The 57,473-nt window shown below is 57.2% G+C and carries 55 protein-coding genes and 1 pseudogene (1 of these 56 running past the window's edge); 24 read left to right on the top strand and 32 right to left on the bottom strand.

Features of this window, described 5'->3' with window-relative positions:
- Positions 1-1,381 carry the 3' portion of an ethanolamine ammonia-lyase subunit EutB gene (locus ABI171_RS05315; RefSeq protein WP_348091571.1) on the top strand. It extends 32 nt beyond the left edge of the window, so 1,381 of the gene's 1,413 nt are visible here — the last part of the coding sequence; its start codon lies beyond the left edge, outside the window; its stop codon occupies positions 1,379-1,381.
- A 10-nt stretch (positions 1,382-1,391) separates the two neighbouring features.
- A complete protein-coding gene (gene eutC, locus ABI171_RS05310; RefSeq protein WP_348091570.1) occupies positions 1,392-2,216 on the top strand; it encodes an ethanolamine ammonia-lyase subunit EutC in 825 nt (274 codons plus the stop codon).
- Positions 2,217-2,255: 39 nt separating this feature from the next.
- Here eutC and ABI171_RS05305 read toward each other — a convergent pair whose 3' ends face one another.
- The 3 genes and pseudogenes from ABI171_RS05305 to dkgB all read right to left on the bottom strand — a co-directional run bounded on the left by ABI171_RS05305 (position 2,256) and on the right by dkgB (position 4,373).
- The gene (locus ABI171_RS05305) at positions 2,256-3,254 is read right to left on the bottom strand and encodes an aldo/keto reductase (RefSeq protein ID WP_348091569.1); all 999 of its coding nucleotides are present in this window, start codon (positions 3,252-3,254) and stop codon (positions 2,256-2,258) included.
- Positions 3,255-3,272: 18 nt separating this feature from the next.
- Positions 3,273-3,437: pseudogene (locus ABI171_RS05300) on the bottom strand (LLM class flavin-dependent oxidoreductase); the annotation flags it as partial.
- 117 nt (positions 3,438-3,554) lie between these two features.
- A complete protein-coding gene (gene dkgB, locus ABI171_RS05295) occupies positions 3,555-4,373 on the bottom strand; it encodes a 2,5-didehydrogluconate reductase DkgB (RefSeq protein ID WP_348091568.1) in 819 nt (272 codons plus the stop codon).
- 420 nt (positions 4,374-4,793) lie between these two features.
- Between dkgB and ABI171_RS05290 the strand changes: the two genes are divergently transcribed.
- The 3 genes from ABI171_RS05290 (at position 4,794) to ABI171_RS05280 (ending at position 8,556) form a co-directional block, all read left to right on the top strand.
- Positions 4,794-7,028 (top strand): TonB-dependent siderophore receptor, encoded by a 2,235-nt coding sequence (locus ABI171_RS05290; protein ID WP_348091567.1) that lies wholly within the window; start codon positions 4,794-4,796, stop codon positions 7,026-7,028.
- A 14-nt stretch (positions 7,029-7,042) separates the two neighbouring features.
- Complete coding sequence (locus tag ABI171_RS05285; RefSeq protein WP_348091566.1) at positions 7,043-7,729, top strand: Fe2+-dependent dioxygenase; 687 nt, start codon at positions 7,043-7,045, stop codon at positions 7,727-7,729.
- Between the two features lie 191 nt (positions 7,730-7,920).
- Positions 7,921-8,556 (top strand): 2OG-Fe(II) oxygenase, encoded by a 636-nt coding sequence (locus ABI171_RS05280; RefSeq protein WP_348091565.1) that lies wholly within the window; start codon positions 7,921-7,923, stop codon positions 8,554-8,556.
- Here the strand turns inward: ABI171_RS05280 and ABI171_RS05275 are convergent.
- The 3 genes from ABI171_RS05275 to ABI171_RS05265 form a co-directional block, all read right to left on the bottom strand.
- The gene (locus ABI171_RS05275; RefSeq protein ID WP_348091564.1) at positions 8,553-8,918 is read right to left on the bottom strand and encodes a glyoxalase superfamily protein; all 366 of its coding nucleotides are present in this window, start codon (positions 8,916-8,918) and stop codon (positions 8,553-8,555) included. The two genes, ABI171_RS05280 and ABI171_RS05275, sit on opposite strands and share 4 nt — an antisense overlap.
- A 182-nt stretch (positions 8,919-9,100) precedes the next feature.
- The gene (locus ABI171_RS05270; RefSeq protein WP_348091563.1) at positions 9,101-9,955 is read right to left on the bottom strand and encodes a DUF5829 family protein; all 855 of its coding nucleotides are present in this window, start codon (positions 9,953-9,955) and stop codon (positions 9,101-9,103) included.
- Positions 9,949-10,395, bottom strand: coding sequence for a GNAT family N-acetyltransferase (locus ABI171_RS05265; RefSeq protein ID WP_348091562.1), 447 nt, complete (start codon positions 10,393-10,395; stop codon positions 9,949-9,951). Before ABI171_RS05265 ends, ABI171_RS05270 begins: the two co-directional genes overlap by 7 nt.
- A 198-nt stretch (positions 10,396-10,593) precedes the next feature.
- Between ABI171_RS05265 and ABI171_RS05260 the strand changes: the two genes are divergently transcribed.
- Positions 10,594-11,364, top strand: coding sequence for a slipin family protein (locus ABI171_RS05260; protein WP_348091561.1), 771 nt, complete (start codon positions 10,594-10,596; stop codon positions 11,362-11,364).
- 108 nt (positions 11,365-11,472) lie between these two features.
- The gene (locus ABI171_RS05255; protein ID WP_348091560.1) at positions 11,473-11,967 is read left to right on the top strand and encodes a DinB family protein; all 495 of its coding nucleotides are present in this window, start codon (positions 11,473-11,475) and stop codon (positions 11,965-11,967) included.
- 31 nt (positions 11,968-11,998) lie between these two features.
- Here the strand turns inward: ABI171_RS05255 and ABI171_RS05250 are convergent, their stop codons facing one another.
- Positions 11,999-12,880, bottom strand: a complete 882-nt coding sequence (locus tag ABI171_RS05250; RefSeq protein ID WP_348091559.1) for an alpha/beta hydrolase — start codon at positions 12,878-12,880, stop codon at positions 11,999-12,001.
- Positions 12,881-13,216: 336 nt separating this feature from the next.
- On the opposite strand from ABI171_RS05250, the gene ABI171_RS05245 reads away from it, so the two are divergent.
- From ABI171_RS05245 to ABI171_RS05230, 4 genes are all read left to right on the top strand, one after another.
- Entirely contained in the window at positions 13,217-14,947 is a 1,731-nt protein-coding gene (locus ABI171_RS05245) for a CocE/NonD family hydrolase (protein ID WP_348091558.1), read from the top strand.
- 164 nt (positions 14,948-15,111) lie between these two features.
- On the top strand, positions 15,112-15,666 hold the full coding sequence (locus ABI171_RS05240; protein ID WP_348091557.1) for a spore coat U domain-containing protein: 555 nt from the start codon (positions 15,112-15,114) through the stop codon (positions 15,664-15,666).
- A 39-nt stretch (positions 15,667-15,705) separates the two neighbouring features.
- Complete coding sequence (locus tag ABI171_RS05235) at positions 15,706-16,155, top strand: hypothetical protein (RefSeq protein ID WP_348091556.1); 450 nt, start codon at positions 15,706-15,708, stop codon at positions 16,153-16,155.
- A 98-nt stretch (positions 16,156-16,253) separates the two neighbouring features.
- Entirely contained in the window at positions 16,254-16,601 is a 348-nt protein-coding gene (locus tag ABI171_RS05230) for a GFA family protein (protein ID WP_348091555.1), read from the top strand.
- A 13-nt stretch (positions 16,602-16,614) separates the two neighbouring features.
- Here ABI171_RS05230 and ABI171_RS05225 read toward each other — a convergent pair whose 3' ends face one another.
- The gene (locus tag ABI171_RS05225; RefSeq protein WP_348091554.1) at positions 16,615-17,895 is read right to left on the bottom strand and encodes an alpha/beta hydrolase; all 1,281 of its coding nucleotides are present in this window, start codon (positions 17,893-17,895) and stop codon (positions 16,615-16,617) included.
- A 384-nt stretch (positions 17,896-18,279) separates the two neighbouring features.
- Between ABI171_RS05225 and ABI171_RS05220 the strand changes: the two genes are divergently transcribed.
- Positions 18,280-18,639, top strand: a complete 360-nt coding sequence (locus tag ABI171_RS05220; protein WP_348091675.1) for a LysR substrate-binding domain-containing protein — start codon at positions 18,280-18,282, stop codon at positions 18,637-18,639.
- On the opposite strand, the gene ABI171_RS05215 is transcribed toward ABI171_RS05220, so the two are convergent.
- The 4 genes from ABI171_RS05215 to ABI171_RS05200 form a co-directional block, all read right to left on the bottom strand.
- Positions 18,636-19,883: an MFS transporter gene (locus ABI171_RS05215; protein WP_348091553.1), complete on the bottom strand. Its 1,248-nt coding sequence runs from the start codon at positions 19,881-19,883 to the stop codon at positions 18,636-18,638. The two genes, ABI171_RS05220 and ABI171_RS05215, sit on opposite strands and share 4 nt — an antisense overlap.
- 241 nt (positions 19,884-20,124) lie before the next feature.
- A complete protein-coding gene (locus ABI171_RS05210; RefSeq protein ID WP_348091552.1) occupies positions 20,125-20,709 on the bottom strand; it encodes a TetR/AcrR family transcriptional regulator in 585 nt (194 codons plus the stop codon).
- Between the two features lie 103 nt (positions 20,710-20,812).
- Positions 20,813-21,184, bottom strand: a complete 372-nt coding sequence (locus ABI171_RS05205) for a nuclear transport factor 2 family protein (protein WP_348091551.1) — start codon at positions 21,182-21,184, stop codon at positions 20,813-20,815.
- 219 nt (positions 21,185-21,403) lie between these two features.
- A complete protein-coding gene (locus ABI171_RS05200; protein ID WP_348091550.1) occupies positions 21,404-22,501 on the bottom strand; it encodes a serine hydrolase domain-containing protein in 1,098 nt (365 codons plus the stop codon).
- Positions 22,502-22,732: 231 nt separating this feature from the next.
- On the opposite strand from ABI171_RS05200, the gene ABI171_RS05195 reads away from it, so the two are divergent.
- The 3 genes from ABI171_RS05195 (at position 22,733) to ABI171_RS05185 (ending at position 26,216) form a co-directional block, all read left to right on the top strand.
- The gene (locus ABI171_RS05195; RefSeq protein WP_348091549.1) at positions 22,733-23,338 is read left to right on the top strand and encodes a pyridoxamine 5'-phosphate oxidase family protein; all 606 of its coding nucleotides are present in this window, start codon (positions 22,733-22,735) and stop codon (positions 23,336-23,338) included.
- 258 nt (positions 23,339-23,596) lie between these two features.
- Positions 23,597-24,679: a mechanosensitive ion channel domain-containing protein gene (locus ABI171_RS05190; protein ID WP_348091548.1), complete on the top strand. Its 1,083-nt coding sequence runs from the start codon at positions 23,597-23,599 to the stop codon at positions 24,677-24,679.
- A 1-nt stretch (position 24,680) separates the two neighbouring features.
- Complete coding sequence (locus ABI171_RS05185; RefSeq protein WP_348099223.1) at positions 24,681-26,216, top strand: S41 family peptidase; 1,536 nt, start codon at positions 24,681-24,683, stop codon at positions 26,214-26,216.
- Positions 26,217-26,254: 38 nt separating this feature from the next.
- On the opposite strand, the gene ABI171_RS05180 is transcribed toward ABI171_RS05185, so the two are convergent.
- Entirely contained in the window at positions 26,255-26,845 is a 591-nt protein-coding gene (locus ABI171_RS05180) for an ATP phosphoribosyltransferase regulatory subunit (protein WP_348091546.1), read from the bottom strand.
- Between ABI171_RS05180 and ABI171_RS05175 the strand changes: the two genes are divergently transcribed.
- Positions 26,839-27,054, top strand: a complete 216-nt coding sequence (locus ABI171_RS05175; protein ID WP_348091545.1) for a hypothetical protein — start codon at positions 26,839-26,841, stop codon at positions 27,052-27,054. The two genes, ABI171_RS05180 and ABI171_RS05175, sit on opposite strands and share 7 nt — an antisense overlap.
- Before the next feature lie 151 nt (positions 27,055-27,205).
- Entirely contained in the window at positions 27,206-27,883 is a 678-nt protein-coding gene (locus ABI171_RS05170) for an HAD-IA family hydrolase (RefSeq protein ID WP_348091544.1), read from the top strand.
- Between the two features lie 36 nt (positions 27,884-27,919).
- Here the strand turns inward: ABI171_RS05170 and ABI171_RS05165 are convergent, their stop codons facing one another.
- From ABI171_RS05165 to ABI171_RS05150, 4 genes are all read right to left on the bottom strand, one after another.
- Entirely contained in the window at positions 27,920-28,150 is a 231-nt protein-coding gene (locus tag ABI171_RS05165) for a hypothetical protein (protein WP_348091543.1), read from the bottom strand.
- 216 nt (positions 28,151-28,366) lie between these two features.
- Positions 28,367-28,795, bottom strand: a complete 429-nt coding sequence (locus ABI171_RS05160; RefSeq protein ID WP_348091542.1) for a hypothetical protein — start codon at positions 28,793-28,795, stop codon at positions 28,367-28,369.
- 248 nt (positions 28,796-29,043) lie between these two features.
- Complete coding sequence (locus tag ABI171_RS05155) at positions 29,044-29,427, bottom strand: RidA family protein (RefSeq protein WP_348091541.1); 384 nt, start codon at positions 29,425-29,427, stop codon at positions 29,044-29,046.
- A gap of 100 nt (positions 29,428-29,527) precedes the next feature.
- The gene (locus ABI171_RS05150; RefSeq protein WP_348091540.1) at positions 29,528-29,761 is read right to left on the bottom strand and encodes a hypothetical protein; all 234 of its coding nucleotides are present in this window, start codon (positions 29,759-29,761) and stop codon (positions 29,528-29,530) included.
- Between the two features lie 339 nt (positions 29,762-30,100).
- On the opposite strand from ABI171_RS05150, the gene ABI171_RS05145 reads away from it, so the two are divergent.
- Positions 30,101-31,102: a serine protease gene (locus tag ABI171_RS05145; RefSeq protein WP_348091539.1), complete on the top strand. Its 1,002-nt coding sequence runs from the start codon at positions 30,101-30,103 to the stop codon at positions 31,100-31,102.
- 92 nt (positions 31,103-31,194) lie between these two features.
- On the opposite strand, the gene ABI171_RS05140 is transcribed toward ABI171_RS05145, so the two are convergent.
- From ABI171_RS05140 to ABI171_RS05120, 5 genes are all read right to left on the bottom strand, one after another.
- Positions 31,195-31,428: a DUF6434 domain-containing protein gene (locus tag ABI171_RS05140; RefSeq protein WP_348091538.1), complete on the bottom strand. Its 234-nt coding sequence runs from the start codon at positions 31,426-31,428 to the stop codon at positions 31,195-31,197.
- Between the two features lie 446 nt (positions 31,429-31,874).
- Positions 31,875-33,059: a beta-ketothiolase BktB gene (gene bktB / locus ABI171_RS05135; RefSeq protein ID WP_348091537.1), complete on the bottom strand. Its 1,185-nt coding sequence runs from the start codon at positions 33,057-33,059 to the stop codon at positions 31,875-31,877.
- A gap of 116 nt (positions 33,060-33,175) precedes the next feature.
- On the bottom strand, positions 33,176-33,367 hold the full coding sequence (locus ABI171_RS05130; protein ID WP_348091536.1) for a hypothetical protein: 192 nt from the start codon (positions 33,365-33,367) through the stop codon (positions 33,176-33,178).
- Between the two features lie 210 nt (positions 33,368-33,577).
- Entirely contained in the window at positions 33,578-34,708 is a 1,131-nt protein-coding gene (locus ABI171_RS05125) for a porin (RefSeq protein ID WP_348091535.1), read from the bottom strand.
- Between the two features lie 211 nt (positions 34,709-34,919).
- Positions 34,920-35,591, bottom strand: a complete 672-nt coding sequence (locus ABI171_RS05120) for a DsbA family oxidoreductase (RefSeq protein ID WP_348099222.1) — start codon at positions 35,589-35,591, stop codon at positions 34,920-34,922.
- Between the two features lie 610 nt (positions 35,592-36,201).
- Here ABI171_RS05120 and ABI171_RS05115 point away from each other — a divergent pair.
- The 5 genes from ABI171_RS05115 to ABI171_RS05095 all read left to right on the top strand — a co-directional run bounded on the left by ABI171_RS05115 (position 36,202) and on the right by ABI171_RS05095 (position 41,192).
- Positions 36,202-37,182, top strand: coding sequence for a quinone oxidoreductase (locus ABI171_RS05115; protein WP_348091533.1), 981 nt, complete (start codon positions 36,202-36,204; stop codon positions 37,180-37,182).
- A 20-nt stretch (positions 37,183-37,202) separates the two neighbouring features.
- Entirely contained in the window at positions 37,203-38,051 is an 849-nt protein-coding gene (locus ABI171_RS05110) for a TauD/TfdA family dioxygenase (protein WP_348091532.1), read from the top strand.
- 45 nt (positions 38,052-38,096) lie between these two features.
- On the top strand, positions 38,097-39,155 hold the full coding sequence (locus tag ABI171_RS05105) for a 3-keto-5-aminohexanoate cleavage protein (RefSeq protein ID WP_348091531.1): 1,059 nt from the start codon (positions 38,097-38,099) through the stop codon (positions 39,153-39,155).
- 38 nt (positions 39,156-39,193) lie between these two features.
- Positions 39,194-40,528 carry an MFS transporter gene (locus ABI171_RS05100; protein ID WP_348091530.1) on the top strand — a complete coding sequence of 445 codons (1,335 nt, stop codon included), beginning with the start codon at positions 39,194-39,196 and terminating at the stop codon, positions 40,526-40,528.
- A 91-nt stretch (positions 40,529-40,619) separates the two neighbouring features.
- Positions 40,620-41,192, top strand: a complete 573-nt coding sequence (locus ABI171_RS05095; RefSeq protein ID WP_348091529.1) for an alpha/beta hydrolase — start codon at positions 40,620-40,622, stop codon at positions 41,190-41,192.
- Positions 41,193-41,284: 92 nt separating this feature from the next.
- On the opposite strand, the gene ABI171_RS05090 is transcribed toward ABI171_RS05095, so the two are convergent.
- The 5 genes from ABI171_RS05090 to prpB form a co-directional block, all read right to left on the bottom strand.
- Positions 41,285-42,316: an AraC family transcriptional regulator gene (locus ABI171_RS05090; RefSeq protein ID WP_348091528.1), complete on the bottom strand. Its 1,032-nt coding sequence runs from the start codon at positions 42,314-42,316 to the stop codon at positions 41,285-41,287.
- Between the two features lie 314 nt (positions 42,317-42,630).
- Positions 42,631-43,821 (bottom strand): 2-methylaconitate cis-trans isomerase PrpF, encoded by a 1,191-nt coding sequence (gene prpF, locus ABI171_RS05085; protein WP_348091527.1) that lies wholly within the window; start codon positions 43,819-43,821, stop codon positions 42,631-42,633.
- Positions 43,822-43,893: 72 nt separating this feature from the next.
- Positions 43,894-46,512, bottom strand: a complete 2,619-nt coding sequence (gene acnD, locus ABI171_RS05080; RefSeq protein WP_348091526.1) for a Fe/S-dependent 2-methylisocitrate dehydratase AcnD — start codon at positions 46,510-46,512, stop codon at positions 43,894-43,896.
- A gap of 103 nt (positions 46,513-46,615) precedes the next feature.
- The gene (gene prpC / locus ABI171_RS05075) at positions 46,616-47,779 is read right to left on the bottom strand and encodes a 2-methylcitrate synthase (protein WP_348091525.1); all 1,164 of its coding nucleotides are present in this window, start codon (positions 47,777-47,779) and stop codon (positions 46,616-46,618) included.
- 62 nt (positions 47,780-47,841) lie between these two features.
- Complete coding sequence (gene prpB, locus ABI171_RS05070) at positions 47,842-48,729, bottom strand: methylisocitrate lyase (protein ID WP_348091524.1); 888 nt, start codon at positions 48,727-48,729, stop codon at positions 47,842-47,844.
- 262 nt (positions 48,730-48,991) lie between these two features.
- Here prpB and prpR point away from each other — a divergent pair, with 262 nt between their 5' ends.
- A complete protein-coding gene (gene prpR, locus ABI171_RS05065) occupies positions 48,992-50,632 on the top strand; it encodes a propionate catabolism operon regulatory protein PrpR (protein ID WP_348091523.1) in 1,641 nt (546 codons plus the stop codon).
- Positions 50,633-51,642: 1,010 nt separating this feature from the next.
- Here prpR and ABI171_RS05060 read toward each other — a convergent pair.
- The 5 genes from ABI171_RS05060 to ABI171_RS05040 form a co-directional block, all read right to left on the bottom strand.
- On the bottom strand, positions 51,643-51,900 hold the full coding sequence (locus tag ABI171_RS05060; RefSeq protein ID WP_348091522.1) for a PAAR domain-containing protein: 258 nt from the start codon (positions 51,898-51,900) through the stop codon (positions 51,643-51,645).
- 24 nt (positions 51,901-51,924) lie between these two features.
- The gene (locus tag ABI171_RS05055) at positions 51,925-53,001 is read right to left on the bottom strand and encodes a DUF6708 domain-containing protein (RefSeq protein ID WP_348091521.1); all 1,077 of its coding nucleotides are present in this window, start codon (positions 52,999-53,001) and stop codon (positions 51,925-51,927) included.
- 3 nt (positions 53,002-53,004) lie between these two features.
- Positions 53,005-55,506 carry a T6SS effector BTH_I2691 family protein gene (locus ABI171_RS05050; RefSeq protein ID WP_348091520.1) on the bottom strand — a complete coding sequence of 834 codons (2,502 nt, stop codon included), beginning with the start codon at positions 55,504-55,506 and terminating at the stop codon, positions 53,005-53,007.
- On the bottom strand, positions 55,506-56,396 hold the full coding sequence (locus ABI171_RS05045; RefSeq protein ID WP_348091519.1) for a DUF4123 domain-containing protein: 891 nt from the start codon (positions 56,394-56,396) through the stop codon (positions 55,506-55,508). Before ABI171_RS05045 ends, ABI171_RS05050 begins: the two co-directional genes overlap by 1 nt.
- Before the next feature lie 27 nt (positions 56,397-56,423).
- Positions 56,424-57,473 (bottom strand): DUF2345 domain-containing protein (locus ABI171_RS05040; RefSeq protein ID WP_348091518.1); only part of this gene is annotated, 1,050 nt, incomplete at its 5' end.

Here is a 57,473-nt window from a genome sequence, read left to right as displayed (position 1 = left end):
CAGCCATATCGTCGGCGCCAAAAGCTATCAGTTCCGCGACCTGAAAGACCTGATGGCCAAGGCCACGCCGCCGCGCTCCGGCGACTACCTGGCCGGCCTGGCCGCAGCCAGCGCGGAAGAACGGGTGGCGGCGCAGATGACCTTGGCCGCTGTGCCGCTCACTACTTTCCTCAATGATTTGCTGGTACCGTACGAGCAGGATGAAGTCAGCCGCCTGATTATCGATGACCACGATGTGGCCGCCTTTGCCCGAATCAGGCATTTGACGGTCGGCGATTTCCGTAACTGGCTGCTGAGCGATGCGGTCGATGACACCGCGTTGAGCGCCGTGGCGCCCGGCATCACATCGGAAATGGCGGCAGCAGTCTCCAAGATCATGCGCGTGCAAGACCTGATCCTGGTCGCCAAGAAATGCCGGGTGGTGACCCGCTTCCGCAATACCATCGGCCTGCCCAACAGTCTGTCGACGCGCCTGCAGCCGAACCATCCGACCGACGACGCCAGCGGCATCGCCGCCAGCATCCTCGACGGCCTGCTGTACGGCAGCGGCGACGCGGTGATCGGCATCAATCCGGCCACCGACAATGTGCCGCAAGTGATCAAGATCGTCGCCATGCTCAACGACATCATCGATCGTTACCAGATCCCGACCCAGTCCTGTGTGCTGACCCACGTCACCAGCACCATTGAAGCCATCAACCGCGGCGCGCCGGTGGACCTGGTGTTCCAGTCGATTGCCGGCACCGAGGCGGCCAATCTCAGTTTCGGCATCAACCTGGCGCTGTTGGCGGAAGCGCGCGAAGCCGCACTGTCGCTGGGCCGTGGCACCGTCGGCAACAACGTCATGTACTTTGAAACCGGCCAGGGCAGCGCGTTGTCGGCCAACGCCAATCACGGCATCGACCAGCAGACTTGCGAAGCGCGGGCCTATGCGGTGGCGCGCAAGTTCAAGCCGTTACTGGTGAATTCGGTGGTCGGCTTCATCGGCCCCGAGTATCTGTATGACGGCAAGCAGATTATCCGTGCCGGCCTGGAAGACCACTTTTGCGCCAAGCTGCTCGGCCTGCCGATGGGTTGCGACGTCTGCTACACCAACCATGCGGAAGCCGACCAGAACGACATGGACGTGCTGCTGACCTTGCTCGGCAGCGCCGGCTGCACCTTCGTCATGGGGATTCCCGGTTCGGACGACATCATGCTCAACTATCAGACCACGTCTTTCCATGACGCCTTGTATGTGAGGCGCTTGCTGGGATTAAAACCCGCACCGGAATTCGAGGCGTGGCTGAAGGCGATGAAAATTTTTACGGAAGACGAGCAGGTGAAGCTGGGCGAGACCCTGCCGCCGGCATTTCAACAAGCGCTGCTGCGCCTGTCCTGAGGGAGCTTGCATGAATAAACCGAATCCCACGGTAGTCGATAATCCCTGGCAGGCATTGCGGCAATTCACTGCCGCCCGGATTGCGCTGGGCCGTAGCGGCGTCAGCCTGCCGACTTCGGCACAGCTCGAATTCCAGCTGGCGCATGCCAGGGCGCGCGATGCAGTGCATTTGGCGCTGGATGTCAAGGCACTGACCAGCAGCTTGTGCCAGGCAAATCAGGAATTCGGCTGCGTTGCCGTCTCAAGCGCTGCAGGAAATCGCGATACCTACTTGCAGCGCCCCGATCTCGGGCGGCGACTGGATGCAGCCTCCCGCGCGGTTCTGCTGGAACTGCATCAAAGCCATCAGCCGCCTGCGCCTTACGACCTCGCCATCGTGATTGCCGACGGCTTGTCGGCGCTGGCGATTGAACAGAACGCCCGTCCCTTTCTCGATGCGCTGATGAAAACGCTGGCGCCGGATAACTGGTCGCTGGCGCCAGTCACCATCGTGCGGCAGGGCCGGGTCGCCATCGGCGATGAAATCGGCGAAATATTCGCGGCCAAGATGGTGGCGATATTAATCGGCGAACGTCCCGGCCTGAGCTCGCCAGACAGCATGGGCTTGTACCTGACCTGGGCGCCGCGGGTGGGCTTGACCGACGAAAGCCGCAATTGCATTTCCAATGTGCGGCCGGCCGGATTGTCGTATGAAGAGGCCGCATTCAAACTGCATTACCTGCTGACGCAAGCACGCCAGCGGCAACTGTCCGGCATCCAGCTGAAAGACGAAACCGGCGCAGCCACCGGCCTGGCGCCGCTGCGCGAACGCAATTTCCTGCTGGAAGAACGCTAGACGGCGAATCGATTTCTCAATTCTCCATCAACCGATGCTTCAAGCGCCCGGCAACGGCGCATCCTCCGCAACCAGTTTCTGCCGGCGCAATTCAAGCCAGAAATCGGCGGGAATCGGCGTAGTCGCCAAGGCCAGGTTTTCCGCGATGCGTTCAGGCCGGCTGGCGCCCGGAATCACCGCCGCCACCGCCGGATGCGCCAGCGAGAACTGCAAAGCCACCGCCTTGATATCGACGTTGAAGCGCGTCGCGATAGTCTTCATGTGCCCGACCCGGGCGATCATCTCAGGCGTCGCCTTCTGGTATTCAAAATGGTCGCCGCCAGCCAGGATACCTGAATTATAAGGACCGCCGACGACAATGCCGAGGCCGCGTTCCGTGCAAGCCGGCATCAGCTGTTCCAGTCCGTGCTGATGATCGAGCAAGGTATAGCGGCCAGCCAGCAGGAAACCGTCAGGATCTGCTTGCTGCAAAGTCAGCACACAAGGCTCGACGCGGTTCACGCCCAGCCCCCAGCCTTTGATTACACCCTCTTCGCGCAAACGCGTCAGCGCCTTGGCCGCGCCGTTCATGGCCACGTCGAACACCTCGCGCCAGTTTTCGCCATGAAAATCCTGGGCGATGTCGTGGATCCAGACGTAATCGATGCGGTCTGTTTTCAAGCGCTTGATGCTGTCTTCAATCGAGCGCAAAGTACCATCGGTCGAGTAGTCGTAGACCACCTTGTTCGGCAAACCATATACAAAAAGGCCACCCTTTTCACCCATGTCGCGGGTGCTGGTATCTTCCACTTCATCCAGGATCAGGCGTCCGACCTTGGTGCTCAGCACGTACTCGTCGCGCGGATGGCTGGCCAGCGCTTCGCCCAGGCGCAGTTCGGCCAGGCCGGCGCCGTAGAATGGTGCGGTGTCGTAAAAGCGGATGCCGTTCTGCCAGGCCGCTTCCACTGTGGCCATGGCTTCCTGCTGCGGGATATCGCGAAACATGTTGCCCAAAGGGGCGGTGCCGAATCCTACTTTACCGGGTGATTTGATACGCATGGTGTTTCCTTGGATAGATTAGACAGTCGCTGCTTCAGCGACATTTTCAGGCGTCGTTGTGACGTGAAATTCGGGTAAGACAAATTCGGCGACTTCTGCCATCGACTCGGCCACCGGCCGCCGGTTCTGGCGGAAATGCAAGCCGATGTGGCTGACGCCGGCGCCCTGCATGGCAGCCAGTTCGACATGGCGCCGCATGCCAGGCTCGCAGTGCAGCCTTGCGCCAGCGGCAGTTCAAGGCCGACGCTGAAACCACCGGTGCCGAGCCGGGACCATGCGGTGGCACGACCGTTTCCATGATCAGTCCCAAAGCGGCGCCAGGCCGTCCGGATTCGCCAGGCGTTCGTTGCGTTCCAGGGTGGCGATCTGCGCCATCTCATCTGCCGACAGGACGATATCGCGCACCTGCAGGTTACTGTCCAGGTTGGCGCGCTTGGTAGAGGAAGGAATCACCGCGAAGCCTTGCTGCAGCGACCATGCCAGGGCGACCTGGGCCGGGTTGACTTGATGTTGCTCGGCGATGCGCGCGATTACCGGATCCTGCATGACCTTGCCGTACGCCAGCGGCATGTAGGCTGTGATATGGATGCCTTGGCTGCGGGCAAATTCCACCACCTTGCGGTTTTGCAGGAATGGATGGATTTCCACCTGCTGGGTAGCGATCTCGGCCGCGCCTACAGTGCTGATCGCTTGCTGCAACTGAGCGTTGGTGAAATTGGACACGCCGATCTGTCTGGTCAGCCCGGCCGCCTTGGCTTCCGCCAGGGCCGCCATGTACTCGGCAACCGGGATCGTATCTTGCGGCGACGGCCAATGGATCAGCGTCAAATCCAGTTGCTCCAGCCTCAGCTTGCGCAGGCTTTCCTTCAGGCTCGGAATCAGCTTGTCGTGCGCCAGATTCTCGATCCAGATCTTGGTGGTAATGAACAGTTCCTCACGCGCTACGCCGCTCTCGGCCATCGCCTGCCCGACTTCGGCCTCGTTGCCATAGATTTGCGCGGTATCGATATGGCGGTAGCCGGCCTCGATGCCGCTGCGCACGGAATCGATCACCACTTGCCCTTGAAGGCGGATGGTGCCGAGGCCGATCGCGGGAATGCTTTGAATAGTTGTAGTCATGGGATGCCTTTGAATGAATTGGGAAATGCCGATGGCGTTGCCAGGCGACTACTGCGCCCGCTCACCAGAACCCGTACTGTGCGCGCATTCTTTGTTGCGAAAAATACCCCGTGGGACAAATGATATTTGACCAGATTGCAACAATTAAGCACTTGAAATTGTGACCCACGGAAACAGTGGGCAGTCTGGCAAGTTGTTGCTAATCCGACGCTCTTACAATTTCCGTCTATCAATTCGATATGATTCTCATTTATAATTCCGTCGCCAATTAACAATAAATGAGAATCGATTACACAATCAGTCTCATTTGCAACTCAACGCCAACTAGCCAGCAAAACGGGTTCGCCTGCCGTATTAGCCAGCCAAAAATCTGCTCGTTCGCATCAGCCAACCTGCACAACCTTTTTTGCCAACTATAAAATGAACCGCCTGAATCCGATTGCCACTGCCCTGGTCGCAGTATTTGCCAGTCCTTTGCCGTTGTACGCCCAACAGGCCGCCACCCCGAAAACAGACGCCAGCCCCGCCGTGCTGCAAGAAGTTGTGGTTGAAGGCAGCCGTGGCGATTTCAACGCCAACGGCACTTCCCTCACCAAATTGCCGGCCGACCTGCACGACGTGCCGCAATCGGTGGTGGTGGTAAACAAGGCATTGATGCAATCGCAAGGCGCGTCTTCACTGGCCGATGCGCTGCGGAATGTCGCCGGCATCACGCTGGGTGGCGCCGAAGGCGGCCAGATCGGCAACAACATCAACCTGAACGGCTTTTCGGCACGTACCGACATCTATCTGGATGGCTTCCGCGACCGCGGCCAGTACTATCGCGACACCTTCGCCATCGATGAAGTCGAAGTGCTGATGGGGCCGTCGTCCATGCTGTTCGGCCGCGGCTCCACTGGCGGCGTGATCAATCAGGTGACCAAGAAAGCCAATCTGCATGCATCGACGGAAGTGTCGGCATCGGCCACCACCAACGGCCTGGTGCGTACTACCGCGGACTACAACCATCCTTTGTCGGACACTTCGGCGCTGCGACTGTCAGCCATGGCGCAAAGCGGCAAGGCCACCACGCGCGACCAGACCGACGTCCAGGATTTCGGCCTGGCCGGCTCCTACGTATTCGGCATCGGCACCCCGACTGAAATCACCTTGTCGGCGCTGATCCAGCATAATCACGACATGCCTGATTATGGCTTGCCGCCGCTCAGCGGCCATCCAGCCAATGTCGGCCGCGATACCGCCTACGGCCTCAACAGTGACCACACCAACCAGGACGTGGCTTCGCTCAATACCACTATTCGTCACAAGATCACGCCGGATATCGTGCTGCGCAACCAGACCCAGTTCAACTATGTGCACACCAGCGCGGTAGAGACCGCGCCGAACACCATCGGCACGGTTTCTGCCGCCGGCTTCACGCCATTGCCAACCTCGGCAGTCAGCACGCTGCCTCTGAGCAGCCTGTATGTGCGCGGCCAGAGCCATGACCGCGACATTCGCGATTATTCGATTTTCAACCAGACCGAACTGTCGGCCAAACTCAGCACCGGCAGCATCAAACATGAGCTGCTGGCGGGCTTCGAAGTCGGCCATGACGGCTATGATAACCAGGGCTATTACCGTAACGGCAGCTGCAACGGCGTGGCCTTGAATGCGCCATCCACGGTAGCTGGCTACAACGCCTGCGTGCCGTTGCTCAATCCTAGCTACAACACGGCCGGCAGCAATGTCGTCAGCCAGGCCGGCAACCGCGCCGGCGGTTCCGCCAACACGGTCGCCGCCTACATCAACGATACCGCGACGCTGACACCGGAATTCAAACTGGTCGGCGGCCTGCGCTTCGATCGTTACATCGCCAGCATCACCAACTCGCTGAATGCGACCAATGCACCGGCGGCCGCCAAGAACACCGCACTGCCTTCAGCCCAGCAAACCGTCAACTTCACCAGCGTGCGCCTGGGCAGCGTCTGGCAGCCAAGTGCGGAGCAGTCTTACTACCTGTCTTACGGCACCTCGTTCAACCCCTCGCTGGAACAACTGACCGGCACCACCGGCCAACAAAACCTCGACCCGGAAAAGAACCGCTCCTATGAACTGGGCGGCAAATGGGATGCGCTTAACGACAAGCTGTCTCTTAACGCCGCCATCTTCCAGATCAAGAAGGAAAACGCACGCAGCCAAATCAGCACCGGCATCTATGTACTGGACGGCACGGTAAGAGTCAATGGCGCGCGCGCCGGCGCCACCGGCCATATCACCAAGGACTGGCAGGTCGCGCTCGGCTATACCTATCTGGACGCTCAGGTAATCCAGTCGTCCACTCTCGACGCCACATTAGGCAAGACTCCGGTCAACACGCCGAAAAACACGCTGACCAGCTGGACCACTTACAAGGTGGCGCCGCACTGGGAAGTCGGCGGCGGCGCCAGCTACATGTCGGCACGCTACGCCAACCCGACCAATACCGTACAGGCTGGTGGCTATACGCGCTGGGATGCAACGGTGGCGTATACGCAACCGAAATACGATATCCGCCTGAATCTGTTCAACCTGGCCAACAAGATGTATTACGATGCGTTGATCCAGTCCGACGGCGGCCGTTCTGTGCCAGGCACGGGCCGTACCGCAATGCTGTCGCTCAACTATCGTATGTAATTAGAGGCAGGTTCATGCTGATTGCCATTCCCAAAGTACTCGATGCGGCGCAGCTCAACGCGCTGCGCCAGTTGCTCGACCAGGCCGGACCGGCCTGGGTAGACGGCCGCGTCACGGCCGGCTACCAGGGAGCGGCAGTCAAGTTCAACCAGCAGATCGATGAGCGTTCGGCAGTGGCGCTACAGTGCCAGCAAATCGTTCTGGAGGCGCTGGAACGCCACCCGCGCTTCATCAGCGCGGCGCTGCCCAATACGCTCTATCCGCCGATGTTCAACCGCTACGGCGAGGGCATGAACTTTGGCGCCCACGTCGACGGCAGCGTGCGGATCCATCCGCATAGCGGCCGCAAGCTGCGCACCGACATCTCCGCCACTTTGTTCTTGTCCGAGTCGTCATCGTATGACGGCGGCGAACTGCAGATCGAAGACAGCTACGGCACGCATTCGGTGAAACTGGAAGCCGGCGACATGGTGATTTATCCCGCCACCAGCCTGCACCAGGTGACCCCGATCACGCGCGGTACCCGCACCGCGTGTTTTTTCTGGGTGCAAAGCCTGGTGCGCGACGATGGCCAGCGCAGCACGCTGTTCGATATGGATAACGCTATCCAGAAACTCAATCAGACCAACGCCGACGAAACAGCGCGGCGCAGCCTGATCGGCTGCTATCACAACCTGATGCGGCAATGGAGCGAGACCTGAAGCGGGCTTTCCCCCGATTTTATCTGATTGCGTACCCGCCTCGACCTGATGCGCATCGGGCGCTAGTGTTACACTGATTAGCCAGCCGTAAATCCCTGTTCTGTGGAGTTTATGGCGGCATCGTTGAAACAACGCTTCCGGACTATTGACGATTCGCAGCGAATGCACGTTTGCCAGGAAGAGTTGTAGCGATGCCTTCAGAATCCCCCGAGTGCCTCAGCGAGGCGCTGCAGCTACTCATGACCGGCGACCTGGCAGAACACGGCTGGTCGCAGCAAAACATTTTCCTGCCTGCCGAGCTGACTGTGGAACTGGCCGAGGAATGCCGCGCGCTGGAGCTCAGCGGCGCATTGAATCACGCCGCTGTAGGTCGCGGCGCGGCGCAGGCAGTGCGTGCAGAGATCCGCGGCGACCAGATTCTTTGGCTTAAGGCGGGACAATCTTCCGCATGCGACCGCTATCTGCAGATCATGGAAACCTTGCGCTTGATATTGAACCGCAAGCTGTTTCTGGGACTGGACGAGTATGAAAGCCATTTCGCCTTTTACACGCCTGGCTCCTTTTATCAAACCCATCTGGATCGCTTTCGCGATGACGACAGCCGTACGGTATCGGTGGTCATCTATCTCAATCCCGACTGGCTGCCGGAACAAGGCGGAGCCTTGCGGCTGCACCCCGAGGGCCAGCCCGCACAAGATATTTCCCCCATCGGCAGCAGGCTGGTGCTATTCCTGTCTGCCGACATGCTGCACGAAGTGCTGCCCGCGACACGCGACCGGCTGTCGCTTGCCGGATGGTTCAGGCGGCGACCCAGCCTGCCTGGTTAGCCGGTGCGTGATTCGCAAAAGCGAATCCGGTTACCGAAAGGATCTGCGATCTCCATATTCCGGCCCCAAGGCAGATCTTCAACGCCCGGCTTTGCATAAGCGTAGTTCTTGGCAAGCAGCTCGCGCTGCAAGGCATCTATATCCACTACCGGCACAAAGATCGTCGAGCCAGGCGTTGCATCACCATGATGTTCGCTCAGATGAATGGTCAGACCGGAACGTTTTATCTGTGCGTACAGTGGAAAATTCTCTTCAAAACGATGTTCCCATTCAAGGGTAAAACCCAAAAAGTCCAGATAAAACTCTTTGGCCTTGGCTTCGGAAAAAATGCGGATGATGGGGATGGCGCCGGATATTTGCATGAATTGATTGCTCCTTGTTGCGGTTGGTCTGATATGAGCAGACAAGTAACGAATGGATGCCGGCCATCAAATTTATTCTAAGAGGCTGTTGCAAAATTAACCTGGCGTTGTTGCACCTCCTAGCCGTACTACTCGTACTGTCTTCGTCGGCGCGCCTAGCCATCTTAATTTTGCAACAGCCTCTAATGCAGACCGAAAAGCCAGCTGGCAGTGTGCGCATCATCAAACCGCAACACCGATTCCTCGCCAAAACGGTAAATTGTCTCGCCCTCTTTTTTCTTCAACAAGCTCAGCTTCAACGCAACGACGCCTTTTAGCGAAGCCGTCCTTGGTATCAGACGAAGCGTGAGCTGATGACTACTAAATATCTCCGTCTCGCCTTCAGGCATTTGTACATATCCTAACGCAACCAGCTGACGGCCAAAGCGTATGGTTTCAACCGGCTCCAGAGCCAAAGTAACTTCGATAATATCCTTGAGATAGCGCTCTGGCCGAAAGCGGGCAGCGTTATATTGCTTACGGGTGATACCGTCCTGGCCGGCAGCCAGTCCGGGCCGGCTTCTCTTCAAAAAGTGCTGGTCGTATTCCATGATGCTGACTGTGAAGGATGCCCGCGCAGCGTCGGAGTCGTCAAGATCGACATAGCGGAACCAGGGTATTTCCTCGCCGTTGAGTTGGCGCCTGACCAGATCAGGACAGCTGATATCGCCGGACGCTTGCAGGAGAGCGCGTGCCTCCTCTAGCTCGCCCGGATGGTCGACGCCGAGGCAGACGCCTGCATCGCCGATGAGATTCCCATTGGCCGACGCTTGCGACGGCCCGAAGATTTCGACATAGGTCTGCTCGCCGTCAATATAAAGCCCGCTCCAGCCGGCGCCATCCTCAATCACGACATGGCCGGCCTCAAACGCCGCAAATTCATTCTTCATGAAAGCCGATTGCGCGATAGCCGAGCTGGTTTGCTCGTCGACGTAAATGATGACGTGATTCAGATGTACCAAGGGAGGACTCACAATCGGCGGCTTAGGGCTTAGCATTGATTTTGGCTCAGGACGCGCTCGAATGCGAAACTGGCCCGGGACTTTACAAAACCCGATGCTTCATAGAAAAGATGCGCATCTTCACGATGTGTGCCCGAGCGCAGCCGCAGCCTGGCATATCCCCGTGCGGCAGCCCAGGCATCCGCCTGGTCTAGCAGCAGCTTGCCAATGCCGCGCCGTTGATACTTGGCATGCACTACCAGGGCGGCGACTTCCGCATAGCCGTCGCTAGCGATCAGGCGTACTCCGTGAACCTGGCAAAGCCCGACTGCGCGGCCATCGGCTTCGGCCAGAAATATACTGTTGTCGGGCCATGCCGAAAGCGCTTCAAAACGCAGGCGGATCTGATCAGCATCTCCTGGATAACCCAGATGCGGAAGCAATTCAGCGACAGCAGTAGCATCGCCGCAATGCATGGTTCGAACCGAAATAGCCATATACACCGGCCTGTTATGATTTAAGAAACAGCAATTTAGCATACATGTCTGTCGCCTAACATCCCGGCTTCCAACGAGATGTCTAAGTGTGGTCCGGTCGTCTATACTGGTTGAACGACCTGCATGATATTTGCCCGATCCGGCTAACAGCCCTCTCCTGCAAATCCGGGTCATCCTCGACAAGGAAGGAGGCACAAAATGCCCTGGAATTTCGCCTGGTTCGGATTGGTTGCGCTGATTTTCGTGGCGCTCATCTTGTTAAATGCGTCTATCTATATTTTCCGTGAATATGAGCGCGGCGTGCTCTTCACCCTGGGCCGCTTTTCCGGCGTCAAGGGGCCGGGGCTGGTGCTGCTGATTCCCGCAATCCAACAGCTGGTCAGAGTCGACCTGCGTACCGTGGTGCTGGAAGTGCCGACACAAGATGTGATCTCGCGCGACAACGTCTCGGTCAGGGTTAATGCGGTGGTGTATTTCCGCGTGGTCGATCCGCGCAAAGCGATCGTGGAAGTCGCCAATTTCTTCAACGCGACCAGCCAGTTGTCGCAAACGATGTTGCGCTCGGTGCTTGGCAAGCACCAGCTGGACGATATGCTGGCCGAGCGCGAAAGGCTGAATCTGGATATCCAGCTGGCGCTTGATGCACAAACCGATTCCTGGGGCATCAAGGTGTCCAACGTCGAAATCAAACAGGTTGATCTGACAGAGTCGATGATACGCGCCATTGCCCGGCAAGCCGAGGCCGAACGCGAACGGCGCGCCAAGGTGATCCATGCCGAAGGCGAGTTGCAGGCATCGGAAAAACTCTACCAGGCCGCCCATGTCCTGGCGCAGGAACCGCAGGCCATCCTGCTGCGCTACCTGGAAACGCTGACGGTGATCGGGGCCGATAAAAATACCACGGTGGTATTTCCATTGCCGATGGATCTGCTGTCCAATTTTTTGGGGGACAAAAGAAAAACGCCTTAGCGATGATTTGGCGCTGACGACAGGCAGGCGAATGATGAAAACGGTGGCCGCAAAATCGATTTTGCGGCCTGCCATATAATCACCGGATCGCCACCAACACGTCCGGCCATGAACCCGATTACCCTGAATACCCTGGCAACTTTTCCCTTACAGCTGGAAGCGCACTACGGCGCCATTCCGAGCGCTTTCACGCATTGGAAACCGCGCTCCTGGGAAGGCGTGCCGAGCGAACCGTTCAACGCCATCGAACAGATCTGCCATGTACGCGATATCGAGATCGACGGCTATCATCTGCGGTTCCGGCGCACTCTCGATGAAGACAACCCGCTGCTGGTATCGATCGATAGCGAGATTCTTGCGAGCGAGCGCAATTATGCCGAATCCGATCCACGTGAAATCTTCCTGTCGTTCCGTGCGGCCCGCGCCGAGACGGTGGCCCTGATCTCCAGCCTGCAGGCCGAGCAATTGGATCGCCACGCAGAATTTGAGGGCTACGGCCGGTTGACCTTGCGCAGCCTGGTGCATTATCTGTGCAGCCACGACCAGCAGCATCTGGCTGGTTTGCAGTGGCTGCTGGGGAAGATAGAGGCCGAACGCCGCTAGCGCATGCTACGGCGTGATTATTCCGCAGGAATCAAGTTAGCGCCAATATGGCTTCAGCAAAATCCTGCGGCGCCTCCTGCGGCAGATTATGCCCCACCAGCGGGATAACGCGGCGCTGGTACGGGCCGCTAAAAAAAACCGCATGCCGCTCCGATCCTCCAATCAGGCTGACGCCGTCGCCACCTCCATCCAGCACAATGGCTGGCACGCTGATCCTTGGCTGTGCGGCGAGCAAAAATTCCGTGCTCTCGACCTCAGGATCACCCGCCATCAGCCCGAAACGATGGCGATAGGAATGAATCACCACGTCGACAAAATCGGGGTTATCGAAGGCATCCGCACTGCGCCGGTAAGTCGCCTCATCGAACTGCCAATTCGGCGACCACAACCGCCATAGCAGTTTGCAAAATTCATAACGATGCTGCTGCAACCCTGCCCGGCCGCGCTCGCCGTGGAAATAATATTGGTACCAGTAGCGCAATTCATTCTCCGGCGACTGTGGTTTTGCCGAACCGGGAATATCCTGGATGTTATAGCCACCCACCGAGACCAGGCCGCGCACCCGCTGCGGCCACAAGGCGGCGGCAATGCAAGCCGCGCGGCCGCCCCAGTCATAGCCGGCCAGCACTGCTTCTGGAATCGCCAAGGCATCCATCAGCGCCAGCAGGTCGTGGGCAAGCACCGCTTGCTGGCCGGAACGCGGCGTCTGCGCCGATAAAAAACGGGTCGGGCCGTAACCGCGCAAATAGGGCGTAATAACCCGACAGCCTGCCGCCACCAGCACAGGAATCACCTCGTCATAAGCATGGATATCGTAAGGAAAGCCGTGCAGCAGAAATACCGCGAGATCGCCAGGGTCGCCGCGCTCGTCATAGGTCACATTCAACACACCCGCCTCGATCTGTTTTAACACGTCAACTCCTTGTTAATTTCTGTGCACATAAATATTTAGTCGCTGTCTTCTAATCTTTTTATTGATGTTGCAACGCGATGCGTGGGTTAATAAAACGAGAATAAAAGAACGATCGTTCACTTATAAATTATTTCATTGGATTGGCTGCAACGTTATATCCGTTTTCTGACGCCCTGCCAAATACCGATCGATCACAATCATCCGCTTTTCTGAAACCTGCAGCCCCAAGTATCGCAACAACCGTCATCTTGCAGCTTGATTTTTAGCTTCAAAAAGCTGCCAATCCAGCACTTACTTTGTGCACAAAATAATCAATAATGTTTAGGAGATCATCGCATGCGCATCACGTCTTTGTTATCCCTGCCCGGCATTGTCTTGACGCTAGGCTTGAGCCTGGCGTCAACTGCCGCCAACGCCGAGCTGTGCCGCAGCGCCACCGCGGCTGAAGCGGCAAGCTATTCCACTCCCATGCAATGGCCCGGCATCGTCTCGCCGATAGACGGCACTTGCTGGATCCCTGCCATGACCATCACCAGTTTCGACGGCACCAAGCTGGCGGCCAACCTGTTCCTGCCAAAGCGCAGTAGCAGCGACCAGAAATTCCCGGCGATTGTCATGATCGCCAGCTGGGCCGCTCCGGGCCGCGTCGAATATGTCGGCCAGCAGCAAAAACTGGCGCAAGACGGCTACGTGGTGGTCAGCTATACCGCGCGCGGCTTCTATCTGTCGGAAGGCTTGGTGGATGTGGCGGCGCCGGAAGACGTGCGCGACGTTTCATCGGTGCTCGACTGGCTGCAAGCGAACGCTCCTATCGATATCAACAATGTCGCTGCCAGCGGCATTTCCTATGGCGCCGGGCTGTCGCTGATCGCACTGGGCCAAGATCCGCGCTTCAAGACCGCCGTTGCACTCTCCGGCTGGGCCACGCTGGCGGACCAGCTTTACACCGCCGGCTCGCCCAACCTGACTTGGGCTACCATCCTTGGCCTGGCCGGCAGCATCACCGGCAGGCCTGCACCCGAGGTGAATCAAAACATCCTGGCCCTGCTGGATCCGAATACCAGCGCGGCAAGAATCGCCGATATCACTGCCTGGGCAAAACCACGCTCGCCATCTACTTACATCGCCGCCATCAACCAGCGCAATGCGCCGGTATTCTTCAGCAAGAACTTCCAGGACGACATGTTCACGCCGAATTCTTCGCTAGCGATGTTCAGTGCGCTGACCGGGCCGAAGAAGATGCTGCTGAACGCCGGCATCCATGCGTCCGCAGAAATCCCCGGCGCCCTGCTGGGCCTCCCGAACTACCCTTACGACCAGGCGCATCGCTGGTTTAACCGCTGGTTGAAGGGCGAGAAAAACGGCGTCGACACCGAACCCAAGGTGACCATGCAAATCAAATTCACCAACCGTCACGAATCGTTCTCCAACTGGCCGGCCACTGAACTCAGCAACCAGACTTATTACCTCGGCCCGCGCGGCGCGGTGCGCTTCGACCTGAGCTGCTTTTGCGGCAAAGGCGACAAAGGAACCATCTCCAGCGCGCTCAACAAGACCACCGATTCCGACCTGGTCCAGAACTTCTTTGACACCACCGCCACCAGCGGCCTGATCCCTATCCTGTCCACCCTCGGCGAAACGGTCGACATTCCCGTAATCAATTCGCTGCTGACTGTCAGCCTCGCCGTCGGCGTGCGCTATGAGGCGCCGATGCTATCTGCCACGCAAAAGATCCGCGGCATTCCAAAGCTGAATCTGCGCGTCACGCCGTCACAGGCACGGGCGCAAGTGGTCGCCTACCTCTATGACGTCGACGCCATCGGCACCGGCATCCTGATCACCCACGGCGCCACCACCTTGCATTGGGCAGCGCCAGGCCAGACCATCGATTTCCCGATCGAGTTCTCGGCCACTGCTTATGATGTGCCGGCTGGCCATCACATCGGCGTGGTGCTGGATACCACTGACAGCTTGTATGCCTCGCCGGTGAACCCGGGCGAACGTTTCGGCGTGCGCTTCGAGTTCAATCCGAACCAGCAATCGACGCTGGTCCTGCCAACCTTGTAGTGCATTCCCGGCAACTTGCTCGCCCCTCCCGTGAGCAAGTTGCCGAATCGCTATCGATAAATAATTGTTTCTATATAGAAATATTTGTACTATAAATAGAGACGACACCGAAACAGAGCATTGACCTGGGCTTGGCAAACAAAACGGCAATCGGGAGAATCGCCATGAAAAAAGCACTGCAACACTACTCTTTCATCATTGCTTCTTTTGTCTTCGGCTTGCCTATCGGCTTGCTAGGCTGTCTGGGCTATTGCAACAGCGCTTTTGCCGGAACCGCGACGGCCACCATGACCAACATCGTCACCATCAGCAACGACTGCAGCATCTCCACCATCGGCTTTACCACTACCTACGATCCGATCGTCGCCAACGCCACCACCAACCAGGATGTGACCGCCAGCGTCACCACCACTTGTACGCCCGGCGCAGCGCCCGTGATCACGCTGGGACAAGGCGCCAATCCCGGCACCGGCTCGACCGATGCCGCGCCGGTACGGCGCCTGTCGAGCGGCGGCGGCACGCCAACCTATCTCAATTACGCGCTGTTCTCGGATACCGGCCGTAGCACGACCTGGGGCAACACTGCGCCAACCGCACCCAGCAGCACCACCGCCACCGGCGCCGCGACGCCCGTCACCATCTATGCGCGGGTCCCCGCCGGACAGTCCGGGGTCGCCACGACTTTTACCGATACGGTGGTCGCCACCGTGACCTTTTAGGGCTTCTGCATTCGCCGCCATTTGGTGTATCCTGCCGATATGAACAGCGAAACCGACATCCAACTGAGCGGGCCATTCAACGTCACCGACGCTGCTGGCCGCAAGCACGACATCAAAGCAATCCGCATCTTCGACGAAGGCTACGGGATCATCGACGTCTATGTCGATTTCGCCGCGGCGATAGGCAAGGAACGCCTGTATGAAGACAAGGTGCTGATTGGACAAATTCTTACCAGGCTGCGCCAGATCGGTTATGCCGGCCCCGACTTCGGCCACGGCGATCTTGGTTTACAAGACGACAAGCTGATCGTGCTGGAAGCACCTGAAGAGTTCAATCCCTTCGCGGCAAGCAAAGGCTGGAAGAACCTGGCGGAAGAATTCGCCGACGATGCCGGAGTTGCGGAAGACGATTGGGCCGATGAGACTATCGGCGGCCAGGCAGCATCAAACTCAAAGCTGGATGGGCTCAAGAATAAATTCAAAGCTTAATGCCAGGATCTGTTGAGATCGCATCCGGCAACCATTCTCATAACGTCGATCGGTTAGTGCCTTGGCGTAACGCCATGCCGGCTGCAAGGAGAAATCGGATGATCTACAAAGGTAGTTGCCACTGCGGAAAAATTGCATTTGAAGTCGACGGCGAACTCAGCAGCGCGATGGCCTGCAATTGCTCGATCTGCTCGCGCAAGGGTTCGCTGCTGTGGTTCGTCCCGCGCCAGAAACTGCAGCTGCTGACGCCCGAAGAAAACGCCGCCAGCTACACCTTCAACAAGCACGTCATCAAACACCGCTTCTGTCCGAGTTGCGGCATGCATCCCTATGGCGAAGGCAGCGATGCGGCCGGCAATGCGATGGCCGCAATCAATATCCGCTGCCTGGAAGGGGTCGACCTCGCGGCGATTCCCGTCACCCATTTCGACGGCCGTTCGCACTGACTTCGGCACAAACTTAAAAGCCGGCCGCCGGCGCCAGCATCTTGTCCTGCGCTTGCGGCGCCAGCGGCTTCTGTTTCATCCAGTCCGCCAGCAATTGATCGTACCCTGCTGCATAACCGGTATATTTTCGACTGCCATCGGCCATGACTGAAAAAGCGCGGATGCCGTGATCGGATTTTGGAAAGACCGCAATCGCGATATCTTTACCGCTACTGCGGAAGGCGTCCAGACGCGCGATAGTCGGCGCGCTGGGCGCGACCGAATCGTCTTGCGCGAACACCCAAAGCTGCGGAATGGCAAGATGCGCCAGCACTGCCAGCGAATCGTAATGCCAGATCACCTGCGGACTCTCGTTGCGTGCCCGCGTCACTTCGCCACGCAACAATTCGCCACTGTATTGACCATCGATTTTAGCCAGCCAAGGCTGGCCTTCATACTTGCGTACGGCTTTCAGCAATTGGGGCATGCCGCGATAGAAATTGGACGCGGCGACGTTGCCGGCCAGATCAGTCAGTGTACGCGCTTTAGCGATGACGTCTTCATCGTAGCCCAGTCCGCGCAACTGGTAATCAACCTGCCATTGATCCTGCTCGATCGGCGTACCTATCACACCGTAGCCGACCACCAGAAAGTCAACCGCCACCTTGGTGGCGGCCAGCGGCGCAACCCAGCCGCCTTGGCTGAAACCGGCAACGCCAATCCGTCCGACACGGCCGGCGCCGAGCTTGCGCGCCTCACCTACGGCGGCCGCAACATCATTTGCCAGCACCTCGAAATCCTGGGTATAGACGCCGCCCGAGGCGCCGGTGCCGCGTTTGTCGAATACGAATGCGGCAACACCTTGGCTCGCCATCAGAAACGCACGATTGCTCGAATCGACGGCGGCCGTGGATTCAGAACCGTGCGCCAGGACGAACAACGGCGGCTTGTCAGCAACAGCAATCGACCCAATCGGCTCAATCAGCTCGCCATTCAACTCGACCGCACCAGACATGAAGCGTGTACGTGTAATCTGCAACGGCACACGCGACCATGATTGCGCAGCATCGCCGGTAAACTGGAAGGTGACCGAACCGGCCTGGCATCCTGCATAAGTCAGGCGTCCGGCCAGCTTGGCCGGATTGTCCGCGTCGACGGCAGCGTCCAAGGTTGTCTCGTCAAGCAGCTCGAAGATACCGCCGCGGCCATTGAAATTGGTCGCCAATAGCGTTTTCGGATATCCCGGCCGCAGAGTCAGCGTGATGACCTCGCCCGCCGGTGAGCGGTAGGCGCCGACAAGACAGGCAGGCGCCACCGCTTGTGCTGTTTGGGCAGAGGCCGTCGCTGACAACCATGCAAGTGCAATGGCGGAGCAGCGGAGAATGGCTGGGATTCGGGCTTTGGTCGAATGCATCTGAATTCCTTGGCATGAAAGGTAAATCCTAACGCATGACATTGCTATATAGCAATCCGTTTATGTCTGTCGGGCCGGCTGTCGGTGAAACGCTGCGAAGTGGTCGGGCCGCGTCAGGCCGGAAGCGCTAACACAACTCATCGATCAAACTGCTCGCCAATGCGCTGACATCCGCTTCCGCCGCCGCAATCGATGCGTTCAGGCGCTGGTCGCCAAAAAAAACTTTCCGATGACCGCATCGCCCCAGTGTGCAGCCCGTTGCTGAAAGTGAAAAAGCCCTAGGACCTGCTCAAGCAAAACCTGCTTCATTGCGAATGGCAAAGCACGCTGCGCAAGCCATCAACCTGGCGCACATGGGCGCAGCGCGCCGCTTTCGTCGAACTGGATTGCCGCGCCGGCACGGTGTTTTCGGATGAAAGCCATGCCATCTCCGCTGCGATTGCGGGACAAGGCGTGGCTTTATTAAGCACCTCCCTGATCGAGCCGGAATTGCGCAGCGGCGTGTTGCTGCAACCGTTCGGCCCGGTACTCAACACCTATGCCTTCTACCTGGTGTATCCGGAAACCAGGGAAGCCGATCCTCACGTACAAGATGCATGCGCCTGGATTCATGCCCAGGCCCAAGCTTCATTGCTGCTGTTTTAGCTGTTTCCCGCAGCTGCCTCCAGCTCCCTCGTTCCCCTCGAACGAAACTCCGTGGCGTAGTAAAACAGCGCAAGGACGGGTAGCGCAAAGCCAACCCGGGATGTCAGTTCCCAGCCTCCTTGGGCGTAGGCCCAGCCGCCGACCGCAGAGCCGATAGCGCCGCCGGCAAAAAAGGTGGTCATGTAAAGGCCGTTCAGGCGTGCGCGGAATTCCGCGCCGTGCATGAAGATCGCGCGCTGGCCGATCGTCATATTGGCGGCGACGCCGAAATCCAGCAAGATCGCTGCAGCTACCAGCAATCCCAGGGATAGCTCCGAGCCTTGATGGCCGATGTGCGTCATCAGGAAAGCCACAGCCACCGCCAGCATCGCCAGGCCGGTGGCCGGGCGGCTCCAGCCATGGTCGGCGACCCTGCCGGCGATCGGTGCAGCGATAGCGCCGGCGACGCCCGCCAGCGCAAACAAGGCGATCCCGCCTTGCGACAGATGAAAGGCCGGCCCTGCCAGTAGTAGCGGCGTAGTGGTCCAGAACAGGCTGAATGCGGCAAACAGGAAGGCATGATAAAGCGCGCGCCGGCGAAGCACCGGCGTACGCAGCACCAACTGCCACATCGACGCCAGCAAGGCGCCATAAGGCAGCTTCGCTTGCGGTACGCGCTGTGGCAACGCGCGTCGCAGGAGGAGCGCCAGCAGCACCATCAAGCCGGCGGACAGGAAAAACACGGCATGCCACGAGGATATTTGCGTGATAAAACTGGATGCAGGCCGCGCCAGCATGATGCCCAGCATCAGCCCGCTCATGACATTACCCACCATCCGTCCGCGCACCGCTTCCGGCGCCATGTGCGACGCGTACGGCACCAGCACCTGTACCGCCACCGAACCAAGGCCGATGAACAAGGCGGCGATCAGGAACTGCGCCGGATGAGACGCCAGCCCTGCTCCCAGCAAAGCCAGCGTGGCAAGCCCGATCAACACCAGCACCAGCTTGCGGTTCTCGAAAAGATCGCCGAGCGGGGTAATCAGCAGCAATCCGGCGCCATAGCCGACCTGCGTCAAGGTCACGATCAACCCTGCGGCTGACGGCGGCAAGCCGAGTGCAGCGCCGATCAGGCCAGCCAGCGGCTGGGCGTAATAGATATTGGCGGCGATCAAGCCGCAGGCCGTGGCCAGCAGCAAGGTTATCCACGGCGAAACCGTCGCTTCGCCGGCAGGCGCATTGGTGGTGCTCGCAGTTAAATTCATATTACTCCCCTTATAATGGAAATGATCATTTCCTAAATAGACAAAAAATCCTGATTAGTTACGTATCTCAGATTGACCGTGAAAAGCGGTCATTTGCTGATAAAGCGTCATCCCCGCGAACGCGGGGATCCAACTTAAGTACTTGATTCAACATGGATTCCCGTGTTCGCGGGAATGACTCGGAAGATAGTTTTGTGCTAAAAATATGGCATCTGAGATAGGTAACTAATCAGGAAAAAAATTACACCAAAACCCTCATCGCCGCCTCGACCACCGCCAGCATTTCCTTGCGCGTCTTGCCGGTCTTGCCAACCACACGCAGCCCCTGCAGCAGACATAACAGCAGCCGGGCGGTGCCCGCACTATCGATATGCAACGCAATCGAGCCATCGTCTTTACCTTGCCGTATCAGCCCGGTCATCAAGGCTTCACGGCCTTGAAATGCAGCAGTGGCGCGAGCGCCGATCTCCACATCATGCGCCGCCAGCTCTACCGCCGTACTGACGACCAGACAGCCCTCCTTGCCTCTGCTGCCGTGCGACAGTTCGGCGTAGAACATGAGCGCCGCCTGTATCTTGTCGCGTCCCGAATGCGCCGTCGCCAGCACCCGGTCCAACTGGACGCTGCGTTGCGAAGACTGGCGATCCAGCACCGCCAGGAAAACTGCGCGCTTGTCCTTGAAAGCCTTGTAGATGCTCCCCACCGTCAATTGCATGCCTTCGGCCAGATCATTGATCGAGGTGCCATGGAAACCACGGCTACAGAACACAGGGATCGCTTTGTCCAGCGTCTCGTCCATGTCGAACTCGCGCGGACGCCCACGCATCGTTGACAATCTGACAGGCGATAAAGAGTCTGCGGCTTTCATGCGTTGATTATGGAAGCATTCGTTTCCATAATCAAGATTTTTTTGCACATGCCAGCACCACTCAACGCGCCGGCACGCTTTCACCCGGCGCCAAAGACCGGTGCCCGTAGCTGACGACGCGCGTCATCTGCCATTTGCCATCCTGGAGTTCCCAGATCATCAGGAACTTGGCGATGCCTTCACATTTGCCGCTGTCGACCTGGCAGAAACGATGCTCACCCTCTTCGATCGCACCGTAATCCTTGATCGGATAGACCTTGAGGGAAGTCGGCAGCAATTCGCGCCGCACTTTGCCGCAAATGTATTTGCGAGTATTTGCCACCACGGCATCGCGGTCCCAGGTCACGCCGCCGTGGTCATGATAGAACTCCACCTTGGGAATGAAATAGCTGCTGAAAGCCTCCATGTCGCAGCGGTTATAGGCATCAAACACCTGTGCATCCAGCGCTGTATGGTTTGCGTCAGCGCCCCGCCATCATCGCTCGCCGATGCCGGCGCAGCCGCCACCGCTAGACATGAGAGTACGGCTAGCGACGCCATGGCGCCGGCGCGGTGCAGAAAGAATGCGGAAATTATCAGCAAAGCTCCTTTGCAAATAGTCAAATAGTGATCGTGATTTTACGGGCAGGAATACTCCAGCCATCCAGATAGCCTACTGCATTTGCCCGCCCAGGAAACGCAGGAACGCCTGGCTGCTGTTAAGTCGCTCCAATACAGGCCGGATGATCTTGTAGCCGTTATCGCTATTGGTGAGTATCACGGCGCCATCGCGGGTTGTCCGGTTCAGGTAGGCGAAAGTGAACACACCTTCATCCTTACCGGTGTGCATCAGCAACGTTTCGTCCTTGAACGCCAGTATCTGCCAGCCGAGCCCGAAACCGGCGTTGGGCGGACAGCTATCCGCCAGCTTGCCCTGGCACATTTCATCCATCATGCTGACCTGGATTTTTCCGCGCTCACGCGCGATGGCAGGGCTCAAGCCTTGGTCGCTTAGCATCCCGACCATGAACAAGCCGTAATCATACGCAGTGGTGTAGAGCAGATCGGCAGCGTTGAAACGGCTTGAGACCTGGGGCTCCAAGGCCTTGCCAGCGGCATTGGTCGGTACCGCGATTCGGCCCTCGAACCAGTCTTGACCAGTGTAGGAAGTCTCAGTCATGGCCATCGGCTTGAACAGATAAATCTGCGCCAGGTCTTGGAAATCCTTGCCGGTCTTGTTCTTCGCGAAGTGCGCGACGTACTGATAACCCTCGCCGGAGTAGCCCCACTTGACGCCGGGTTCGCGCAGGATCTTGAGGCCTTCCTTGCTGTCGCGCCAGTTGGGAAAGCCGGTACGATGACTGAGGGCCAGGCGCGGGGTCAGCAACGCGTGCCGCGGGTCGGCCGCGATATCCGGATCCAGCCAATAGCTGTCCATCGGCTCATCCAGCGAGATTTCGCCCTTCGACGCCAACCGCAGGATGACTTCGGCGGTCAGCGGCTTGGTCAGCGACGCCGCGTTGTAAAGCGTGGCAGGCGTCGCCAGCACGCCATCACTTTGCTCGCCGTAAGCGGCCACCAGGACCACCTTGCCGCTGCGGATCTGGGCGATGGAAACGCTGGGAATCGCGTTGTCTGCGAGCAGTGGCGGAATATCCTGGTCAAGCAGCGCCTGTTGCACGGTTTCGCTCGCCGGCGGCGTTGGCGCGGGTGCCGCCAGCGCCATGCTTGCCGCAAGATTTGATAAAAGCACAACCGCTAAACGACGCATGGTATCCCCTTGTATCCCTGCCGTAGTTCACGCCGTTTTGCCCGATCCAGCCGTGTCCCGTGAGGTAAATGCTGTCGAGCGTTGAATCGTCTAATATCAATATAGTGTACCGGCGGGATTCGCATTGTGTCTATCGCTTAGCGGTGAGCGTGTGCGGCCAGGCCACCTGGCGCGGCGGAGTTCCACGAAATTTCCGGTAGAATTGCCACAAATCCACTGTCCGAGGCCGCAATGTTGACAGATACCGCGCAGTTAGAGGAAATTTACGGCAACCCCCACGAGCGTTCATTGTGGAAGGAAATCGACCACCTGAGCCAGGATTATCAAACCTTCGTCAACGCCTCGCCGTTCGTGGTGTTCGCTTCCTCCGGCCCGGAAGGCATGGATTGCTCGCCGAAGGGGGATGTGCCTGGCTTCGTCAAAATCCTCGATGAACGCACGCTGGCCATCCCCGACCGGCCGGGCAATAACCGTATCGACACTTTGCGCAATATCTTGACCAACGCCCACATCGGGTTGCTGTTTATCGTGCCCGGCGTCGGCGAAACCTTGCGCGTCAACGGCCGCGCCGAGATTTGCGCCGAGCCTGGCATGCTTGAAAAATTCGCCATCGACGGCAAGCTGCCGCGTACGGTGATTATCGTAAAAATAGACGCCGTTTACTTCCACTGTTCAAAAGCGCTGGCGCGCTCGAAACTGTGGGATCCCGAGCAGCACGTCGAACGCGCCAGCCTCCCCAGCCCCGGCGCCATGCTCAAGCGCCTCAGCAAGGGCGGCTTTGACGCCGACACCTATGACCGTGAATTGCCGGCGCGGGTGCAAGCCAGCCTGTATTAAAGCCTCTCTTGCAAGCACGAGAGGTCTTGCCTTGCATGGCAAATCCCTGCCTTCATCCTTATCAGATCGCACGCGCTCGGTTTTTCGGAATAGACCTCACACCCAACAAGATCCAGGCTCCGCTCTCGCCAAGAGTGTAGAAATCTACACAGATTTTTATTTTCGAATCAGGGCATCTGATAGTTGTCGATATTTACAAGGCACTTCATCACAGAGCGCACAACGCCGCGCCCTTCCCCAATAACAGGAGCCGCTTGCATGAATCTATCCATTTTCCCAGACCTGGAATATCTGCGCTCAGGACTGTACGTTCTCGGAGCGGCGCTATTGGCGGCACTACTGGCTGGCGTGCTGCATCACACCGGCATCATGCTGCTGCGACGTTTAAGCGGCAACCGGCCGTTTGTCGCCAATCTCAGCGTTATCGCCTATGGCGCCAGCCGAGCGTGCCTGATCTTGTTTGCGGTGCGCCTGGTGCTGACCGGCGCGCCGGACGATACGCCCTGGCTCGCATCCATGTCCTATTTGAGTTCCGTGGTGCTGATTATCGCCCTGACCTGGTTGGTGATGCGGTGTATCAGAGCATTAAGCGCCACCGTGATCCAGCTCAATCCCTCCACCCTTGCCGACAACCTGAAAGCACGTCGCATCCTGACCCAGACCCGGGTGCTGACGCGCAGCGCCTATTTCATCGCCGGGTTGCTCGGCCTGGCGTTTGTCTTGCTGACGCTGCCAGGCGCGCGCCAGTTCGGCGCCAGCCTGCTGGCCTCGGCCGGCGTCGCCGGACTGGTCGCCGGTATCGCCGCACGGCCGGTGCTGGGCAATTTCATCGCCGGCATGCAGATCGCGTTTTCGCAACCGATCCGCATCGACGATGTACTGATCGTCCAGGGCGAATGGGGCCGTGTCGAAGAAATCACCGGCACCTTCGTGGTGGTGCGGATCTGGGATGAAAGACGTTTGATCGTGCCCTTGCAATGGTTCATCGAGAACCCCTTCGAAAACTGGACTCATACCTCCTCCACCATCCTCGGCACGGTTTTCCTGTGGCTCGATTTCGCCGTCCCGGTACCGGCCATACGCGCTGAATTCGAGCGCATATGCAAAGGCTCGGCTTTATGGGATGGCCGCGTCTGTGTACTGCACGTGACGGACGCCAACGACCGCGCCATGCAATTGCGCCTGCTGGTCAGCGCCAAGGATTCCGGCACCGCCTTCGACCTGCGCTGTGCGATCCGCGAAGCCATGATCGGCTTCATATCCCGGCAGTATCCTGAAAGCCTGCCGCGCTTGCGGGCGGCGTTAAATCCGGAAGCGGTCCAGGTCTCGGAAAAAAGTTAGAATGAGGCACCAATCCACACCTCGGAAAAGCCGCGAGATGCGCTACAACGACACAACAAAATCACCAAGCCGCCATTGGGCCACGGTGGCAGTTTTGCTCGCCGCTCTGGCATGTTCTGTACCAGCGCGCGCCGCGGAGACCTCACCCTGCCCGCCAGACTGGGAACCCCAGATCTGCCAGCTGAAGTCGGTGGTGGAAGTCCTCAAGAAAGAGCACCTGACAGAAATCGACGTCCCGGCCTTTCTCGATGAAACCATCCGTCTTGGCGTCAAGACGCTACCCTACGCCAGGTTCTTGACTGCAGAGGAACAGCTGGAACAGGTAAAGAAAGACGAACGTACTCGCAACGGCGCACCCGGCATCGGCATCATCTTTGAAACCCAGCCCGACGGCTTGCATATCATCGACGTCGTACCAGAAGCACCCGCAGCACTAGCTGGCGTGCTCACCGGCGACCTCGTGGTGGCGATGGACGACAACAGCCTGGTGGGTGGCGGCAATGCGGATGTTACCAAATACGCCGGCGGCGAAATTGGCGCGCCGCTCAAGCTGACGCTGCTGCGCGGCGCCAAGCGGCAGCGGCTACAATTCACGCTGGTGCGCGCAATCATCAAGCCGCGCCCGGCAACCGCCAAGCGGCTCGCTGGCGATGTGCTCTACACGCGGATGGCCAGTTTTCCCGAGCCCGCGATTGGCGACTATATCGATGCGGTGCAGGCGGAACGTAAAAAGGGACCACCAATCAAGGGGGTGATTCTCGATCTGCGCATCAACGGCGGCGGTGCGCTGAACGCCGCCATCGGCATCACGGCACTCTTCAGCGGCCGCAACAAGACCGCGATGGTGACGCTGCAGCGCGACGACAAAACCCAGCACCGCATCAGCACCAACTGGCCGGATTACAATTTACCGGTCATGAAGGACCAAGACCCGCTGGCGCCATTGCAAGCCGACGACTGGTGGCTGAATGTGCCGCTGATCGTGCTGGTCGACGACCAGAGCGCCTCCGCCGCAGAAGCCACTGCCGCCGCCCTGAAAGACCTTGGCCGCGCCAAACTGCTGGGGACGCCGACCTACGGCAAAGGCATGGCGCAAAACGGCATGGGCACGCGCGACGGTACCTATCTGGTCTTGACCAATGCGCGCAACCTGCGGCCAAACGGCTGCCCGATGGAAGGTTACGGTGTGGTGCCGGACTGGATCGTGGCGCCTCGCAAGGATGCCGACATGGACGGCGTCCAGCTCGGCTACCGCGAAGTCGACATTCCGCGCGCCGCTTATGCCAGCAAATCGGCCCCCGATCCGTTCGCCGATGTACGCAAGGAACGCCAGCGCTTGCGCGACCGGCGCGCGCTCGCCAAACTGGACATCTCCAGAAGCACGACATTGCCGCAAAAGGAGTTCGCCAGCGATAAGGATTGGCAATTGAAGCAGGCCCTGAATGCGTTGGCAGGCAAGCCGGTGCAGGTTGTGAGCGTCAATCCGCGTTTCATGCCGGCGCAACCGGCATGCATCAAGCTTGACAATCAAACTTGACGATCAAACTTGACGAATAGCGCCGGCAACCAACTTGATCATGGCAACTTGCCCTGTGCTTGCAACGCAAGATACAGCCGCTCAAGACCTATGCCGAAACCCGCGCCTTCGCGATATGCGCCACCGCCGACAACCTGCTTTTGAGCGCCCAGTTCCGGGCAACGTATTTCAAAACCCTGGCCCTGCAAGTAGTAGGTCAAACCGCGCTTCGCTGTCATGTCGATCTCGTACTCCAATCCTAAGGAATTAAGGAAGCCGGCACACAGATTGCAGCTCGCTTCGAGGCCACGCTCCGGCTGTCCCGTCAGGATCTCGAAGCCAAGCTGTGTGAATTCGCGATAACGGCCCGCTTGCGGCCGTTCGTATCTATAGCATCTGGCAACGTAAAAATAGGTCGCCTCATTTCGTTTTCCCAGCAACTCCGCTGCGCGCTCCTGGAACAGCGCCGTGGCTTCCGGAATCAGGCAACAAGGCCGGCCTTTCTTGTCGTTGAACGCCCACATCTGCCCGAGAACCTCGCTGCCCCCGGCTTTATCTGTAAATGTATCTTGTCCCCACAGTGCGGGGACGATGACTTCCTGCGCGCAAGCTTCAATGAAGAAAGCCCCGGAAACGTGTTTCAATGGCACGCAGGCTGACGGCTTCCGGTCCGACAATAAATCTGGTTCCGCGAATCATGGTCATGATGTTTTCCTTGGTTGATTTTGAACAGACAATAAAAAAGGCGCCGATGGCGCCTTTGATCTGTTTTTTTTCACTCTTGGCATGCTGTCTGCAAGAAGTGACTATGGACGAAACAAATCCCGGCGCAAAGGTAGCCGTTGATGATGGCGCCTAGTGAGCCGGGAGTTAAGATTTTCCATGCGTCGATGGTGGCACAAAATTTCGCAAGCTGTCAACTTTCTCCCCAACCAGGGCACCTGCCGCGCTTGTTTCATTGAGATCGGAGATAATAAGCAGCCCTAATTCGCGCTTGAAGGAAATGGAATATGTGTGATCGTGGTTCATCGGCGCTCAATGGTCGCTACAGTGCATTCCTGTTCGACATGGACGGGACCATCCTCAATTCGATCGCCGCCGCAGAGCGCATCTGGGGTAAGTGGGCACATCGCCATGGACTCGATGTCGCGGCCTTTCTGCCGACCATCCACGGCGCTCGCGCGGTGGATACGGTTGCCCGCCTGGCGCTTCCCGGCGTCGATCCGGAAACTGAAGCCTCGGGGATAACCCAGGCGGAAATTTCCGATGTCGAGGGCATTATCGAAATTCCCGGTGCGGCAATTTTTCTAAGATCGCTGCCAGCGGCCAAGTGGGCCGTAGTGACTTCGGCGCCCAAAGCCCTGGCGATCGAGCGCATGAAAGCGGCGGGCATCCCGGTTCCGGATGTCATGGTGACGGCCGAGGATGTCTCGGCCGGCAAACCGAATCCTGATTGCTATCTGCTGGCGGCCAGCAAGCTGGGAGTCGGCGTAAGCGATTGCCTGATATTTGAAGACGCTCCGGTCGGCATCGCCGCCGGCGAGGCAGCGGGCGCAACAGTGGTCGTGGTGACGTCAACCCACGCCCATCCGATGGCGACCCGTCACGCATCGATCAAGAATTACGAAACGATGTCTGCCAACGTTGACGAGGACGGCTGCATCGGGCTTGAAGAACGGGCAACCTGACCAAGGGCTGGAAGTCCGGCTTTCAAAGTCCTTGCATCAAAGAGGATTTTGATCAATCCAGTCGCCGGAAAAATCGAGAATGTAAGCAAGCGCCTCATCTTCGGTATCGAATTCGCCGGTCGGCATCGTCCGCACGTAGCGAACTTCGCCTGTCGCGTCTTTGCCTGCGTGTATCGTAAAGCATGCGGAATATTTGCCGCTGTCCTGCTTTTTCAGCTGGGGAAATACGGCATGGCCCCGATACGGAAAGCTCCTCGCTTCGGTCATGGCAATTCCTTTGTTCAAGTAAAAATCAATACAATTATCCCCGAATTATCTAGAGAGGATTTGTTTTTCCGATTTTCAACAAGAGGAGTAGCGTAGGGGAGCAAGGATTTTTTGCTTGGTTGTCTAAGCTGAGAGATACACCGCAAGCAAGATGTCCGTGGAAATACCACGGCCCCTGAGTTGCTATCGAATGCAATTCCTTACCTCTGACAAATTCTATCGTTTGTCCGGTACGGTGAGTTCTCGACTGATGCCGCCTTCAAGCGCGCTGCCGCTGGTGACGCCCTCACCGCTCATGCGGCGCTGGCATGCATCCCGGTCGTCCGGCGGCAAGGCATTGCAACGCAACAAGGCATTTGCCTTGTCTGTCGCCCTGTCGTCCTTCAAGTGTCCCATCCTGGACTCCTGCAACGCGGCTCCAGCCTCTTTCAGGCATGTCGCACGGTCTTGGTTCGACTGGCCATTGTTGCAAGCGGCGCGGTCTGCCTGATAACGTGCATTTGCACCGGCCGAATCGCTTGTGCCGCCTGCCGCCGCGGCGGAAAACGACATACTCAAGGCGAACAACGCCAGCGCCGACAAGCAAGCGCCCTTGCGACTGAAGATACCGGATGCTGGAAATAAATGAATCTGGCGAATTGACATGATGACCTCCGATTGGAGCTTCCAATCTACCGTAGGGCATTGCCGCTGTATGTACGCTAGCGCACGCCCTTGATCACCCACAGCCGATGCCTCATGCGATCAAAGGCGCAATATTCACCGCGCGCGGCAGCGTTGTGCAAAGACAAAACCAGGCAATCCCACGGAAGCGCGCGGCTATTGCTGTGATATCCGCACTTCGGCGCCGAGCGGCAGGCCGGTTCGTCAAATCGGCCTTGAATTGAAAAACATCAAGAATCCTTCAGAGCCGTGACTTCAATCTCGATCTTCATGCGCGGATCCGCCAAGCCCGCCGAGATCATCATGGCGGCTGGGCGCACGTTGCCGAAGTATTTTCTCAAGACAGGCCAGCATTGCTCAAACTGAGCGCCATCGGGCAGGACATACGTGACGCGAACCACATCCTGCATGCCGGAGCCAGCCTGATGCAACGCGGACTCGATATTTTTCAAACATTGCTCGGTTTGCTCGACCAGATCGTCCGAAATAGTCATCGACGCGTAGTCGAAACCCGTTGTGCCCGAAACAAAAACCCAGTTGCCGGAGACTACCGCACGTGAGTAACCGATTTGCTCCTCGAAGGTAGAGCCTGAACTGATGCGTTGTTTCGTCATTTGATTCCCAATGGATGGATAAGCGCCAGTCTGCCAGTTCGTTAAGCCAGCCTGAGCGTAAAAGGATGTGATGGCATTATTTCAGAATGCTGATTCGCGTCTATCGGCGCAGGGCCAGATACGATTTTTCAGCCACCTTGAACTGATCGTCGATGTTGCCCAATTCTTCCGTCGAGAGGCTGATATGCAAATCGGCAGCAATCGACAGGTAAATACTGCGCGCAACTTGCAAGGATGTTACTCCGCTCCCGACCTGATGTGTCAGTATTGCCAAGACGTTCGCCAACAACATGCGATCAATGCTGCTGACTGTCTCGCGCTGGATTTGGTCCATTGCCCTCCCCCCGGAAGTTGACGCCATACAATTATGCCAGAAACAACAAACGCTGCGAAACAAGTTTCACCGTCCGATACGAAAGTCCCCGCTACCGGCTGGTAGCGGCATTGTTGCTCCGCTCGCCTGCCTACCTCAGGGATTGTTAAAGCGGAAGCTCTGTTCGTTGGCGCACGTCCAAGCCGGTATCAGCCCTCTATACTCAAGTTGCCGAAGTGATCACGCATGCTTGAGGTACGATGCAAAGACTGTCAAAAACCGCAATCTGCCAACAGATAGCAGGACTGATCCAAACAACTATCGACCGCTTAGCCGGCAAGCGGCATCCAAGGATAAATCATGCCTAGTACTCGCGACACTCTTCGGCGGTCGGCCATTTATGCGACGGCCGCTCTTTTGGCCGGCGTGTATCCATTGCCAGCGGCCTTTGCCGACTCTCCACCGGCCACGACCCCGGAAAAAGTATTTTCCCAAGTGTCTCCCAGAGTGTGGATGGTAAAAGCCGATAGTTCAGCTGAGCATGGAACGCGGATCGGAAGCGCGGTCTTGATCGCGCCGTCTCAATTTATTACGGCATGCCATGTTGTGGACAAGACAGAAAAGATTGTCCTATCAAATGGCAGCACAAATATAAACGTCGATCAAGTGCTTCATGACCCCGATCGCACCCGCGATCTGTGCCTTCTCCGAACGACCAGTCCCGTGCCCGTATCCCCGATTGTCATCGCGCCGGTCAATACGCTTCGAGTCGGACAACAAGTCTTTGCAGTATCCAGCCCTCGCGGCTTGGAGCTCTCATTGACAGACGGACTCATCTCCGCCTTGAGAGTAGAACCTGGTAGCGAATTACCGATCATTCAATCGTCTACTCCGGTATCGGCAGGATCAAGTGGAGGAGGCCTTTTTGACGACAATGGCAGACTTATCGGAGTCATCAAGTCAGTTGCCAGCCAAACCGAGAATTTCGCCTTTTCATATCCGGCGGAGTGGGTCACCCAACTGCCTGGCCGCTACGCCAAGGAAATCTCAGAATGGATGGCCGAACTACAAACCTTCGGCGTTAAATTCACCGCAGATGGCAATGTGATCGGAAGTGGATATGCCGCAATCACCGACATGGGCGCGCTACCTGTCGCCGCGGCAGAAAAGAGCGGCGTGGAGATCGCCTATAAAAAATATCTTCTACTTGCGGCGCCACGCACGTTCATCTTCACGAGCGATGGAAAATACGGCTCATTTTCAGACACCAAGAGCATCGTGCAATTCGCCGAAGACTGCTCGAAACGCAAAGTCACTTGCAAGCTGTACGCTGTTGATAATGCGGTTGTATGGCAGCGTTGAGGCGGACAAAGCGTTGAGAAGGTGACTGTGGGATGCATCAAAGATGCATGCGGTCTATGGCAGCTTGACCGGACATCAATTGTCGAGCCACGCTAATCGCTTTGATTCAGCGCCCTTCTCTGCCGGCGAGTCCATTCATCAGCAACATCACCCATGTTTTTGACAGTTCCATTGCGTATCCATGCCATAAACTCCCTGTCGAACTTGAACTCAGGTCCGCACTGAAGAGAAAGAAAGCGCCGGACATTCTGCGTATTTTTGTAGCCGACATCAACTACGGTTGCAGGGGAAATCAAAGCTCGGTGCCAATCGACATTCATCGTCATTACTCTCATCCCATGAACACAATTTGCGGCTCACCGCCCTCGGTCGCCAGTCGGACAAATAACCTTGGAAATGGGGAGCGACCCGCCTACACATTTTCTCCAAGCAGCTTTTTGTCGCGTATTAGAGCTGCTTGTTCAGTAGTATCCATGAAATCATAGAATTGCCGGCGTGTCGCCAGTTTCATTCTATTGTTGATTTGCACACGGAATTGACTCGTCCTTGTAGCCGACGCAGACCCGCTACTCAGCTTGAAATCAACGGATCCATGCAAGTTCCAAACGATCCCGCCGGTATCAAACTGAAGCGTCGAACGACCAACCGGGAAGCGTGCGACGCCGCGCTGAAGGCGCGCGACTGGTTGCTCATCTGACTTAAGCAGGACATGTGCCGGCGGGTTACGTAGCGCCGGCATCGATGCCTGACTTCCATCGACAGGTTGCTTCGGTTATATGCGCTCGAATATGGCGGCAATGCCCTGGCCGCCACCGATACACATCGTCACCAGTGCATAACGGCCGCCCACCCGCCGGAGTTCGTACAATGCCTTGACCGTAATCAACGCGCCGGTGGCGCCGATCGGGTGACCGAGCGAAATCCCCGAGCCGTTCGGATTGACCCTGCCTGGATCGAGGCTCAACTCTTTCGTGACAGCGCATGCCTGCGCGGCAAACGCCTCGTTGGCTTCGATGACATCGAGATCGGCGACCGTGAGCCCGGCACGTTCGAGCGCTTTACGTGTTGCGGGTACCGGGCCGATACCCATGTATTTCGGATCGACGCCCGCATGGGCATAGGAGACCAGACGCGCCAGCGGTTTCAGGCCGCGTTGTTCCGCGACGCCGCGCTCCATCAATACAACTGCAGCTGCGGCGTCGTTGATGCCCGATGCATTGCCCGCCGTAACACTGCCGTTTTCCTTAGCGAATATCGGGCGCAGTTTGGTGAAATCGTCCAGACTTGCTTGACTGCGCACATGTTCATCCGTGTCGAACAGGATTTCTCCCTTTTTCGATTTCAGCTTGATCGGCAGGATCTGCTCGCAAAAATAGCCTTGTTCGATCGCATGCGCTGCGCGTCGATGGGATTCGAGCGCAAGGGCATCCTGCTCTTCGCGCGAAATACTGTATTTCTGCGCAACGTTCTCTGCCGTAACGCCCATGTGAATCCCATGGAACGGGTCGTGCAAGGCGCCGAGCATCATGTCGGTCATGCGCGAGTCTCCCATGCGCGCGCCGAAGCGCAAATCGGAAGAGATGAACGGCGCACGGCTCATGGATTCCGCACCGCCACCAATGGCGATATCTGCATCACCCAGCATGATGCTCTGTGCGGCCGAGATAATAGCTTGCAAACCAGAGCCGCACAGGCGATTGAGCGTCAGCGCCGGCGCGTGGTCGGCGACACCGCCGTTCAGTGCAGCGACGCGCGCCAGATACATGTCCTTAGGTTCGGTCTGGATCACATTGCCGAACACGACGTTACCGACTTCGTCTCCCGAGACTTGTGCACGGGCGAGCGCCTCGCGCACGACAGCTGCGCCAAGTTCCGTTGGTGAAAAATCTTTCAGGCTACCGCCGAAATCCCCGATGGCGGTACGCACACCGCTGACTACTACAACTTCTCTTTGCATGATTTTCTCCTTTTATTCTCGACTGAAATTCTCGATTGAAATTCTCGACTGAAATTCTCGACTGAAAACACGAGAATCAATAATTCTATAATGGTCGGATTGGCAGACCCGGTACATTAGAAGTGTTCTTCCGAAAGAACGAACAAATCAAGCTCGCAAGCATTTTTAATTGTAACCGCAAGCGCCCGCGCTTGCGGCAGGGTCAGAAGCGCTTCAATGGCGCCGTCGGTCAACATCGGACACAATGCAAAGGACAGGTTGGCTGCGTTCCACATTTCAATGCATGCAGCCGAAATCAGTTTGGGCAAGCCTTGCCCATTGATAGCTCATTGGTTTTTCCAAAAAATAAAAGATTGTTGCAAAATGCATCTGACGTTATTGCAATTTCTCGCCAAACGCATTTTGTAACAAGCACTCAGACAGGCCGGTAGCGCTTCCTGCACATGGACACCATCGTCCCCGAACACGCACCGGCCGGCTCCTCGTAAAGCTCGTCAGCCAACGATGTCAGTCAAGAATCAAAACGAGTGGCGTATCCCGAGCATGGCTGCGCTGGTTGCCACTCCTTGCGCTACCGGCGAACCGTAGGAGATCGTCTGGTTCATATTCCCCTTGTTGTCGACACGCCCTACATCGCCGTACACCGTGGTCATCTTGGAAAGCTGATACTCGGCGCCAAGCGCATAGGAGGTCGATTTATTGAGCGAATGATCTTTATCCTTCAGGTAATAGACGCCACTTGTGATCTTGAGTACTGGTGAAAAGTGATAACCCAGACCGACCGAATACGCATCGATGTCGGAACTATACGGCGCCAGGGACTTCGTGTGAGCGTTGCTATACGCGGCCGACATGATCCACGAACCCAAGTCATAGAGCCCACCCAGATAGGTGTAGCGGTTATTGTCGACGCCTGTTGGCGCGGGGCTGGCTGGCGTGATATTAGTGTCGTGCGCGTTGTAGTAAACCCCGGCCAGATGCAAGCCGCCATTGACGTATTGCAAAACGAGGGATTCGCGCGATCCGGCCGTATTGTTCCCGGCGACTTCGCCCGGCGCAAACTCCAGGCTCACTGTGACGCCGCCGAAGTTCGGTGATTTGTAGATGATGGCATTGCTGTCATACACCGCACCGACCGCGGCGTTGGTATTGCTGCCTAGCCAGCCGGCGGCGGTGTTCATGCCTATCCATGCCGTGAAAGCACTGCCAAAATATTCAGCGCCTCGGACGTCGGTGTCGACCATGGCCCAGGCCATCGCCGCATACTGGCGACCCAGATCGACCGAACCGAAGGGTCCGGACACGCCAACGCTGGCGACCTGATTGAATATCGCGACGGTGCCGGTGGTATCGGGCAAACCGACTGCGCCGGTGCCACTGTTGAACGCTCCCTGCAACCTGAAGTTGGCGTGATAACCACTACCCAAGTCTTCGCTGCCTTTCATGCCCCAGGTACTGGCGTACATGCCGCCATCCTTGTAGCGGAAGGTGCTGCCGGTGCTCGGCGTCTTCTGACCAAAGTTGGCGGCTGTGGTGTTCTGGTACATAAGACCTGTATCGAGCGCGCCGTACAGCGTTACCGAAGTTTGCGCCTGTACCGCGCCAGCGCACAAGATCATTGCCGCCATGCTTATCAATTTCAACTTCATTTGGTCTCCTGATAGTTATAAACCGGACCGATCTGTGCCTGTCCGGGTGCTTCGTCGTCAAAAAAACTTCATTCTTCCGGCCCCTTACGCCGTCAGAAAACAATCCCGGTGCCGCTCACGCAATTTGTACTTCAATACCTTGCCGGAGGTCGTAATCTCCGCAAAAAACTGTGGCGCCAGATCCTGTGGAAAGCCTCGCGCCAGATCGACCTTACGCGGCCGCTGGGAATGACGTGTCATGGCCAAGCTCTTCCTTGATAAGGGTCTGTATCAAGGAGAACATGACCGCCGACGATTGTGCTCCAGCCAAGGTGTATCGCTGATTGAAAACAAAAAATGGCACACCGGAATGCATTTGCTGTCCGTCGTCTGGCGCCGCGCTTGCAGGTTGCCATGCAATCAATTTATCCAGATCCAAACCGAAGCTTTGCGCAATTTTCATCAGCGTTTCTTCATCACCGATGTTTTCACCGAGAACAAAATAAGCCGCAAACAGATGCTCCAGCAACGCTTCATATTGCGTCGTATCGCAATTATTTGCGGCGAATTTCAGCAGGCGATGGGCCTTGCCAGTGTTGGGAAACACAGAGATACGATCGAGCCTGATCGTCAGTCCGGCGCGCTCCGCTGCATCACTCACCTGGGCCTGGCGCATCTGCACCGCTGCCTTGCTCCCTAGCCTTTTTTCATAGAAGCTTGCAAAAGGCAGCCCTTCTAACGGCACGTCCGGTAGCAGTTGCACCCCATGCCAGTTAATCCGCACCATGATGTCCGGATAACTATGGCGCACTGATCCCAGTGCACGATCAAGGTTGCGCTTGCCGATCAGACACCAGGGACAGACCAGGTCGAACGTGACGTCGATATCCACTATTGATGTCATGCGTGCGCTACCGGGTCGCGACTGGCCGAAGCCACTCCCATGCAGCGTAGAACCTTGGGACTTCTGACTGCATGAAAACGCATGGCTTTGACCATGGTCTGCCTCCTGTTTATTGTTAATGGCGTTAATGCCGTTAATTGCTTGGTTCAAAATTTAACGGATTGAAAAACCTGTCGCTTCTCATTTGACGACAAATACTTTTCATTTCATGACGCGTACTTCGCACTTCATGACAGTCGGCTTTTATTCACTAATACCTGTACCCATTTCAAAGATATTCGTGATGTGCGCCCAATAGCGAGCTATTGGCAGAGGGCGCAACGCGGTTAGCAGAGAACCATGGAATCAATGAATTTTCAGGGCATCCCCACGGCGGCGCTCTAGTCAAAATCGGTACTTTCTGCGCAAAAAAAAGAATCGACCCCGCTATATCCCGCCCTTTTGGGCGTGATACTTTATTCTGGAATGCGCCCCACGAAACAGCATTTTGTCGTCAAATGAAAGACGTATGTCGTCAAATGTGAAGCGGATGCGATCTGGGTCTCCTATATTTAGTTCACGCATAAGCATTCCGAACAACAAATAACAAACAACCCGCAGGAGACACAAAATGGTCAAAGCAGTACGCTTTTATGAAGCCGGCAGTCCCGACGTTCTTCGATACGAAGATGTTGAGGTGGGCAACCCCGGCCCGGGACAGGTCCGCCTGCGCCATGCGGCGGTGGGCTTGAATTTTGCCGACACCTACTTTCGTAATGGTACTTATCCCGTCCCCCTGCCCAGTGGCATGGGCGTGGAGGCCTCCGGCGAGGTGCTGGCGTTGGGCGATAGCGTAACCAATGTGGCCGTGGGCGACCGCGTCACCTACACCGGATTCATCAACACGCTGGGCGCCTACAGCACCGAGCGCCTGGTTCCGGCAGGGCCACTGATCAAGCTGCCTGATGCCATTTCTTTTGAAACAGCGGCGGCCATGACCATGCGCGGCCTGACATCGGCCTACCTGATGCGCCGCATCCATGACTTCAAAGCCGGTGACACCATCCTGTTGCACGCTGCCGCCGGCGGTGTCGGCCTGATCGTCTCGCAGTGGGCCAAGCTGCTAGGGATTACGGTGATTGGCACGGTGTCTACCGAAGCAAAGGCCGCCGTGGCGCGCGCCCATGGCTGCGACCACACCATCAACTACAGCCATGAGGACGTGGCCAAACGCGTGCGTGAGCTCACCAACGGCGTGGGCGTGAACGTGGTGTTTGACAGCGTGGGAAAAACCACCTTCGAAGCCTCGCTGGACTCGCTCAAACGCCGCGGCCTGCTGGTGTGCGTGGGCACGGCCTCCGGCCCCATCCCGCCCTTCAATCCGCTGCTGCTGGCCATGAAGGGTTCGCTCTACATCACCCGTCCTGCGTTGGCCGACTATATTGCCGATCCGGCCGAAAAGGCGGAGCTGGCGGGCGAGATATTCGGCCACATTGCCGCTGGCCGCATCCAGATCGAGATCAACCAGCGCTATGCGCTGGAAGACGCCGTGCAGGCGCACCGTGATCTGGAAGCGCGCAAGACCACCGGCTCATCAATTTTTGTCATTTAACCCTGCCGGAGGAGACAAATATGCGTGTAGAACAATTGACTTGTTCCATTGGCGCCGAGTTGGTGGGAGTTAATCTGGGCGATGCGGCGCGTGACGATGGACTGTTTGCCGAGATCAAGGCCGCTCTGTTCAAGCACAAAGTGCTGTTCCTGCGGGATCAGACTTTTAGTCGTACCGAACACATAGCCTTTGCGCGTCGCTTTGGCAACCTGGAAGACCATCCCATGGTGCCTACGCACCCCGAGGCGCCGGGCCTGGTCCAGATTTACAAGAGTCCGGACAGCCCTGTGGACCGCTACGAAAACGCCTGGCATTCCGACACCACCTGGCGTGAAGCTCCCCAGTTCGGCGCCGTGCTGCGCTGCGTGGAGTGCCCGCCCGTCGGGGGCGACACCATGTGGGCGAACATGGTTCTGGCCTATGAGAGGTTGCCAGAACACATCAAGGCCGAGATTGCAGATCTGCGCGCGCGCCACAGCATTGAAGCCAGTTTCGGCGCCGCCATGCCGATCGAAAAACGCCTGGCCCTCAAGGCCCAGTTCCCGGACCCCGAGCATCCCGTAGTGCGCACCCACGAACACACTGGCGAAAAAATCCTCTACGTCAACGCCTTTGCCACCCACTTCACCAACTACCACACGCCGTCGCGCGTGCGTTTTGGCCAGGATGCGGCGCCAGGCGCCAGCCAGTTGCTGAACTACCTGATCACCCAGGCCTATATTCCTGAATATCAGGTGCGTTGGCGCTGGAAAGCGGGCAGCGTCGCCATCTGGGACAACAGCGCCACCCAGCACTATGCCGTGATGGATTACCCGCCCTGCCACCGCAAGATGGAACGTGCCGGAATCATTGGCACCAAGCCATTCTGACGTTCCGCTAGTTAATCATTTCAATCATTTTTTTGGACATACCCAATGAACTTCCTTGACGGCCACCTCTTTACCGAAAACCAGCAGCCCCTGATCATCACAGCGGCCCCTTATGCACCGTCGTGGGTGCCCTCCGATTTCCCCGAGGACATTCCGCTCACCATGGACGAACAGATCCAAAAGGCTGTGGATTGCTACAACGCCGGCGCCACAGTGCTGCACCTGCATGTGCGCGAACTCGACGGCAAGGGCAGCAAGCGCCTGTCCAAGTTCAACGAACTGATCGCCGGCGTGCGCAATGCCGTGCCAAAGATGATCATTCAGGTGGGGGGCTCGATCAGCTTCGCACCGGAATCGGAGGGCGCCGCTGCCAAGTGGCTGAGCGACGATACGCGCCATATGCTGGCCGAGCTCGATCCTAAGCCAGACCAGGTCACGGTCACGGTGAACACCTCGCAGATGAACGTCGTCGAGCACTGGGATTACAAAGACACCAGAGGCACCTCGATGGCAGATCCTGCCGTCTACAACGCCTACAAGGAGATGACGGTGCCGGCGCAGCCAGGCTGGGTGGAGGAGCACGTCCGGCGCCTGACGGCCGCAGGCATCCAGAGCGCCTTCCAGTGCTACAACAGCAACAGCTTCGACTCGGTAGAGCGGTTGATGCGACGCGGCATCTACAATGGTCCGCTGGTTATGAACTGGGTGGCGATCGGCGGCGGCATGGACGTGCCTAATATCTACACGCTGGCCAATTTCATGCGTGCCGTGCCGGACGGCGCGGTGGTCACGGTGGAAAGCTCGATGCGCAACGTGCTGCCGGTCAACATGATGGGCATTGCGATGGGCCTACATGTGCGCTGCGGCATCGAGGACAACATCTGGAACCAGGCGCAAACGGAAAAAATGTCCACCGTTGCGCAGATCGAGCAACTGGTGCGCATGTCGCGCGAATTCGGCCGCGAGGTGGCTACCGCCGAACAGGCGCGCGAGATCAGCAAAATCGGCGTCTTCTACGACACGGCGGAAGAAAGCCTGCAGGCCAATGGCTTCGCTCCCAACCGCAATGGCGCCCATCAAGGCTTCTTGCGCAAGACAGCCTGAAGTCGTCTGACACTATAAAAAAAACAGGAGACAAAAAAATGATGCCCCCTTTGACCACAACCGGGTCGCCCCCGGAAACCGGCTATCTGATCGAAAAAAAACAAGCCTGGTTCGCGTTTGCCATGACCTTTGCCCTCATGCTGTTCGACTACATGGACCGGCAGGTGATCGTGTCGCTCTTCCCGCATATCAAGGCCGCATGGAATCTGAGCGACAAGCAATTGGGCGGGCTGGTGTCCATCATCTCCATCGTGGTGGCCATGGGGGGCATCCCCGTGGCATTGCTGGCAGACCGGTTGAGCCGCGTCAAGAGCATTGTTGTCATGGCCACCACCTGGAGTCTGGCCACCATCTACTGCATGTTCGCAGGCAACTACGCACAACTGTTTGGCGCGCGGGCGGTGGTGGGTTTGGGCGAAACGGGCTACGGTTCGGTGGGCTCTGCGCTGCTTTCCAACGTATTTCCCAAGCGAATGCGCGGCGCACTGATGGGGGCCTTGTTTGCTGCCGCTTCGCTGGGCTCGGTGTTCGGGGTGGTGCTGGGCGGCGTGATCGCCGCCAAGTGGGGCTGGAAAGCCGCCTTCGGCGTGGTGGGTGTACCCGGGCTGGTGCTGGCTTTGCTGTATTTGCTGGTGCGTGACTACAAAACGGTGGCACTCACGCCGAAGCTCAATCAGGTCACGCAGTCCATCGGCGGCACGCTCAAACACATCTTTAACACCCTCGCACGCACTCCCACTTTGCGTTGGATCTGCATAGGGCAAGCGATGCAAGTGCTGGTGGTGTCGGCCATCTGGTCATGGCTGCCGAGTTATCTTAACCGCTTTCACGGCATGGCACCGGACCAGGCGGGAAAACAAGCGGCGCTGGTGATTTTGGCGGGTGCATTCGGCGGCTTCCTGTGGGGCGTGGTGATTGATCGGCTGTCCATCCGCCGACCTCACAGCAAGTTGCCGATGCTGAGCTTGTTGTGCCTGGTTTCGCTGGTGATATTGACGTACGCATTCAATGCTCCGCTGGCGGGCCCTGCGCAGCTCAAGCTGATCATCGCGGGCGGGTTTTTCATGACCTGTTCGGTGGGAGTCGTGGTTGGCGTGCTAATGGACGTCGTCCATCCAGGCTTACGCTCCACCGGTGCAGCCGTGTTGTCGCTGTTTCAGAATCTGCTCGGTCTTGCCGTAGGGCCCTTCCTCGTGGGGGTGCTATCCGATATGTGGGGCTTGCAGCACGCCATGGCGGTGATTCCCGCATTCAGCATATTGGCCGCAGCGTTCTTCATGGCCGCGGCACGCAGCTACGAGGCCGATGCCGCCCCGGTGTCTGGCATTGCCCTGGATGTAACCCAATGCGCGACTGCTCATGCTGCGGGTTGAATGCCGGCACGATGTAAATCGGCCGCACCGTTGATGGGTGAAATCGTGTTTCTGGCAAGCCTGAAGCTGCCGTTATTGAAGTGAGGTCGACATGAATACACAAAAAGAACCAACCATTCTGATAGTTCCCGGCCTGCGTGATCACGTTGCCGATCACTGGCAGACACATCTGGAAACCAAGCTCTCCACGGTGCGCAAAGTGGTTTCCGTGCCGCCATTGGAAACTGACAAGCTGAGTTGTGAAGCCCGCGTGCAAGCCATTGAGCGCACCATGAGAAAGATTGACGGGCCGGTGATTGTGGTGGCGCACAGTGGCGGGGTCGTCATGCTGGTGCATTGGGCGCAAAAGTACGCCGCGGATATTCAAGGCGCCTTGCTGGCGGCGGCGCCGGACTTTGCAACACCGCTGCCTGCCGGTTACCCGGCACTGGAGGTGCTGGAAGCCAATGGCTGGCTGCCCCTGCCACGCAAAGCATTGACGTTCAGGAGCATCGTGGCTGCCAGCACCAACGACCCCTTGGCCTCCCTGGAAAGCGTTGAGCTGATGGCGCGCGATTGGGACAGCGAGCTGGTGAATCTGGGCGCGGTGGGTCACCTCAATCCCGCTTCGGGGTTTGGCGTGTGGCCACAGGCCGAGCAATTCATCCAGATGCTGGAACGTTGATGACGGCCGCGGCGTTCAAAGAGTCGCCCGCGCGCAGCACAAAAAGGATATCTGCGTGGCGCAAGAGGCATTGGAGACGCCCAGCGCAACCGTTAGTGAGGTTGCTTAAAGCGGTTGCCTGTTGCCAGCCCCTTTTTTACTCGCCACACCGCCGGCGCAACGCCAAACTGCGAAATGAACCACCGGGTAAACGAGCTTGGCGCGCCGTAGCCCAGCAGCGCCGCGATCCGTCCGACGGAGTAGCGCGGATTCTCCATGTAGCGTACGACCAGATCGCGGCGTACACCATTGATGAGGGCAGAGAAATTTTCCCCGGCATCTTCCAGCCGTCGCTGCATAGTGCGTACGTTCATTCCAAGGGCCTGGGCGATTTGTTCAATCGTGGCACGCTCCATGGGCAGCAGCAGATAGATGGCTTTGCGCACTTCCATCAGGATGGACGGTTCGGATGCTCTCGGCATCGTCTCCAGAAACCGCTGGGCGTAGCTGGCCATCGCGGGGTCTGCCATGGGGTTGGCAAGGTCAAGATCCGAGGCGTTGCAGACGATGCCGTTGAATTCGCTGCCAAAAACAACGGGGCAACGGAAAAAGCGCCGGTGCAATTGCAGATCGGTAGGTGCGTCGTGTGTGAAGTTGACGCTGCGCGGATGCCATTGGGCTCCCGCCAGGGTCCCGCAAAGGCGAAACATCACGCCGATCGCGAGTTCGGTAGCCTGGCGTGTGGGTACAGGTATATCGGTCACGATTTCTTCACGGATGATAACCGTATCGCCAGCGTTCTCGACAAACAATGCCAAGGACGGGTTCAGCAGGTGGCGGTACTGGATGGTGGTCTGCAGGGCATCGCGCAAGTTGCGCTGATGGGCCAGCACCAGACTCACACCGCCCATATCGGCCAGTTGCCGCAACTCGGCCATCTGTAGCCCAAAGCCCATATTGCCGGACTCTTGCGCCGTGCCTTCCAGAATACCCACTGCCTTACTCAAGAGAATCTGTTGGTCGCGGTTTTCCAGCAGCGTGCGGGTCAATCCAAATTTTTGCAGCACGGCCCGCGGGTTGAATCCGATCTGCCGGGCCACCTCAAAGTAGCCGGTAAGAACCCCCGTGCGCACCATGGTGGTCATAGCTTAGTCATGACAAGAGCGCTTGCGCAAACTCGCGGGCGCTGAAGGTTTCGGGGTCGTCGAGCTTTTCGTCCACGCCAATGAAATACACGGGGATGGCCCCACCCCTGTCTGTCACCCGGCGCCCGATCGGGATTTTTGACATAAATAATCACCATTTCATTTTCGCGAAATGCAAAGATATTTCGATATTACACCAATCGGTATCAGAAAAATCTGACCGCTTCCGCCTCGCGGTTCCGATTGCGGATCTTCAATGCGCCCCGCTCGGTCCGGTTTGCGCCGCCACTCTGCGCGTAGTCAATTTCGTTCGTTCAAAACGCATCACCTGGCACGCGCACCCATCCCTCCATCAGCACCCGGGCGCTGCGGCTCATGATGGCTTTGGTCACACTCCATTCGCCGTTTTCCTGACTGGCTTCCGCACCCACCCGCAAGGTGCCTGAAGGGTGTCCGAAGCGGACCGCGCTTTTGGCGCCACCGCCTGCGGCGAGGTTCACCAGCGTGCCCGGTATCGCAGCCGCTGCGCCAATGGCGACGGCTGCTGTTCCCATCATGGCGTGATGCAGCTTGCCCATGGACAGCGCGCGCACCAGCAAGTCGATATCGGCGGCGGCGACCTGTTTGCCACTGGAGGAAACGTAGGCGGCTGGCTTGGCGACGAACGCCACCTTCGGGGTATGCTGGCGATTAGCGGCCTCGTCGATGTGCTTGATGAGGCCCATGCGTAACGCACCATACGCGCGAATGGTCTCGAACCTGGTCAATGCCTCGGCATCGGCATTGATGGCGTCCTGTAGTTCGGTGCCCGTATAGCCCAGCGCCTCCGCGTTCACGAAGATGGTCGGAATGCCCGCATTGATCATGGTGACCTTGAGCGTGCCGACTCCCGGAACCTCGAGGTCGTCGATCAGATTCCCAGTGGGGAACATTGACCCGCCTTCGCCCTCTTCGTCGGCTGCCGGCGCCATGAATTCAAGCTGTACTTCCGCTGCGGGAAAAGCAACACCGTCGAGCTCGAAGTCACCCGTCTCCTGTACAGCGCCATTGGTGACGGGCACATGCGCAATGATGGTCTTGGCGATGTTCGCCTGCCAGATACGCACGGTCGCCATGCCGTTTTGCGGAATGCGATTGGCGTCAACCAAGCGGCTGCTGATCGCGAATGAACCAACCGCGGCAGACAAATTACCGCAATTGCCGCTCCAGTCGACAAATGCTTTGTCGATGGCCACCTGACCGAACAGGTAATCGACGTCGTGGCCGGGCTTGCTGCTTTTCGACAGAATGACCGTCTTGCTCGTGCTCGAGGTCGCCGCGCCCATGCCGTCAATCTGTTTGCCGTAAGGGTCCGGGCTGCCGATGACGCGCAACAGTAACGCATTACGCGCCGCACCGGGCACCTGCGCTGCTTCGGGCAGGTCCTGCAGGCGAAAGAACACGCCTTTGCTGGTGCCGCCACGCATGTAAGTGGCGGCAATCTTGATCTGGGGTACGTGGGCCATGGTTGTGTTGTCCTGGTTAGTCTGTGCGGATCATCTCCGGGCCGCACAGAACCGTGATGAATTAGTACTTTTTCAGGCAGCCGTCGTCGAAGCCGATGAGGATTCGAGGAAATCTTGAGCGAAACGCTGCAGCACGCCGCCGGCTTCATAGATCGACACTTCTTCCGCTGTATCAAGACGGCAGGTCACGGGCACCTCCACGCGCTCGCCGTTCTTGCGGTTGATGACCAGCGTCAGCGTCGTACGCGGAGTGCGTTCGCCAATCACGTCGAAGGTTTCGCTACCGTCGATGCTCAAAGTGTTGCGGTTGACGCCGGGCTTGAACTCCAGCGGCAGCACGCCCATGCCGACCAGATTGGTGCGGTGGATGCGCTCAAAGCCTTCTGCCGCGATGGCTTCCACACCTGCCAGGCGCACGCCTTTGGCGGCCCAGTCACGTGAGGAGCCCTGGCCGTAATCGGCGCCAGCAATCACGATTAGCGGCTGCTTGCGTTCCATGTAGATCTCGATGGCTTCCCACATGCGAGTGATCTTGCCGTCCGGTTCCATGCGAGTCAGCGAGCCTGCTTTTACCTTGCCGCTCAGTTGCCCCCCCTCACGCACCATTTCATTCTTCAGAGTGGGATTGGCGAAGGTCGCGCGCTGAGCAGTGAGGTGATCGCCGCGATGAGTGGCGTAGGAATTAAAGTCTTCCTCAGGCAGCCCCATCTTGGCCAGGTACTCGCCTGCCGCGCTATCGAGCATGATGGCGTTCGACGGCGACAGGTGATCGGTGGTGATGTTGTCGCCCAACACCGCCAGTGGACGCATGCCTTTCATCGCGCGCACGCCAGCCAGTGCACCTTCCCAGTATGGCGGGCGACGGATATAGGTAGTCTGCGGACGCCAGTCGTACAGCGGGCTGACTTTCTCGCCGTTATCGGCAACCACAGCAAACATCGGCTCGTAGACCTTGCGGAACAGTTCCGGCTTGACGCTGGAGGCGACAATGGCGTCGATTTCTTCATCGGACGGCCAGATGTCTTTCAGTGTCACCGGATGGCCATCGGCGTCGATACCCAGGATATCTTTCTCAATATCGAAACGGATGGTGCCGGCAATCGCGTAAGCCACCACCAGTGGCGGCGAGGCGAGGAAGGCTTGCTTGGCGTAGGGGTGAATACGACCGTCGAAGTTACGGTTGCCGGAGAGGACGGCGGTGGCGTAGAGATCGCGCTCCAGCACTTCCTTCTGGATCACCGGATCCAGCGCGCCGCTCATACCGTTGCAGGTGGTGCAAGCAAAGGCCACTACACCGAAGCCCAGTGTTTCCAGTTCCGGTAGCAAGCCGGCGGCTTCCAGATACAGTGCGACCGTCTTGGAGCCCGGCGCCAGAGAGCTTTTTACCCACGGCTTGCGCGTGAGGCCACGCGCATTCGCATTGCGCGCCAACAGACCCGCAGCGATCATGTTGCGCGGGTTGTTGGTGTTGGTACAGCTTGTGATGGCGGCGATGATCACTGCGCCATCCGGCATCAGGCCCGGCTCATTCTCTACCTTGCCGCTGATACCGCGCGCAGCCAGTTCGGAGGTCGGCACGCGATTGTGCGGATTGGATGGCCCGGCAATATTGCGCACCACGGAGGACAGGTCGAACCTGATGACGCGCTCGTACTCGGCGTTCTTCAGGCTGTCAGCCCACAGGCCGGTTTCCTTGGCGTAGATTTCCACCAGCTTGACCAGCGCATCGTCACGCCCGGTGAGCTTCAGGTATTTGATGGTTTGTTCGTCGATGTAAAACATCGCGGCGGTGGAGCCAAACTCCGGCGCCATGTTGGCAATGGTTGCGCGGTCGCCCAACGTCAGGTGGGAAGCGCCTTCACCGTAGAATTCGAGATACGAGGATACGACCTTCTGCGCACGCAGGAATTCGGTCAGCGCCAGCACAATGTCGGTCGCGGTGATGCCCGGCTGCGGCTTGCCGCTCAGTTCAACGCCGATGATGTCCGGCAGGCGCATCCATGAGGCGCGGCCCAGCATCACGCTTTCGGCTTCCAGACCGCCCACGCCGATGGCGAGCACGCCCAGCGCATCCACCATCGGCGTGTGACTGTCGGTGCCGACCAAGGTATCCGGGAAGGCGACGCCATCTTTCACCTGCACCACCGGCGACATGCGCTCGAGGTTGATCTGGTGCAGGATGCCATTACCCGGCGGGATCACGTCGACGTTCTTGAACGCCTTCTTGGTCCAGTTGATGAAGTCGAAGCGGTCCTCGTTACGACGGTCTTCGATGGCGCGGTTCTTATCGAACGCGTCAGCATCGAAGCCGCCGCATTCAACTGCCAGCGAATGGTCTACCACCAGCTGCGTCGGCACGACCGGGTTGACCATGGCAGGATCCCCGCCTTGGGCGGCGATGGCGTCGCGCAGACCCGCAAGGTCGACCAGCGCGGTCTGGCCCAGGATGTCGTGACACACCACACGGGCCGGGAACCACGGAAAGTCCAGGTCGCGTTTGCGCTCGATGAACTGTTTCAGGGATGCTGTCAGGGCCGCAGGATCGCAACGGCGCACGAGGTTTTCCGCCAGCACGCGCGAGGTGTACGGCAGCTTGTCGTAGGCGCCGGGCTGGATGGCATCGACCGCGGCCCGCGTATCGAAAAAATCCAGCCGGGTGCCGGGCAGTGGTTTGCGGTTTGCTGTGTTCATGGTTCAGTCAAGAAAGAGAGTGGCGATCAAGGGACGGGCTTTGAACTTTACTTGCGCCGGCCCGGATGGCAATGCATCCGGGCCGGCATTCCTGCTCAAATGACTAGCGTTTTCCAATAGGGACGAACTCCAGATTATCCGGACCGACATAGTTGGCCGACGGACGAATAATCTTGTTATCGATACGCTGTTCGATCACGTGCGCGGCCCAGCCGGAAGTGCGGGAAATCACGAACAATGGCGTAAACATGGCAGTCGGCACGCCCATCACGTGATACGAGACAGCTGAGAACCAGTCCAGATTCGGGAACATTTTCTTGGCGTCCCACATCACGCTTTCCAGACGCTCGGCGATATCGAACATCGCAGTCGAACCCGCTTCCACCGACAACTTGCGCGCGACTTCCTTGATGACCTTGTTGCGCGGATCGGACACGGTATACACCGGATGACCGAAACCGATCACGACTTCCTTGTTCTCTACCCTGCTCCGGATGTCGGCTTCCGCTTCATCCGGATTGTCGTAACGCTTCTGGATCTCGAACGCGGCTTCATTCGCGCCGCCGTGCTTGGGCCCGCGCAAGGCGCCGATCGCGCCGGTGATCGCAGAGTAAAAATCAGAGCCCGTACCGGCAATCACGCGGCTGGCAAAGGTGGAAGCATTGAACTCGTGTTCTGCGTAGAGAATCAGCGAGACGTGCATCGCTTTTTCCCAAGCGGCGGATGGTTTCACACCGTGCAGCAGGTGCAGGAAATGACCGCCGATGGAGTCGTCATCGGTTTCGACTTCGATGCGCTTGCCGTTGGTGCTGAAGTGATACCAGTACAGCAGCATGGAGCCGAATGACGCCATCAGGCGGTCGGCGATGTCGCGCGCGCCCGGTGCATTGTGGTCATCTTTCTCGGGCAAGGTGCAGCCGAGCGCCGAGACGCCGGTACGCATCACGTCCATCGGGTGCGATGCGGCAGGCAGCGCTTCCAGCACGGCCTTGACGCTCGCCGGCAAGCCACGCAAGGATTTCAGTTTTGCCTTGTAGCCTTTGAGTTCGGCGGCAGTCGGCAATTTGCCGTGCACCAGCAGATAGGCGATTTCCTCGAACTCGCAGGTGTCGGCGATATCCAGGATGTCGTAACCGCGATAGTGCAGATCGTTGCCGGTTTTACCGACGGAACACAATGCAGTGTTACCTGCGGTCACGCCGGACAGCGCGACGGATTTTTTTACCTTGAATGCAGATGTTTGTGCGGGTGCTTGTGCTTCACTCATTTTTTAATCTCCTGGCGGAAAAGAATCGGTGTAACGGGTATGTAATTAATTTATACGTTATCTTATTTTTTCTGGGCCGCAAACAAGGCATCCAGATGTTGCTCGAAATCGTGATAGTTGATGCGCTCATACAATTCCATGCGGGTCTGCATGGTGTCGATCACATTTTTTTGCGTACCATCGCGGCGGATCGCGGCGTACACGTTTTCAGCGGCTTTGTTCATTGCACGGAAGGCCGATAACGGATACAGCACCAGGCCGACATCGGCCGACTTCAGCTCTTCAACCGTAAATAGCGGCGTGGCGCCGAATTCGGTGATATTGGCCAGCACCGGCACCTTGACGGCGGCGGCAAACTGCCGGTACATCGCCAGCTCTGTAATCGCTTCCGGGAAGATCATGTCGGCGCCGGCTTCGACACAGGCCACCGCACGATCCAGCGCGGATTCCAGCCCTTCGACTGCGAGCGCATCGGTACGCGCCATGATCACGAAATTCTCGTCGGTACGGGCATCGACTGCGGCCTTGATACGGTCGACCATTTCCTGCTTGCTGACAATTTCCTTGTTCGGACGGTGGCCGCAGCGCTTGGCGCCGACCTGGTCCTCGATGTGAATCGCTGCCGCGCCGAACTTGATCATCGATTTGACGGTACGCGCTACATTGAACGCGCTGGCGCCAAAACCGGTATCCACATCGACCAGCAACGGCAAATCGCAGACATCGGTGATGCGGCGCACGTCGGTCAGTACGTCGTCCAGATTGGAGATGCCGAGGTCGGGCAAGCCGAGCGAACCGGCAGCGACGCCGCCACCGGACAGGTAAATCGCCTTGAAACCGGCGCGTTTGGCCAGCAATGCGTGATTCGCGTTGATCGCGCCGATCACCTGTAACGGGGACTCTTCTTGTATCGCCTTGCGGAAGGCCGCACCTGCGGAATATTGACTCATGCCTGCTCCTGATGGATGGGAAATTTGTTTCATGCAGATATCTGCAACGGGACTTTTCAGATATACAGCAATCACCGTGCCAAGCAAAGCGCAAGAACCGGCCAGGCATGTTAAATATAAGATTAAACAAACATAATCAATAAGTTACGAAATAAAATCATAGTAAATCGCATTGTTGAAATATCTAGACAAGAAAAATATTTGTTTCAATTCATGTTACATTCAGGGATATTGAAACACATCCGTTAAACATATTTGAAACATGCAATCTCCAGCTCCTCACCGACGTAATGCCAGCGATGCCGGCAACCCCAGCGACAAACCAGTGATCTGGACTGTCTCGGTATCGCGCCTGGCCGACCTGTTTCGTGACATTACGCTGGAATACGACGACCGCGCGATGATCGAACCTATCGATCTGGGATTCGACGAGGCCGCGCGCTACATCCGGCAACGGATGGAAACCGAGCGCTGCGATGCAGTGATCGCCGCCGGCTCCAACGGCGCCTATCTGAAAAGCCGGCTATCGGTTCCGGTCGTGATCGCCAAGGCCAGTGGTTTCGATGTGCTGCAGGCATTGTCACGCGCACGCCGGATCACTCCTGACATCGGCATTATCACTTACCAGTCGACGATGCCGGCGCTCAAGGAATTCCAGAACGCCTTCGGCGTTAACATTCAGCAACGCAACTATGCAACCGAAGAAGACGCGCGGGCGCAAATCAATGAACTCAAGGCCAGCGGCGTCAAGGCGATTGTCGGCGCCGGCCTGATCACCGACCTGGCTGAAGAAGCCGGACTGGCGGCGGTATTCGTCTATTCCGCAGCATCGATCCGCCAAGCCTTCGACGATGCGCTGGAAATCGCGCGCCTGACGCGCCTGGAATCGCGCCACAGCCGCAGCGCGCCGGTGGCCGACACGCTGCGCGCCAAACATGGCGTCAACGATTTGCGCGGCGATTCGCCTGCGATGGAAACCCTGCGCCAATCGATCGTGCTGTATGCCAAATCGCAGGCAACGGTGCTGATCCAAGGCGAAACCGGCACCGGCAAGGAACTGGTCGCGCAAGCGATTCACCGCGAAAATCCGCGCGCGCTCATCGGCAACAAGCCATTTGTCGCGGTCAATTGCGGCGCGATTGCGGAATCGCTGCTGGAGTCGGAACTGTTCGGCTATGAAGAAGGGGCATTCACCGGCTCGCGCCGCGGCGGACACGCGGGCGTGTTCGAAGCGGCCCATCGCGGCACGCTGTTTCTGGATGAAATCGGCGAAATGCCGCTGACACTGCAAACCCGTTTGCTGCGGGCACTGGAAGAACGCGAAGTAGTACGCGTCGGCGGCACCCGGCCGATTCCGGTCGATGTACGCATCATCAGCGCCACCCATTGCGACCTGGAACAGCGCATTCGCGAAGGCCGTTTCCGCGCCGACCTGTTTTATCGCCTGGCAGTATTACGCCTGACGCTGGCGCCGCTGCGTGAACGCCCGGACGACCTGATCGCACTGGCCGAATGGTGCCTGAAAAAAGCGCTGGCCGCCCTGAGCGCCCGTCCGCACCCGAATCTGCATGCCGAAATCGTTGCCTGCATGCCCTTGCTCAGCGCCTACAACTGGCCCGGCAATGCGCGCGAAGTACGCAACCTGATGGAAAGACTGGCGCTGTTCCTTGCGGCCGAACCGTTGCAGGCGCTGTCACCCGCTTTCATCATCAGCGTCGCGCCGGAACTTATCCAGACTTCGATGCCGACACCGGCAATTGCACCAGAGACCGCAACCACCGCACCAGCGACCTCTGAAAGCATCACGCAAGTTCTGGCCCGTTTCGATGGCAACCGCGAAGCGGCGGCCAAATACCTCGGCATCAGCCGCACCACGCTGTGGCGCAAGATCAAGAATCAATGATTGACGATATGCAACTCCAGATGCGATCCGCTGCCGTGCCATGCGTGCTTGCGCATGGAACGACGATCCGCTGCCATGACAGGTTCGATCCGTCGAATTTAAAAATGGAATTTTCCAAATAACGACGTCACTTGCCGCATAGCGCCTGCTTTTAGCTCGTTAAAAATGGGGAGGGACTACCGACCGCGAAATGGTGAAAATTGAGGCGAAAACTAGCGTAACAATCCCAAAATAATCTCTGAGGATGTAAATTTCGCTGGTTTTTATTGAAAAAATAATGGTGGGAAGTACAAGTTTCGAACTTGGATAAAGGGTAATGCAGGGTATACCTCGGGCACCGTTTCATAGGGAAGATGCTCCTCGGCATACCCTAGTTTCCCCTAAGATTTCCCCATCAACTTCCCCGCCATCTTCCCCAAAAAATCACACTGAACGTCTTATTCTGAGCGACCAGCTAAACACGAATAAACTCGAATTCAACCTAATTTATCTGCTCGTAATTTAATCATTGTGCCAACATTGACCAATGTGCACGTTAGACAATATTTGATTTCAGCGCTGTTTTAGTCGCATTAACGCAAGAGACTTAAAATCTCTCGCTCGTAAGGGTGTGCCGGTTCAAGTCCGGCCTCGGGCACCAATACACATTGTAATAAAATAGCATAAAACGCCGCAAACCAAGTAAATATAAGGTTCTGCGGCGTTTTCGCATTCCGGTCTAAATACGCAAAAAACCATTAAAAACCGTATTTTACTGATACCAACTCCCCACATTTTCCCCATCGCCTCCCCACATTATGATGTAATACGCCGCTTTTCTGAGGAGAGATAAATGGCATCATTCGTAAAATGTGCTGGTGGCTGGCGTGTTCAGCTTTCAATCAAAGGGAAACGTGAGTCGGCTAACCACCCAGCGCGCATACCTTGTTGCCGTCTTTTCGGCACGCCGGATACCGATCATTTCCGGCGCATGCATAATTCGCTTCTGTTTCAGATCACAACTCCCTCAGTTACAGCGACGAAATCAGTGTCGCACCGCAGGCAGTCGGATCGTCGTGATAGGCTACCGCCTTGCCGTGATGCTTGCGAGTGCTGTTCACCGGCAGAATGGCAAACTGGCCTTTGCACTTCGGACATATCGTCATATGACCTTCCAACGCAACAGCTATTCCCAGCACTTTAAAATTATCGCTGGCAGTAATCACTTCGCCGCCATGCGAAGTCTTGTCGCCCAGGCGAATCACGCCGCGTCCGTGTTGATCTTTCATAATCAGAACCTTTGCAGAGATTGCTTATATCTTGGGCGGTACGTCTTCCGCCCACAGTGATGCATTGGCGGCACCATCTTTTTCACCATGCCAGTTGCCCAATTCCATTTTGGGGTCGTAGGGATAGTCGTGCCGCTCCTGTGCCAGAGCAGTTTCTGCCCAGCCAACTGGCGTGTCGCCACGCGGTTGATTATAGGCATCGTCACTTGTGACATTGCTGACTTGTTCTACCGATTTTGGCCAGATGGGTTCGCGACAGGTCCAGAGCGCCATCAGGCGATAACTCGTCAACAATAAGATAAATGGCATCATGATGATGCGATAGGTCGCACTGGCGCGCATGCCGAAGTCGTACATGCAAAACAAGAAGCTTTCGCGGATACTTTCATGCTCGCTAAAAAACAATGCAGGCTTGGGCAAGTTTGCCGGCCCCTGGTTCATATACCAGCACCAGTAGTTCCATTGGGACAGTAGTCCTTGCAGATTAGCACGACCTTGCCATTCTCGGCCTATAGCAAAGGCACGTGCCACATTGCCCTTGTCATCGACCGCGTAATGGCGAATGTGGTAGCAATTGCTATTATTGCTTGACCCTTTGTGTATGCAAAAGATGGATTTTTCATTCCATGGGACTTCCCAGGTAATGTCGCCTTCATCTGGTTTTGCAAAGAAGCGTCGCCGCCGTATCGTATAGATTTTTTGCTGTTGTCGGTTGAAACGGATCGGGCGGCGCTTGAGTGCAAAAAATTCGTCGCGACCGAATCTGAAAGCGACGTAGCTAAAAGCGATGATCCCCAAAAAAATAACTAAGCAAGGAAAAATCAATCCAGCAACCATTTTTTCAGGAGGATTCCAAAGCATGTATCCCACTAGCCATAAAAGCGCTCCGACGCCCAGGCAGGCAGTAAGTACTCCTCCTGCCTGCCATTGCCGATCCCTATATGGCTGATCAGTTACGTCCATGTAAGTCGAATTGATCCGAAAGGTGGTGGCAGCATCTTTACACTCCGGCCCAACTGGTTTGTCAATCGAGAGCCGATGTTGTAAATCCCATGCAGGTATAGGCTGACCGGTTTTATATAAAAATACGCGTTCATCCATCAGTTAAGCTCCTACGGCGTGGTTGTACGCTTTTAATTCCGCATCAAAAGTGTCGTAATGTTCGCTTTTACCGAAATGGCAGCGCGAAATCCAAGATTTCAGAAGACCACTACCGACAAGTGCAATCACGATACCGACGATAAATGAAATAATCAATAAAGGCCAAAAAATCGCGCCAATCGCAAAATAGGCGGCAATGGCGATCCCAATTCCAAGGGTGCCGTTAGCGATATATAAACCCATCAGTGTATAATTTTTATCGCCGTATGCTTCTCGAGTATTAAAGCAAAGATCATAGAGTCCAGCTACAACACCGGCTACCGCTCCAATAATGCGTGCATTTTTGGCAAATTTGGCCGCATCTTCAGCGTCAATAGCCCATTGTTTACGAATAAATACCGCCAGAGGATGCGTTGTCGATTTTTCGACTGTCGAACCAACGGTGTCAGTGATCGTCGCACCTAGACTGACGATAGCAATTACGAGCTTGGTCCGTGTCTCTCTCTCGTTAAATTTGTCGTTGTTTAGCAGATCCTGAGTCGCAAAACCCAACGCTACAAGTTGCACGATCGCAGTTACCACGCCAAGATGAAACTCTTGAGGCGCGGAGGAACCGAGCCATTTTTGAGTCGCATCAATCCCGGGCACCTTGATTCCTTTGATGCTTCCGGGCGTGATGCGCCCCTCCTGCTCCAATTTTTCTATATCCAATTCATACGCAATGAGCTTTCGATCTGCGGGAAGTTTTTTAACGTTATTGCTTGCCTCACTGTGCGCATCACTTCTGGTTTGTGTCCTGTTTGTATCGAGTTTGATACCTTGCGCCTTAGCTTGGGCGATAGCCCATTTGGCCAGGTCGTTCGCGCTCATATTGCTAGCCTTGACGGAGATGCCGCCAAGTAGTGTGAGATGTACCATGGCCAGTCCACGCATGACGGTGAAACTGCTCTCACTGATTGCTTTGATAATGATATTGGCCGTTGTCAACGCTAGCCTGTCGATAAGTTTAGCTTTTTCCGGCTTGGGGACGCGATCAAGGGCTCCTTTGTAGATATTCAGAATATTTTCAAATTGAATATCGCTACCCTTGAGATGTGGTTCTGTCCCTGCAATGATGTCGTTCTGATTAAACAGTAGCGCACGACCATACAAATTACGGGTATCAGACAATTTTCCGCTATTAAGCCAAGCGGCGAGTTGATCCGTACACGGTTTACTACACACTGCTTTACCGACACATTGAGCAATCGATTCGCTGTAAGCGTAGCCACTGCGTATGTCGGTTGTGTCGTGCACGCCGTCCATCCAGTTTGCCAATTGCTCGCTCTTGAGCCAGTTGACATGGGCGTTGACTAGTTTGTCGAAAGTTGGCTGGAAAGCTTTAACTGCAGCGTCGTACTCTGCCGGGAAAGACTTCAAACGGTTCTCGTCCAATGTCGGTTTGCCGTCTTCGTGCGTCATTTCTTCCCACGCGTTGTCTTCAGCAGCGGTCTGGCGCCCGCCCTGATCAGCACCATACTTCTTTTTGTCTTGCTCTTTCTTGTTGTAGTAGGCGGTCGGACCGCCTGCCTTAATCATGCCCCAGATATCTTTGGTTGCGCCATATACATCGCCATCTGGATTGCCTTCAGAATTTTTGGCCACATCGTCAGTAAAAACCACATCTTCTCGCGCTTGCGCCCTTACTCTTTTCTCTGTCCCCTCAAGCAAATCGGCCACCATCTTGGCGTGATACATCTTTTCGTCAAAACCAGAATCCAGACCTGGCACCACTAATTCGCTCAAGTCGTTGGTGATCCCGACCGGATCATTGACAGCGATGATGAAGCCTTTGTTGTGCGGCGCTTGCGCGGCCATGATGTCAGCAATTCTTGACGCCCAATTATGCTGCGCAATCTCGCCATCGGTAGGTACATTGCTAAACGCAAAAGCTTTACGCATAGCGTTGCCATCTGCGGCGAAATGGGAAATTTTGTTCGAATTAGCTTTGAATTCACCGGTATGGTCGGCACTTCCAGCAACCATCGCAGGTACGTTGATGCACTGCATATGCTTTTTGCGCCAGGCGGCATCACCGGCCTTTTTTATTAAGGCTTTAGTCCATAGCACACTGGACCAGCCTATCCATAAATTGGTAGCCGGATCGGCTGGCGTATGCGGGATATCGACACAATGCGCACGCACGATTTCACCGGGGACTATGCATGAAAAAGGCACCGTTTCTGGTCGAGGCGGCATGAACTCCACCGGGAAATTCCATAGGTGACCTTTGGGCAGCACCATATAGGCTTTGAGGCGGCTACGTTTTTCATCATAGGTATAAAGATAGCCTGCACGCAGAGCGCGCAAAGTATATTTGGCCGTGCCAATGTCTTGTGGCGCATCTTCAACCTTGAAGTGACCGGACAAAGCAGGCACCCCAGCGGCACCCGCAGGGCAAGCCACTGCATAACGAACCGGATAAATCAGTAAGCCTTTTTTGTCGCAAAAATTACACGTATACATTAGGTTGCTCCCATGTGCGTCTGTTGCAGCTGATATTCCTGATTCAGCTTTTGATAATCGTGATGGTCCAACAGTCCTTGCAGGTCGACCCAATTGGTTTTTCCCTGCGCCAGATCGGTCCATGCCGTGTCAAGTTTTGGGTGACGCAGGAAGGCGTCGCCATAGCGCGCGCTATGCAGCGCGTACTCTACCAGTTCATCGGTCTCGGTTAACTTCAAATGCTGTTTGCCAGCAATAAGCGCTAAATCAATCCCGCGTTGATAACGTAGCACCGCTGCGGCAGAAAGCGCCTTGTGTGTGTCATGTATGTGCACAAAGACACGTGCGACCAGGTCGCTGTGATCGAGGCTTCGCCATTGCGTGCTGGTCGGCCACGCCGATTTGTATCCGCCCAACGGGTCGATTTCGCGCCCTGGTCCTGGCACGGTCCACCAATGCTGGCACCAAGGGAAGCGCCAGTCGGCAATCGGTCCCAGCAGGGCTTCTTTTTGTGCAGGTAAAAATACTGCCATCGCCAGCGAGAATACACGCGGGTCGTAGTAACGCCAAAAGACAGAACTACCTTCTGCGCCAGGACCTGCCAGGAAGCGCGCAATATGGCGTGCCAGCGCAGCGGCATCTAGAGGGCTATCCAGCCATGCACAGATGGCAGGCGGCCTGCTTGAAGCGGCTTCACGCAGCAATGCCGCCGTTGCGTCTTCCTGCTGCGCTGGCGATAACGCCGCGATGTCGATTAATCGCGGAGTGAGGTCGTCCGCGTTTGTCAGCGTCCCCGGCGTGCAGCGAAGCATCGGTAGTGGTTCGGCAAACGTTTCGTCGTCAATATTGGAGGCGTCAACCAGCAGAAAGCCGGTTCGTATCACTTCATTTGGGGGCAAGGTAGCGCGCATTAGCTTATTTCGTGACAGGTAAGTCAATCAGCCCAAAGGCACGGAGGCGCTGCCGGACTGCGCGGCACCAGCGGATTGTGAGGGGCAAAGCTTGGAGCCGGGGAACTGCGGCGACTTGGCCTGCGGTCCCATGGTCTGGTGATCGGCGGCATGAACCACATGCGCGCCGCCGGTAAATCCGGTGATGGCATCGCTGACCACAAATTCGCTCGTACCGCCGCTGAGGCGTATACCTTTCTTGGCGCGTAGATTGATCCAGTCCTGGGTGCTGATGATGTCGACCACCTTCTGCGCCAGCAATTCCATGCTGTCGTTTTGCGCCTGGATTTGCACCTTGCCGCTGGCGGCGATTAGTTTGATGCCTAGCTTATAGGCCAGCAGAGAGAGCTTTTCTGCTGCGCTGACAAAGAACGATTTGCCTGCCGCTATGGATACATGACTGCCTGCCGTCAATGCCGTGTGCTCCGCGCTGGCGATGTGGGTAGATGCGCCGGATGTCGTCTCGATCCCGCTGGGACTTGCCACCACCAAATGCGGTTCCGTCAGTTCAGGAAATTCTCCATCGCCGCCGCCGCTGCCTTTGATCGCATCATTTTGCGATTTGATCGCTTTGTTGACATCGCTCTGATCGGTGCCCTTGTCCTGCGCCTCGTGTTCTTGCGCCAGGTTAGACAGGCTTTCGGCGGTGCTGCGCGCTTGCGTCAGGCGTGCCACTGTTTCGCCCATGTCGGTGATATGTGCTTGTGCCTTGGGTCGGGCTTCGGTGCTGATCAACATCCCTTGCGCTCTCAGTACGCCATGACCATCTGATCTCAACTCGAAGCCGTTTCCGCGCTTGTCCTGGCGGCCTGCATTATTTTCGATGCGGGTAATGTTTCCCAGCGAAAGCTGGCTGTCCAGGGCGTCGCTACGTACCTGGGTCTGGATGCTTTTGGGTGAGTCATCAAAAACGACATGCCCGCTGCGCCCACCGGGGGCATTGCCACCCTTGGGCGTCAGTTCCCGGCTGCGCATGCCCGACAGCGCGCTTTGCGATGGCAAGGCCCAGGGCGGCATATTGTTTTGGGCGACGACTGA

It is taken from the genome of Collimonas sp. (assembly GCF_039923675.1).
In the GTDB taxonomy this organism is placed as follows: domain Bacteria; phylum Pseudomonadota; class Gammaproteobacteria; order Burkholderiales; family Burkholderiaceae_D; genus Collimonas.
Note: the sequence above shows the minus strand (reverse complement) of the source record. Positions and strands in the feature narration are given on the sequence as shown.

Bases quoted from the DNA above. Each gene is read 5' to 3' on its own strand.
- eutC (WP_348091570.1), top strand. From the start codon at position 1,392: ATGAATAAACCGAATCCCACGGTAGTCGATAATCCCTGGCAGGCATTG.
- ABI171_RS05305 (WP_348091569.1), bottom strand. From the start codon at position 3,254: ATGCGTATCAAATCACCCGGTAAAGTAGGATTCGGCACCGCCCCTTTG.
- dkgB (WP_348091568.1), bottom strand. From the start codon at position 4,373: ATGACTACAACTATTCAAAGCATTCCCGCGATCGGCCTCGGCACCATC.
- ABI171_RS05290 (WP_348091567.1), top strand. From the start codon at position 4,794: ATGAACCGCCTGAATCCGATTGCCACTGCCCTGGTCGCAGTATTTGCC.
- ABI171_RS05285 (WP_348091566.1), top strand. From the start codon at position 7,043: ATGCTGATTGCCATTCCCAAAGTACTCGATGCGGCGCAGCTCAACGCG.
- ABI171_RS05280 (WP_348091565.1), top strand. From the start codon at position 7,921: ATGCCTTCAGAATCCCCCGAGTGCCTCAGCGAGGCGCTGCAGCTACTC.
- ABI171_RS05275 (WP_348091564.1), bottom strand. From the start codon at position 8,918: ATGCAAATATCCGGCGCCATCCCCATCATCCGCATTTTTTCCGAAGCC.
- ABI171_RS05270 (WP_348091563.1), bottom strand. From the start codon at position 9,955: ATGCTAAGCCCTAAGCCGCCGATTGTGAGTCCTCCCTTGGTACATCTG.
- ABI171_RS05265 (WP_348091562.1), bottom strand. From the start codon at position 10,395: ATGGCTATTTCGGTTCGAACCATGCATTGCGGCGATGCTACTGCTGTC.
- ABI171_RS05260 (WP_348091561.1), top strand. From the start codon at position 10,594: ATGCCCTGGAATTTCGCCTGGTTCGGATTGGTTGCGCTGATTTTCGTG.
- ABI171_RS05255 (WP_348091560.1), top strand. From the start codon at position 11,473: ATGAACCCGATTACCCTGAATACCCTGGCAACTTTTCCCTTACAGCTG.
- ABI171_RS05245 (WP_348091558.1), top strand. From the start codon at position 13,217: ATGCGCATCACGTCTTTGTTATCCCTGCCCGGCATTGTCTTGACGCTA.
- ABI171_RS05240 (WP_348091557.1), top strand. From the start codon at position 15,112: ATGAAAAAAGCACTGCAACACTACTCTTTCATCATTGCTTCTTTTGTC.
- ABI171_RS05235 (WP_348091556.1), top strand. From the start codon at position 15,706: ATGAACAGCGAAACCGACATCCAACTGAGCGGGCCATTCAACGTCACC.
- ABI171_RS05230 (WP_348091555.1), top strand. From the start codon at position 16,254: ATGATCTACAAAGGTAGTTGCCACTGCGGAAAAATTGCATTTGAAGTC.
- ABI171_RS05215 (WP_348091553.1), bottom strand. From the start codon at position 19,883: ATGAATTTAACTGCGAGCACCACCAATGCGCCTGCCGGCGAAGCGACG.
- ABI171_RS05210 (WP_348091552.1), bottom strand. From the start codon at position 20,709: ATGCGTGGGCGTCCGCGCGAGTTCGACATGGACGAGACGCTGGACAAA.
- ABI171_RS05200 (WP_348091550.1), bottom strand. From the start codon at position 22,501: ATGCGTCGTTTAGCGGTTGTGCTTTTATCAAATCTTGCGGCAAGCATG.
- ABI171_RS05195 (WP_348091549.1), top strand. From the start codon at position 22,733: ATGTTGACAGATACCGCGCAGTTAGAGGAAATTTACGGCAACCCCCAC.
- ABI171_RS05190 (WP_348091548.1), top strand. From the start codon at position 23,597: ATGAATCTATCCATTTTCCCAGACCTGGAATATCTGCGCTCAGGACTG.
- ABI171_RS05185 (WP_348099223.1), top strand. From the start codon at position 24,681: ATGAGGCACCAATCCACACCTCGGAAAAGCCGCGAGATGCGCTACAAC.
- ABI171_RS05175 (WP_348091545.1), top strand. From the start codon at position 26,839: ATGGCACGCAGGCTGACGGCTTCCGGTCCGACAATAAATCTGGTTCCG.
- ABI171_RS05170 (WP_348091544.1), top strand. From the start codon at position 27,206: ATGTGTGATCGTGGTTCATCGGCGCTCAATGGTCGCTACAGTGCATTC.
- ABI171_RS05165 (WP_348091543.1), bottom strand. From the start codon at position 28,150: ATGACCGAAGCGAGGAGCTTTCCGTATCGGGGCCATGCCGTATTTCCC.
- ABI171_RS05160 (WP_348091542.1), bottom strand. From the start codon at position 28,795: ATGTCAATTCGCCAGATTCATTTATTTCCAGCATCCGGTATCTTCAGT.
- ABI171_RS05155 (WP_348091541.1), bottom strand. From the start codon at position 29,427: ATGACGAAACAACGCATCAGTTCAGGCTCTACCTTCGAGGAGCAAATC.
- ABI171_RS05150 (WP_348091540.1), bottom strand. From the start codon at position 29,761: ATGGACCAAATCCAGCGCGAGACAGTCAGCAGCATTGATCGCATGTTG.
- ABI171_RS05145 (WP_348091539.1), top strand. From the start codon at position 30,101: ATGCCTAGTACTCGCGACACTCTTCGGCGGTCGGCCATTTATGCGACG.
- ABI171_RS05140 (WP_348091538.1), bottom strand. From the start codon at position 31,428: ATGACGATGAATGTCGATTGGCACCGAGCTTTGATTTCCCCTGCAACC.
- bktB (WP_348091537.1), bottom strand. From the start codon at position 33,059: ATGCAAAGAGAAGTTGTAGTAGTCAGCGGTGTGCGTACCGCCATCGGG.
- ABI171_RS05125 (WP_348091535.1), bottom strand. From the start codon at position 34,708: ATGAAGTTGAAATTGATAAGCATGGCGGCAATGATCTTGTGCGCTGGC.
- ABI171_RS05120 (WP_348099222.1), bottom strand. From the start codon at position 35,591: ATGACATCAATAGTGGATATCGACGTCACGTTCGACCTGGTCTGTCCC.
- ABI171_RS05115 (WP_348091533.1), top strand. From the start codon at position 36,202: ATGGTCAAAGCAGTACGCTTTTATGAAGCCGGCAGTCCCGACGTTCTT.
- ABI171_RS05110 (WP_348091532.1), top strand. From the start codon at position 37,203: ATGCGTGTAGAACAATTGACTTGTTCCATTGGCGCCGAGTTGGTGGGA.
- ABI171_RS05105 (WP_348091531.1), top strand. From the start codon at position 38,097: ATGAACTTCCTTGACGGCCACCTCTTTACCGAAAACCAGCAGCCCCTG.
- ABI171_RS05100 (WP_348091530.1), top strand. From the start codon at position 39,194: ATGATGCCCCCTTTGACCACAACCGGGTCGCCCCCGGAAACCGGCTAT.
- ABI171_RS05095 (WP_348091529.1), top strand. From the start codon at position 40,620: ATGAATACACAAAAAGAACCAACCATTCTGATAGTTCCCGGCCTGCGT.
- ABI171_RS05090 (WP_348091528.1), bottom strand. From the start codon at position 42,316: ATGACCACCATGGTGCGCACGGGGGTTCTTACCGGCTACTTTGAGGTG.
- prpF (WP_348091527.1), bottom strand. From the start codon at position 43,821: ATGGCCCACGTACCCCAGATCAAGATTGCCGCCACTTACATGCGTGGC.
- acnD (WP_348091526.1), bottom strand. From the start codon at position 46,512: ATGAACACAGCAAACCGCAAACCACTGCCCGGCACCCGGCTGGATTTT.
- prpC (WP_348091525.1), bottom strand. From the start codon at position 47,779: ATGAGTGAAGCACAAGCACCCGCACAAACATCTGCATTCAAGGTAAAA.
- prpB (WP_348091524.1), bottom strand. From the start codon at position 48,729: ATGAGTCAATATTCCGCAGGTGCGGCCTTCCGCAAGGCGATACAAGAA.
- prpR (WP_348091523.1), top strand. From the start codon at position 48,992: ATGCAATCTCCAGCTCCTCACCGACGTAATGCCAGCGATGCCGGCAAC.
- ABI171_RS05060 (WP_348091522.1), bottom strand. From the start codon at position 51,900: ATGAAAGATCAACACGGACGCGGCGTGATTCGCCTGGGCGACAAGACT.
- ABI171_RS05055 (WP_348091521.1), bottom strand. From the start codon at position 53,001: ATGGATGAACGCGTATTTTTATATAAAACCGGTCAGCCTATACCTGCA.
- ABI171_RS05050 (WP_348091520.1), bottom strand. From the start codon at position 55,506: ATGTATACGTGTAATTTTTGCGACAAAAAAGGCTTACTGATTTATCCG.
- ABI171_RS05045 (WP_348091519.1), bottom strand. From the start codon at position 56,396: ATGCGCGCTACCTTGCCCCCAAATGAAGTGATACGAACCGGCTTTCTG.